The organism is Cupriavidus taiwanensis, assembly GCF_900250075.1.
In the GTDB taxonomy this organism is placed as follows: domain Bacteria; phylum Pseudomonadota; class Gammaproteobacteria; order Burkholderiales; family Burkholderiaceae; genus Cupriavidus; species Cupriavidus taiwanensis_C.
Genome location: NZ_LT977070.1, coordinates 167758 through 225428 on the forward strand (window position 1 = coordinate 167758; position 57671 = coordinate 225428).

The window sequence follows — 57671 nt, forward strand, 5'->3', positions numbered from 1 at the left end:
CGTTGCGCGAGGCGATCGAGGACGCCGGCTATCCGGTCAGGTCGGTGGCCTGAGCCGTCGCCTCGCCAGCAAAAAGGGCGCCCCCGGCGCCCTTTTCTTCAGCCTGCCGTATGCCGCGCTCAGAAGCGGTAGCCCACGTTCAGGTACGTCACCACCGGATCGATCTTGATCTTGGTGTGCGACTGGATCGTCACCGGTCCCGCCTGGGTGGTGAACGACGCCCGGGTCGACAGCGGCACGTAGGACACCGACAGCCCGACGAACCACTTCTCGTTGATGGCATAGTTGGCGCCGATATTGAACACCGGATTCCACGACGGCTTGGCGCTCGCGGTCATGCGCGCGCCCGGCGCGAACTCGTGGTTGACGAAGTTCTGGTTGGTAATGGTCTCGTCGGTGAACCAGGTGTAGTTCACGCCGATGCCGACATAGGGTCGGAATTTGGTCTTGGCGTCGAAGAAGTGGTACTTGACCACCAGCGCCGGGCTCCACTGCTTGACCGAGCCGAGCTTGCCGTACTGGGCGTAGTTGCCGGTGCCCTTGACATCATGCTTCGGCGGAATGCCCGCGACGATCTCGCCGGAGATGTTGTCGGTAAAGTAGTGGGTGAAGGCGAGGCCCAGGGTGTCGGCGGCCTCGATTTCCGCGCCGGTATTCGGCCGGGTGATGCCTACCGGGCGGCCGCTGATGCTGTCCACGGTCAGCGGATCGGCGGAGCTGTTCGGCATCACGCGGAACCAGCCCATGCTGACGATATTGCTGCCCGCGGACTGCGCGTGTGCGGCTCCGGTCAGCGCCATCACGGCGCCCGCGGCCAGCATCTTCTTATAGGTCGATTTCATAATCCTCTTACTCCTCTTTCGGTAACTGCCGCGTGCATTATCCGGCGAGCCCGCGCGGGGTTGTTTCATCAATGACACGGATTCGTAGAGGCGGCCCCCTAAAGGAAGGGTTAACCATGAAAAAATGGGGCGGCAGCGGCTCCCCGGACCACCGTCCGCAGCATCCACGCAACGGTTTATGCCACACGCCGGAAAAAGCCCTCACGTGGAAGCGGTTTTAGGCGCGAGGTGCGCAACAGCGGCCGCGCGCCTGGCCTGCGCGCCATCCGTCAGGGCGTGACGATGGCGAAGTTCGGCTCAGCCTTGTCCATCAGCCCCGCCCACGCCGCCAGCGCCTGCGGGTCGCCCTCGACGCGCGCGCGGCCGGCCTGGGTCTCGGCCTGCAGCGTGGCCTGGCCGGCCAGCACGCCCATCAGCACGGCGCGCGGCATGGTCAGTGTGGCCTGCGGCGCAGCATGCTGCGCGTCGGCCTTGTAGCGGAACACGCCGTTTTCGACGGTCAGCGCGAATCGCTTGCCGGTGTCCGGCTGTACCCAGTTCAGCGCCAGCGTCTTGCCGGCGGCGCGGTCGCCGTTCAGGCTGATCGCCAGGTAGTCCAGGAACATGGTGTCGGTCATCGCGCGCAGCACGTCCGGGCTGCCGGCCCGGCGGCCGGTCCGGGGCGGGCCGCTGCGCAGCTCGGCGGCGCCGCTCAGGTAGGCGTTGCGCCAGGTCGACGATTCCGCCTGGTAGCCGAGCTGCTCCAGCGCATCGGCCTCGAGCTGGCGCGCCGCCTGGTTGGACGGTTCGGCAAAGACCACATGCTTGACCACCTCGGCGACCCAGCGGTACTCGCCGCGCGCGTAGGCGGTGCTGGCCTGCTCCAGCACGCGCGCCGCGCCGCCCATGAATTCGACATAGCGCTTGCCCGCCTCTTCCGGCGGCAGCGGGTTCAGGTTGGCCGGGTTGGCGTCATACCAGCCCAGGTAGCGCTGATACACCGCCTTGGCGTTGTGGCTGACGGTGCCGTAGTAGTCGCGCAGGTGCCACTCGCTCGCAAGCGACGGCGGCAGCTTCACGCGCTCGGCAATCTCGGCCGGCACATAGCCCAGGTTGGCCAGCCGCAGCGACTGGTCGTGGATGTACTTGTAGCCGTCGCGCTGCTTGCCCAGGTAGGTGACGATTTCCTGGCGGCCCCAGGTCGGCCAGTGGTGCTGCGCGAACAGCACCTCGGTGCGGGCGCCGAAGCGGTCGATGGTCTCGTCCAGCGCGCGCCACCACTGGTTGGCGTCGCGCACCTGGGCGCCGCGGATGGTGTAGAGGTTGTGCAGGTTGTGGGTGGCGTCCTCGGCCGCGCACAAGGCCTTCCATTGGGGGAAGTACATCAGCATCTCGGCCGGGGCCTCGGTGCCCGGCGCCATCAGGAACTCGATCGGCACGCCGTCGATGGTGCGGGTCTCGCCGGTCTTGTGGATCAGGTCGGTCGGCGGGATCAGCGTCAGCGTGCCATGCGCGACGGCCTTGCCCAGGCCGGCATCGACCTGGCCGGTGGCCGAGCGCGGCAGGTTGATGCCATACATGTACTGCGCGCGCCGGCTCATGGCGGTGCCGGCGAAGACGTTCTCGCTGACGGCTTCCTCCATGAAGCCATCCGGCGCCAGCACCCTGACCCGTCCGGCCTTGACGTCGTCCTCGCTGATGACGCCCTTGACGCCGCCGAAGTGGTCGCCATGGCTGTGGGTGTAGATCACCGCCACCACCGGCTTCTTCGGCCGGTGCCGGAAGTAAAGCTCGAGGCCGGCGCGCGCGGTTTCCGTCGCGGTCAGCGGGTCGATCACGATCAGTCCGGACTCGCCTTCGATGATGGTCATGTTGGCGATATCGAAGCCGCGCACCTGGTAGATGCGGTCCGTGACCTGGAACAGGCCGTGGTGCAGGTTGAGCCGGGCCTGGCGCCACAGGCTGGGATTGACCGTGGCCGGCGCGGTTTCCGGCTTGAGGAAATCGTAGGGGGCCAGCGCCCACACCACATTGCCTTTGGCGTCGCGGATCTCGGTGGTGTCGAGCGTGCCGATAAAGCCGCGGCGCGCCGCGTCGAAGTCGCGCCGGTCCTCGAACGGCAGCTGCTGCAGCACCGCGGCGTTGGCGCGGGCGGTGGCATCGGTGGCGGGCTTGCCGGCGCCGGGCGCGGCGGTGGCGGCAGCGGCGCTCCCGGCAAGGCTGAAGGTGGCGGCGGCCAGCGCGGTGGCGGCGGCGGCAAAGGCGGTCGGATACGGCATCCTGGTCTCCTGGTTCATGCGCCGGGACGCTGTCGTGCGGCCGGCAACACTCACAACATTGTGCTGAACGTTCAGTACAATTCAAGAGTTTGCTGGCAGACCTCGTCTACTGTCAAATAGAGCCCTGCCGCGGATCCCGCCTGCCGTCGCTGGCCGCGCCCCGCCCCACTTGCCGCCCCCACCCATGCCTTCGATCCGCCAGTCCGCCGAACTCGCCGCTCCCACCCCTTCCGCGCCGGTCGCCAAGAACCGCCGCGGGCTGGAAACCCGCGAACGCGTGCTCGCGGTCACGCGCGGTCTGATCAGCGCGCACGGCTATGCCGAGGTGACGCTCGACCAGATTTCCGCCGAGGCCGGCGTCGCCAAGAGCAGCCTGCTCTGGCATTTCGGCAGCAAGGAGATGCTGCTGGCGGAGGCCGCCACCAGCCTGTTCCGGCAGATCGGCGAAGCGCTGGGCGCCGAACCGCACCAGGGCAGGACCGCGGCACGCCGGCTCGAAAACAGCTTCGACCGGGTCGCCGGCTACCTCACCGCCAATCCCGAAGCCAAGGGCGTGGTGCTGGCGCTGCTTTTCTCAGGCAGCGTGCCGGCCAGCGTGCGCGAGGAAATCCGCCGGAGCTGGGACAGCCACGTGCAAGACCTGGTGGCGGCGCTGTCGGCCCCCGGCCGACCGCTGCCTGCGTCGATGGCGCGCCTGATGATCGCCACCATCCACGGCTGCTACTGCCACTGGTATGCCAGCGACCGCAGCGAACCGATCGCCGCCTTCCTGGCGCCGGCGCGCGAACTGTTCGGCGACTGGCTGCGCGAGCGCGACCGCGAGCGTTGATCAGGCGCGGCTGACGAGCACGCACGCGGCCAGGTCCCACAGCGCATAGCCCACGCTCTTGAACACCAGCGGGCTGCCGGTGCGCGCGCGGATTGCGTCGGCCTGGAGGATCGCACTCTCGAACGGCTGCACCTCGGCCCAGTCGATGCCGGCCTGCAGCAGGTCGCCGGCCTCGTCCTCGATGCCGAACAGGGTATCGGCCAGCAAACGGCCATGGTCCGCGGCGGCATGGCAAAGTGCCGGCGGCAGCTCGCACATGTCCGGCCGGAACGCACCGACCGCGGCGATGAAGTGATGGTCGCGCCAGAGCCCGCTGTTCAGGTCCGGCAGCACCGGGCTGCGGCTGGACGTCACCGTGACCACCATCGACACGCGCGGCAACACCGCCGCGACCGATTCGGCCACCTGCGCTTCCGCCCCCAGCGTGCGTGCATGCGCGGCCAGTGCCTCGGCCTTGTCGCGCGTGCGCGAATGCAGCCACAGCCGGCGCACGCCCAGCCCGGCGACGAACGCCTCCAGGTGCGTCAGCGCCTGCACCCCCGCGCCGACGATCAGCAGCTCGCCGTCCGGGCGCGCGGCAAAGCGCTGCGCCGCCAGCAGCGACACCGCCGCGGTGCGCCGCCCCGTCACGGTGGGACCGTCGAGCATGGCGATGCGCGCGCCGGTATGCGCGTCGGCCACCACCACTTCGCCGAGGATGCTGGGCAAGCCGCGCTGCGGGTTGCCGGGATGCACGGTGATGTTCTTGGTCATCACCAGCTCGCGGTTGCGCGCGGGCATCACCAGCAGCGTGCCCGCGCCCTGCTGCGCATCGCCGACCGGCAGCGCGATGCGCGGCGGCGCCATGGCGCTGCCGTCGCGCAGCTCGGCCAGCATGTCGGCGATGGCTTGCGCCAGTTCGGGATACGGCAGGCGCGCCGCGGTGGCGGCGGCATCGAGGGCAACGAGGGACATGCGCGGGCTCCTGCGGGATATGACGAAGCGCCATTATTGCCCACGGCCAGCGGCGTTGGCCGCGGCGCGGTCCGATCCCTCCGATATGGGCCTCAGCGCCGGGCCGCGGGCGCGGGCGCGCGCACCGAAGCGCCGCGCACTTCGATGCCGATGCGGTCCACCACCTTGCCGGCGGCATCGAGCAGCTCCACCTGGTGCCGGCCCGGCCAGGGCAGCCACGCCACCTCGCCGCCGCGCCCGAGCGGCTTGCCGTCCATGCGCCAGCTGACCGCGCGCGCCGATTGGCCGGCCACGCCCTGCGCATGGAACCACACCCGCTGCGCGGCCGGCGGCATGTCGGGATCGAGCGCGAACACGGTGCCGTCGGCCGGCGTGGCGATCATGGGCGCGCCCGGTCGCGCGGCGGGCGCCGCCACGCTGACGTGCCGGACCGCGGTGCCCGCCAGGAATACTTCATCGCGCGCGGGCTCCAGCCCGTCGTCGAAGCGCAGCGCCACGCGCTCCACGCCGGCAGGCATGGCCGGCGCCTGGCTTGGTTGCGCGCGGTGCAGGACTTCCATCACGTCGTGCCACACCGGGGCCGCGCCCGACACCCCCGACACGTCGCGCATGCTGGCACCGCTGGCGTTGCCGACCCACACGCCCACGGTGTAGTGCTGCGACCAGCCGATGCACCAGTTGTCGCGCATGTCCTTGCTGGTGCCGGTCTTGACCGCGGTCCAGAAGCGCGTGGTGAGCGGGCTGTCGAGGCCGAAGGTGCGGGCGCGGGCGTGGCGGTCGGACAGGATGTCGGCGATCACGTAGCTGGCGCCCGGCTGCATCACGGCCTTTGCCGGCACGGCCGGCGACCCTTGCCGCAACCGGGGCGGCGCGTAGCTGCCGCCATTGGCGAGCGCGCGGTAGGCATTGGTCAGCGCCAGCAGCGACACATCCGCACTGCCCAGCGCCAGGCTGTAGCCGTAGTAGTCGCCCGCCTCGGTCAGCGGCAGCCCCAGCGCCACCAGGCGCTTGTGGAAGCGGTGCGGGGTCACCATCACCAGCGTGCGCACCGCCGGCACGTTCAGCGATGCGGCCAGCGACGCGCGCAGGCTGACCCAGCCGGCATAGCGGTGGTCGTAGTTCTGCGGCACGTAGAGCCCGCCGCCGACCGGCAGGTTCACCGGCCGGTCATCGAGCAGCGAGGCCGCGGTCAGCCGCTTCTCTTCGAGCGCCTGCTCGTACAGGAACGGCTTGAGCGTCGATCCCGCCTGGCGCAGCGCCGCCGCGTGGTCCACCTGCGCGGCGCCGGACAGCGTGCCGGACGAGCCCACGTAGGCCAGCACGTCGCCGCTGGCGTTGTCGATCACCACCACCGCGCCGTCCTCGACATTGCGTCCGGCCAGTTCGCGCAGGTGGCGGTCCAGGCTGGCCATGGCAGCGCGCTGCAGGCGGGCGTCGAGCGTCGACGCGATGCGCGCCGGCATGGCGGCGCCGGCCGGCAGCCGCGCGCGCGTCTCGCCGACCAGGTGCCGCGACAGGTGCGGCGCCAGCTGCCGGAACCCCGCCGCTGGCGCGCCCGCCGCGGCGCGCTGCGCCACCGGGCCGGTGCGCAGCAGCGCCAGTTGCGCAAAGCCTTCCAGGCCGTCGCACTCGCGCGGCAGGCGCATCTCGCGCAGGATGCCGCAGGCGCGGCTGGCCACCTGCGCGGCGCGCGCATTGGGCGCGCGCACCAGCGCCACCGCCAGCGCCGATTCGCGCGCATCGAGCCCCTCCGGGAATTTGCCGAACAGCACCTGCGACATCGCCGACAGGCCCACCAGTTCGCCGCGGAACGGCACCAGGTTCAGGTAAGCCTCGAGGATCTGGTCCTTGCTCCAGCTGCGTTCCAGCACCGCGGCACCGGCGGCCTGCCCGAGCTTCTGCGTCAGGCTGCGCCCCTGCCCCGGCGCGCCCGGCCGGCGCAGGTCCTCGTCGAGCAGTCCGGCCAGCTGCATCGTCAGCGTGGAAGCCCCGCGCGTGCGCGTGTTCCACAGGTTGGCCCAGGCCGCAGCGGCCACGCCGTGCCAGTCGACGCCGCTGTGCGCATAGAAGCGCCGGTCCTCCGACAGCACGATGGCCGTGCGCAGCGCGGGCGAGGTCTCGGCCAGCGCCACCCAGTCGCCGCGGCGGGCGCGGAAGTCGTCGCGCACACGGCCCACCGGCTCGCCGTCGCGGTCCAGCACCACCACGTCGGCGCTGCGCCAGTCGGCGCGCACCTGCGCGAAGGTGGGCAAGGCCGCGGCCGGCGCCGGCCAGGCCAGCGCCGTCGCCATCGCAACCAGGGCCAGGCGCCGCGTCATGGCTGCGTGCGTCCCGATGCCAGCCCGGCCACCAGCAGCACCTGCGCCGCGGCGTAGGTCCACCAGATGCCGAGCTGGAACGATTCGAACGGCACCAGGAAGCGCGCGATGCCGATCATCAGGTCCGACGCGGCAAAGCACAGCGCGCCCAGCGCCGCCAGCGGCGTGGGCAGGCGCGCCACCAGCGCGCTGCACACCATCGCGGCCAGCACGCCCACGTACAGTGTCACCGGCACGGCGAGCGTGCCGAGGTTGGGCCAGAAGCGGCCCAGCATGGTGCCCGCCACGCCGAGCATGGCGCCGCAGGCAATCAGCCGGTGCGGGCGGGTGTCGCCCGCCAGCGGCACCAGCAGGCGCAGGTAGGCCAGGTGCGCCAGCAGGAAGGCGCCGAGCCCGCCGACGAACGAAAACGACAGCGTCGGCAGCGCCAGCAGGAAATCGCCCAGCGCCGAGCACAGCAGCGCCGTGACCAGCCAGCGGCGCTCGCCGGGCACGCGATGGAACCACGCGGCGCGCGCCAGCAGCACCGCCATCGCCGTCTTCCATGCCGGCTGCATGGCGATATGCCCGGTCAGCGGCGCGCCGTCGGGCAGGTCCAGCGCCACCTGCACCAGCAGCGCGCCGTAGATGAGGCCAGCCATTGCGCCCGCGAGCCACCACTCGCGCACGCGCGCCGGCATCATCGCGGAAAGCCAGCTCATGGGCGCGCCCCGACCGCCAGCCGCGCATTGGGCGCCACGCCGAACACGTCCGGCGCGTACATCGCTTCGACCCGCGTGGGCGGCAGCGCGAAGTCGCCGGCGTTGTTCAGCCGCACCGTGTATTCGACCGAGACCTTGCCCTTGGGCAGGTAGCCGAAGTACTCGCGGTAGGCCTGCGGCGTGCGTTCGACATAGGCCGGCCAGGCCGCGCCCTGGCGCCGCTCGCCGCGCGTGGCGATGGCCGAGTCGCGGCCCAGGCCGCTGCCGAGGATGGTGGCGCCGGCGGGTACCGGATCGCTGACCACCACCCAGGTCATGTCGGCCTGCGCATCGATCTCCAGCTTGACGCGATAGACGTCGCCGCGCGACCACTTGCCCGGCACCGCCTGCTCCTGCGCCGTCACGGTGCGCTGGATGCGGTAGCCCGCGGCCAGCGGCGCGGTCACAGGCACCGCGGCCATGGCGCGCACCGTGGCCCAAGGCTGGCCGGCGCCGGCCTGTTCCACCTGCAGCGTGCCGCCCTCGGCACCAGCCGGCCACGGCAGCTCGACGCTGCCCTGCGCCACGCCGTCGCTACGCTGTGCGCGCGCCCAATCGACACTGCCGAAACTGCGCGCGGCGTCGCCGGCATGGCTGATGCTGGCGCGCGTGGTGCCGGCCACCGGGGTCTTCTCGAACGCCTGCGCAAAGCGCGTCACCGCCAGCATGCCCCAGGCATTGGCGGTGGTGGTGCCCCAGGCGCCATGCACCTGGCGTCCCAGCAGCCCGGTGGCCAGTTGCGGCGCGTCGTCCTTCCAGCCCGGCAGTTCCGACGCCAGCGCCAGCAGGCGCGCGGCGTTGACGTCGCCGCCGGCCATCATCCACCACCAGTTGTCGTTGCGCTCGGTGGAGAACGCCAGGCGCGTGCCCTGCACCGTCAGGCGCGAGCGCAGCAGCTGCTGCGCCTCGGCCAGGCGCTGCTCGCGCTGCGGGATGTCCTGCACGCGCGTCAGCAGCAGGGTCCAGTCCAGCAGCGCGGAGGTCGGCCATTGCGCCGGCAGGATCTGGATCGATCCGAGCATGCGCGCCTGCGCGTGGCCGGTGCGCGACAGCGCCTCGAGCGCGGCCAGCTTGCGCACCTCCAGGTACTGCGTGCCGCCTGCCGGCGACCAGCTGTCGCGGCGGATGCGGCCCTCGACGAAGTCGGCCAGGCCGCGCTCCATCTGCGCGCGCTGCGCGTCGGGAATGCGCAGCGCCTGCCCGGCGCGCGCGGCCTCGTCGGTCACCGCCAGCAGGTAGGCGGTCAGCACTTCGCTGCCGTAGTCGCTGTCGCTGTTCAGCGGGAAGTACGAGGCCAGGCCGTTGGCATCGAGGTAGGACGGCAGCTGCGCCATCAGCGCCTCCCAGGCGGCGCCGTCGTTCAGGCCGATGGCTTTCGAGGCGCGCTGCTCCAGGCAGGTGAACGGGTAGTTGCGGAACCACTCGCGCACGCCCGGCATGCCGCCCGCCAGCGACGACTGGAAGTTGACCTGCACCCCGCCGCGCACCTTGCCGGCCGGGTCGGCCAGCGCGCCCGGCGGCGCCTTGACCGGGATCGACAGCGACGGCGCCACCTGTGCCAGCGTGGCCTGCTGCACCGTGACCGGCACCGCCGGCACGATCTGCTGCGACACCTTGATGCGGTCGGAAGCGCCTCCGGCGCCTTGCTCGCTGGCCTGCACTTCCCACATCACGGTGCCGCTGCGCGCGTAGGCCAGCAGCGCGGGCGCGGTCACGTCCCAGCCGATCTCGCGCGCTTCGCCCGCGGGAATCTGCACGGTCTGCGCGGGCAGGCCGGCTTCATTGCCGAGCAGGGTGCCGCGCGCGCTGGCCTGCACCGTCATCGCACGCCTGGTGGTATTGCGCAGCGTGAACATGGCGCGGTAGCGGTCGTCCTCGCGCACCAGCGGCGGCAGGCCGGAGATCACCTGCAGGTCCTGCGTGGCGGCGATGGTGGCGCTGCCGGTGCCGAAGCGGCCCAGGCCCAGGTCCGCCACCGCGACGATGCGGAAGCTGGTGAGCGAATCGTTGAGCGGCACCTCGACGCTGGCCCGGCCCTCGGCATCGAGCTGCACGCGCGGGTTCCACACCAGCAGCGTGTCGAACAGCTCGCGCGTCGGGCTCTTGCCCCCGCCGCCGCCGGCCGGCACCGCCTTGCGACCATAGTGGCGGCGCCCGATGATCTCCATCTGCGCGGTCGAGGTTTCCACGCCGTAGCCGCGCCGCTGCAGCATCGCGTCGAGCAGGTCCCAGCTGGTGTTGGGCATCAGTTCCAGCAGCGCCTGGTCCACCGCGGCGAGCGCCACTTCGCCGTTGGCGGCGGGCTTGCCGTCGGGCAGCCTGACCTGGATCGCCACGCGCGCCTTGCCGCGCACCGGGTAGCTGGTCTTGTCCGGGGTCACCGCGACGTCGAGCCGGTGGCCGGCATTGCCGACGCGGATCTCGGCCAGCCCCAGCCGGAAGGCCGGCTTGGACAGGTCGACCAGCGCGGTCGGCGCCGCATACTCGCGCCCTTCGCTGCGGAACGCGCGCCACCACTCGCCCGGCTGGCGCCAGCCCCAGGTGAAGAACGAATACCACGGCACTTCGTGCAGGCGCCCGCGCAACGCCAGCACCGAGACGTAGACGTTGGGCCCCCACTCCGGCTTCACCTGCACGCGCACGGTCGGATCGCTGCCGTGCAGTTCCACCACCTGGGTCTGGTAGATGCCTTCGCGCTCCACCGCCACCAGCGCGGTGGCGTGGCGGAACGGCATGCGCACCTGGAACACCGCGGTGTCGCCCGGCGCGTAGGACTTCTTCTCCGGCAGCAGGTCGATGCGGTCATGGTTCTCGCCGCCGAACCAGAGCTCGCCCTGGCGCGTGACCCACACCGTGGTGGCGGCCTGCGCGGTGCGGCCATCCTTGTCGCGCGCGTTCGCCACCAGTTCGATCTGGCCGGCCTGCTCCAGCGTCACCTCGCAGCGCGCGCGGCCCTGCGCATCGGTGCGGGTTTCGCACACGGTGCCAAGGTCGCGCGTCTCGGTGCGGTTGTCGTAGCGGTAGAAGCCGCCCACCACGCGCTTGCGCGCCGAGGTGGTGATGCGGGCGCGCGCGTTGATCTTGACCGGCGCGTCCGCCACCGGTTTGCCGTTGACGTCCAGCACCACGCCATGCACCGCCAGCTTCTGCTTCACCGACACCCAGGCGTCGGTGCGGATACCGGCCACCACCGCCGCCGGCCATACCGGCACGCTCTGGCGCAGCGTCTGGATCTCGCCGTTGGGATCGGCAAAGCCGGCCTCGAGCACCAGGTCACGCGGCGCGTCGGTCTTGGGCAGCTTGCGCAGCGTCACGCTGCCATTGCCGTTCTTGTCCAGCGTCAGCGGCAGCTTGTCGGCGACCAGCTGCTGACCGTCGGCACTGGCGTCGCCTTGCTGGTCTTCGTCCATCTCCTCGTCGCCGCCGCTCTCGCGCTGCGCGCGCGGCGGCGTGAACGAGAACTCGTCGTAGCCGGGGAAGCTCACGTACTTGTCGCGCAGCAGCGCGGACACGCGCACCGGCAGCCCGGCCGCGCCGCCGCCGGACAGATAGTGGATCTCGACCCCGACCGGCAGTTCGGCCGGCGCCACCACCGGGCCGGCCTTGCCCGCTACCTGTAGCGTGCCGGCAAGCACCGGCAGGCGGAAGGCCTCGACCCGGAAGCTGCCGCTGGTGTAGCTGCGGGCGCCGCCGTCGTCGTGCGCGCCCTCGCCTTTCTGCGTCTCCAGCACGACCGTATAGACCCCGAGCTTGGCCGCCGCGGGCACCTGGAAGGTGCTTTCCGCGCTGCGCCCGCCGGTCGCGGTCTGGCGCCATTGCAGCGGCAGTTCGTAGCTCTGGCCGCTGCCTTCATGGCGGATGGTCACGCGCGTGGGCAGCGGACGGCTCGCCGGCGGCAAGGCAAAGCCCTGCGCGGTCTCGGCGCGGATCAGGTGCTTCATCGACACGGTTTCGCCGGCGCGCAGCAGGGTGCGGTCGAAGATGGTGTGGGCGCGCACGGTGGGCGTGGCGCTGGTATCGGTCGGCACGTTGAAGCGCCAGCTCTCGATGCCGCGGTTCCAGTCCGACATAACGAAGGCCATGTCGGCCTTGCCGCGTGCCTGCGGGTGCGTCGCGGCGATGCGGGCGGAAACGAAATAGCCCGACAGCCCGTTCTGGTCGCAGGCGCTCTCCGGCGCCGCGGCGAGCCTGGCAAAGCGCGCCACGCCGCTGGCATCGGTACGGCCTTCGCCCAGCAGGCGCCCGCTGCAGTCGCGCACCGCCACCGCGGCGTCGCGCACCGGCTTGCTGTCATCCAGCGTGGTGACCCAGGCCACCCCGCTGCGGCTGCCGTCGTCCTCGTTGCCGGTACTGCGGCCCAGCTTGAAATGCACGCCCAGATTGGTGACCAGCGCCGCGGTGCGCACGTACATCGGCGCGCGCTTGCCCAGCAGCGCCTCGCCCAGCATCGGCGAGGCGATCTCGACCACATGGAAGCCGGGCTCCGGCAACGGGATGCCGACCACCTCGAACGGCCGCGGTGCATCGCCCGACGGCTTCGGCACCGCCAGCTTCTGCACGCCGGAGGCCCGCTCGAGCAGCGACACCGAGCGGGTTTCGATCGACACCGCGTTGCGCGGATTGTTGACGCGGTACGGCGAGCGGCCCGCCAGCACGGCGTCGAGCTCGCCGCGCGTATAGCTGGCCTCGTGCAGGCGGCGCACCAGGCCCAGCCACTGCATCACGGCGGCGTCGTCGTCGACGCGCAGCTTCATTACGGTACCGGCCCGGGCCTGCACGCCGCGCACGGCAAGGTCGGCTTCGACATTGCGCAGCGTCACCGGCAGCAGCGGCGGGTAGTCCTGCGCGGACTTGCCGCGCGGCAGCTCGCCGAAGCGCTCCACCACGCCGAACGGCGCCGCGGCAAACTTGGCCAGCGGCGGCATCGAGGCCGTGGCCACCTTGAGCGGGAACAGGTCCGCATTGGCCAGCGCGCGGCCGCTGTCGTCCTGCAGCTTGCGCGGCACTTCGATGGTGAACTGCGCCTTCTCGGCGAACGGCGCGGCAAAGGTGAGTGCGCTGACGCTGGCGTCGGGGGCCAGGTCGGGGTCGAACTGCGGCGCGCGCGGGCCCGACGGCGTCTTCAGCACCACGCTCTCGGCCAGCTTGCGCGGCACCGGCGCGGAGAACGTCACCGACATCGGCCGCAGCGGCGTGCAAGGTGACTGCGCGTGTTCGCGCTCGCAGCTGAAGCTGGCGGTAAACGGCTCGCGCACGGTGTAGTCGAAGCGGCGTTCCTCGCGCGTGGCAACGCCCGACGGCGTGGCAATGCCCGCGCCCAGCACCAGCTGCACCCGCGCCGCGGCCGGCAACCGCTGCTGGCAGGCGAGCAGGTGCACCGCATCGGGCACCGGCTTGGCCAGGCGATCCCAGCGGATGGCCTCGAGCACGGCCTCGCGCTCCTTGCCGGACAGCAGCCGCACCGGAATGCGCTCGCCCAGCCCCTGCGCCTGGCACCAGGCGTGCTCGCGCACCGAGGCCGCGGTGGCGGCGCCGTTGAAGCGCAGCGCGAAGACCTGGTCTTCCTCGATCTCGCCGCCGGAAGGCCGGCTCGAGACCACGGTCGGGCCGCCGGTCTCGAAGCGGTATTCGGCCTTGCCGGCATAGGCATTGCCGGCCTCGCTGCGCAGGCCGGCGCGCATGCGCACGGTGCAGCGCACCCCTGGCGGCAGGTCGCTGGCGAAGTCGTAAACCCAGTTTCTGGCGTCGATCCAGCGGGCCTGGCCGCTGGTGCTGGCGCCGGTACAGGAAACCGCCGCGGGTGCCGTGGTCTGGACATCGCCCATCGGCACCATGGCTTCGTCGAAGCGGATCGCAACCTGGCGCACCTGCCCCACCGTGCCTTCCGGCGAGAACCGGCTCACCTGCGCGGCCAGCGCGCCGCCGGCCAGGCTGGTCAGCGCGGCCACCAGGGCCACCGCCGCGGATGCCCGCGCCAGGTGCGATTGCCGTAGCGAACTGCCAAAACCCCGATCGGCTCGGGCGACGATTCCCTTCATCCTGCCATCCTCCGTTCCCGCCACGTTTGCGGCACCCGGCGAGGGTGACACGCACGCCACAAGAGCGCAAGGCCGCCGCGCACCGGCCAGGCGCTGCGGCAAGCGTTTCAGCGCAGGTGCGACAGCGGCAGCGGCCCCTCGCACTTGATCGCGGTCAGCACGATGTTCGAACGCACGCTTTCCACGCCGGGCACGCGCATCAGCCGCTTCATGGTGAATTCGGCCAGCGTGGGCAGGTCCGGCACCACCACGCGGATCAGGTAGTCGGCCTCGCCGGCGACGGAATAGCACTCCTGCACCTCTTCCAGCAGCAGGATTTCTTCGCGGAAGCGCTCGATGATGGTGTCGCCGTGATGCGCCAGCTTGACGCTGACAAAGACCACCACGCCCAAACCAAGCGCCTGCGACGACAGGCTGACGCGGTACCCGGTGATGACCCCGTCGGCTTCCAGCCGCGCCAGCCGGCGCCCGACCTGGCTGGGCGACAGGTGCACGCGCTCGGCCAGCTGCTGGTGCGTGGTGCGGCCGTCGGCCTGCAGCGCGCTCAGCAGGGCGAGGTCATACGCATCGAGGGAAACACTATGGGCCGCCATACACAAATCCCGCATATCTCAATCCATGAATGCGCATTATATGCATGATCCATCGAAATCGAGCGGACTATGCGGACAGATTGCGGCTTCCGGCGCCTAAACTACGCAGTAAATCCGCATCCATGCTGGCGCCAACGCAGCCAGCACGCATTCCAGGAGACACCAGCACTATGTCCATCGCCATGGCCACCGAAGCCCCCGGCGCCTTCCAGGGCACCCTGACCGACAAACTCAAGGAACAGTTCGACGCCGGCCTGCTGTCGGGCCAGGAACTGCGCCCGGACTTCACCATCGCCCAGCCGGTGCACCGCTACACCAGCATCGACCACGCCATCTGGCGCAAGCTGTACGAGCGCCAGGCCGAGATGCTGCGCGGCCGCGTCAGCGACGAATTCCTGCAGGGTCTGGCCACGCTGGGCATGGAAAAGGACCGCGTGCCGGATTTCGACCAGCTCAACGAAACCCTGATGCGCGCCACCGGCTGGCAGGTCGTGGCCGTGCCCGGGCTGGTGCCCGACGAGGTCTTCTTCGAGCACCTGGCCAACCGCCGCTTCCCGGCCAGCTGGTGGATGCGCAAGCCCGAGCAGCTCGACTACCTGCAGGAGCCCGACTGCTTCCACGACGTATTCGGCCATGTGCCGCTGCTGATCAACCCGGTCTTTGCCGACTACATGGAGGCCTACGGCAAGGGCGGCCTGAAGGCGGCCGGCCTGGGGGCGCTCGACATGCTGTCGCGCCTGTACTGGTACACGGTCGAGTTTGGCCTGATCCGCACGGAGCAGGGACTGCGCATCTACGGCGCCGGCATCGTCTCGAGCCAGGGGGAATCGATCTACAGCCTGGACTCGGCCAGCCCCAACCGGATCGGCTTCGATGTGCGCCGCATCATGCGCACGCGCTACCGCATCGACACCTTCCAGAAGACCTACTTCGTGATCGACAGCTTTGAGCAGTTGTTCGACGCCACGCGCCCGGATTTCGCGCCGCTGTACGAAGCCCTGCGCGCGCAGCCGACGCTGGGCGCGGGCGACATCGCCGAGGGCGACCTGGTGCTCAACGCCGGCACCCGCGAAGGCTGGGCCGATACCGAAGACATCTGATCCGGCGCGCGCGCGCAAACCCGGGGCGGCCTGCCACACCGCTGCCCCGCCCTGCTCCATTCCCCGCTTTGTGAAACAATGCCGGCATGCCCGCCGCCCCGGCGCGGGCGGGCCGGCTGTCCGCATGGTGCGCATCCGCCGCACTGCGCGGCCTTCGTTTTTTTCAAGAACCAGATCGAGCCCACCATGACCCCTCTGTCCCCGCAAGCCCGTGCCACGCTGCTCGCCGACCTGCCCGGCTGGACCACCGTCGACGACCGCGACGCGATCTTCAAGCGTTTTACCTTCCACGACTTCAACGCCGCCTTCGGCTTCATGACGCGCGTGGCGATCCAGGCCGAGAAGGCCGACCACCACCCGGAATGGTTCAACGTCTACAACCGGGTGGACATCACGCTGTCCACGCACGACGCCAACGGCCTGACCCAGCGCGACATCGACCTGGCCCACTTCATCGAGCGCGCCGCCGACGCGGTGACCAACTGATGGCGCGGCCGCCCTGGCGGGCGGCTGTAGGCCAACCGTAAGGAAGCGCGGGGCGGCGCCTAGTACAATCTGCGGCAGGCCCGCGCCGCCGTGTGGGCCGTGGGCCTCTTGCCCTCTTTGTCTGCCTGCCAGCCATGCCCAACGTCCTTCCCGAGCTGCCGCCATGCGTATCCTGCTGATCGAGGACGACCGCCAGATTGCCAGCGGCGTCGAAGCCGGCCTGTCCCGCGCCGGCCACCAGGTACGCGTCGTCCACGACGGCGTCTATGCCACCGAACACCTGCTGCGCGAGCAGCACGACCTGGTCATCCTCGACCTGGGCCTGCCCGGCATCGACGGCATGACGCTGCTGGCGCGCTACCGCGCCCGCAACCGCACCACCCCGGTCATTATCCTGACCGCGCGCGACGAGCTCGAAGACAAGCTTTCCGGCCTGAACGCGGGCGCCGACGACTACCTGATCAAACCCTTCGCGCTGCCGGAACTGGAAGCGCGCGTGCGCGTGCTGCTGCGCCGCAGCCAGCATGGCGAGGCCGCGCCCGAGCGCGACGTGCGCCTGGGCCGGCTGCGGCTGTCCGGCAACGATCGCCGCATGTTTATCGACGCGCGCCCGCTGGAGCTGTCGCCGCGCGAGTTCGCGGTGCTGGAACTGCTGCTGCAACGCCAGGGCCGCGTGGTCAGCAAGGCCCAGCTGCAGGACCACCTGGCCACCTTTGCCCACCCCGCCGGCGAAGGCGGCGATACCGTCGGCGACACCGCGATCGAGGTCTACGTGCACCGCGTGCGCAAGAAGCTCGAGGACAGCGACGTCGAGATCATGACCGTGCGCGGCTTCGGCTACCTGCTGCAGATCCGCGCCGGACAATGACAGCGCTCCTGCCGCTTGCGCCGCCCGGCGCACGGTCCTGATCCCCGGCGCTGTCCCAGGCCCAAACGGCAATGTGGCCCCGCTCCCGCACCTCCTCCCGAGTCTCCTGGCGCACCGCCTCGCGCATTGCAACGCGCAATGTGCCTCCCGCTTCCGCCGCGGCTGACCCCGGCGGCGCCCCGCCCGCATCGCCGCGCCAGGCCGCCCGCCCCGGCTCCAACATCAGCCTGCGCGTGCACCTGCTGCGCGCACTGGCCACGCCGCTGTTCGCGCTGGTGCTGACCAGCGGCTCGCTGTCTTACTGGCTGGCGGCGCACTACACCACGCAGGTGTTCGACCGCGCGCTGTACGGGGTGGCCAACAATATCGCCCAGCAGATCCGCATCGCCGGCCCGCGGCTGGAACAGGACATCCCGATGATCGCGCAGACGCTGGTCGAGGCCGAGGGCACCGACCGCATCTACTGGCGCATCCACGGTCCTGACGGGCTGATCGGCGGCATGGATACCTGGCTGGGGTACGGCACCGGCCAGACCACGCTGCACGATGCGCGGCTGTTCTACGCCTGGTTCAGCGGACGCCAGGTGCGCGCGGTGCGGCTGCCGGTGATGCTGCCCAGCGCCGCCGTGGACGAGCTTGGCACCAGCGAGGCCGGCAAGCCCGCGCGCGGGCCCATCGTGGTGGAAGTGGCGGAACTGCTGGACCGGCGCGAGACCGCAGCCAACGAGATCCTGCTGTCGGTGTCGGTGCCGCTGATCCTGCTGCTGCTGGTCGGCAGCCTGATCCTGTCGCACGTGCTCAAGGAAGAGCTGGTGCCGCTGCAGATCCTGGCCGACAAGCTCAACCGCCAGACCGCGCGCTCGCTGGCGGCGCTGGACGAAACCCAGGTCCCGGCCGAGGTGGCGCCGCTGATCCGCGGCCTGAACGCGCTGCTGGCGCGGCTGCGCGACGCGCTCGACGCGCAGCGCAAGTTCATTGCCGATGCCGCGCACCAGCTGCGCACGCCGCTGACCGCGGTCAAGCTGCATGCCGACCGGGCGCAGACCGCCGATTCGCTGGAAGTGGCCCGCCATGCGCTGCGCGAGGTGCAGACCGCGGCCGACCGCGCGGTGCGGCTGTCCAACCAGCTGCTGTCGCTGGCGCGGGCCGAGCCGGGGCTGTCGCTGGAACGGCTGGGGCCGGTGGAACACTTCGACCTGGCCGAGCTGGCCTTTGAAATCGGCGCCGAATGGGTGCCGCAGGCGCTGGCGCGCCGTATCGACCTGGGCTTCGAGATCCTGCCAGGCCCCACCTTCACCGGCAGCGCGCCGGCGGTGGTGCGTGGCAACCGGCTGCTGATGCGCGAGGCGCTGTCCAACCTGATCGACAATGCGGTGAAATACGTGCCGTCGGGCGGGCGCATCACGGTGCGCGCCGGCGGCGAGGCCATGGGCCACCGCGGCATGGCGGTGGTGATGGTGGAAGACAACGGCCCCGGCATCCCGCCGCAGCGGCGCGAGGAAGTGTTCAAGCGCTTCTTCCGCGGCGACCGCGCCCCGGAGCCCGGCGGCGGCCGCGCCGACCAGGCGGGCGGGGCCGGCCTGGGGCTGGCCATCGTGCATGAGATCGTGACCCTGCACCACGGCAGCATCCGCATCGAGGACGTGCCGCCAGCGCCGGGCGCTGCGACACAACCTTCCGTCACGGACAGCACGCCCGAGCGGCGCGCGGTGATGCGCTTCGTGATCCGGATCCCGTGCGAGCCGGCAGGGTCGGTGGCCTGAACCCGCGGCCGCGCGGGTAGCGGCCCTTATTTGGCCTTCTTTTTCTTTTCCTTAGGCGCCAGCATGGTGCCGCGGCATTGCGGGCTGCCGCAGCGGCACTCGAATTCCTTCTTCAGCTTGGCGGTATAGCGCGCGTCGATCACCAGGCCGTAGTCATAGAACAGCTCCTCGCCCTGGGCGATATCGCGCAGCGCGTGGATAAAGACGCGGCCCTTCTTTTCGCGAGCCTCGCAGTTGGGCTCGCAGGCGTGGTTGATCCAGCGCGCGCGGTTGCCGCCGTACTTGGCGTCGATGACGCTGCCGTCGTCCAGGCTGAAGTAGAAGGTGTGGTTGGGATCGCTGGGATCGTGCGGATGGCGCTCCAGCGCCTTCTTCCACGAGATGTGCTCGCCCTTGTATTCGATCACGCGCTCGCCCTCGGCAATCGGGGCGATGGCATAGACGCCCTTGCCGTGCACGCCTGACTGGCGCACCTCGATCCGGTCGCTCGCCGTTTTCTTGCTGCCCTCGCCCGCTGCCTTGCGCTTTGCCTTGTCCGCCATTTGCCTTTCCGTGCTTTCGCCTGTTGTGCCTGGGTGGTGGCCGGTGCCGGCCGCCCGGCGCGATCGGGGATGATACCGGGGCGACCGCGACACGTATACGTGGCAACGATACGTGGCAACGCTGACGTGCGTGGCTGCAGCCGGCACGAACGACGTATACCTCCCCTCCCCGCCGTGTCGCCGCACCCGGTATACGCCGCGCCCGTTTACCACCCCGCATGTGGATAACCCCGCCCCGATCTGTGGACAAGCACGCGGATTGGGTGTGGGCTGCCTGGGGCTGGCATGGGGACGCCTCGGGCATAAGTCGGAGGGGGTTCGGCCCACCCCTCATCCATTGGGCGGAGTCTTCCACTTCGGCCAACATTCGATGAGACCACTTCTCGTTTACGTAAACCCTTGAAGGCAAAGATGTTTACGGGGTTTTCCACAGCGGCTGCGGGTGTTTACCTACTACTACTATCTGTATACATGAAAGAAAAAGGTAAACCGAAAGAACGATCCCAGGCCCGCGGCACCGTTCGAAAGGCGACAGGCGTAAACGGCGGGTTTGCGAGAGACTTTCTGTTTGCCCGTTCGGGCGCTGCGTATACCGCCGATGCCGTATACCGGGCAGCGGGACTGCTATCGCGGTATACGCGGATGCCTGCGGATCTCGGTTCGGTGAGATCGAGGGTCCATGCATGCGCCGAATAACGCCGGGCAAGGCCGCCGGAAACTTGCTTCTGGGCATGCACCATAGTGCAGTTGGATGCGTTGCAGCCCGTACAGCGCCTCCTGCCCGTTCAGGAGCTCGAGGGTGCCCAGACCCTCGGAACGGATCTCCGGGCTGTCAGCGGCCTTCTGAAGGCGCCTGGCATGCGGGTATACCGTGCTACACCGGTCGCGGCAGCCAGGTTCCGTGACGTACGGGATTTGCCGCGCATTTGCCGTTTGCGCCGCTATCCCGCCGACGGCGGGCCCCCTTCCAGCGCGTGCGATTTGCCTCCAGCCCCGTACTGGCGCGGCCTTGCGGAAACTGCCAGGTAACAATCTGTTCCCGGTGCGCCTTGTCCGACACGGTATCATGTGGCCCGCGGCGTCTTTGCCGGAGCGGTGCCAGCCTGGCCGCCCGGCTGCGGACGCCTGTGTTTTATCAACTCGATACGGAGTGAAGCATGACGAAAACCGAACTGATCGACGCTATCGCAGCCGGGGTGGACGGTCTGACCAAGGCCAAGGCGGAACAGGCACTGAACGTGACCCTGTCGGCCATCATGGACGCTGTGGCCAAGGGTGACACGCTGAGCCTCATCGGCTTTGGCACGTTCAGCAAGGGCGAGCGTGGCGAGCGCATGGCGCGCAACCCGCGTACCGGTGAAGAAATCAAGGTCGAAGCCGCCAAGACCGTGAAGTTCAAGGCGGGCCAGAAGTTCAAGGACGCTGTCAACCAGTGATCCTGACGGGCTGCACTGCAGAGCCCGGCATTGCCTGACCCCGCCATGCCGCCGCCCCGGTGCCCGAGGGCGCAGGCGCGCGCCAGGCGGGGGACGTTATCCACAGTCGTGAGCTGAATATCCTGCAGTATCCGCCGCATCGCCCGCTCCGCGCCTGGGCGATCGCGCGCCAAGTCTTCCAACAGGCGTCCAGCCTTGGCCAGAACTCGCCATGCCGGGCGCCGTGCCATGTGGGGCCAACATGTTTGCCCGTCCGCAGCGCCGCAGATCTCCACAGCGTTATGCACAACGCTTTCCACAGCCGATTCCACAGCGTTCTCCACAGGCGCGTGCGCCGCTGCGCGCCGCCGGCGCGGCCGCGCTGCTGGCGCTGCTGAGCGCCTGCACCACCGTTATCGAACCGGCCCGGCCGCAAGCGCGGGCGCTGCCGGACACCGAGCGGCCTGTGACGAGCCCGGGCGCCACGCCGCGCGAGCGCATCGTCGAGATCGCCACCAAGGAATGGGCCCGCTGGGGCGGACAGGTGGTGCGGCTGGGCCGCGACGACACCTCTTGCGTGACCTACAGCCCGGTGCCGGCGCCGGAATTGCCTCCCGAGCTGCCGCTGGCGTCCCCGACCGACGCCGCAGCGCCCGCCGTGGCCACCACTGATACCGAGTCCAAGACCAACGGCAACCCGCCGCCGGCAGCCAGCTGCCTGTCGTTTCCGGACGGCACCGGCATGGAGGCCACGCCGCTGGGCTGCACGCTGGCGCGCCGCTACTGGGGCATCGTCGGCGAAACGCCCAGCTGCAGGCAGGTCACGCAGGGCGCCTGGGCCTGGTCGGCGGTCTTTGTGTCATGGGTGTTGCGCAAGGCGGGGCTGGACGAGCGGCAGTTCCTGACCGGCCAGTCGCACTCGATGTACGTGGTCGACGCCCGCGACGGCATCCTGCCCCGCCCCGCGTTCCGTATCGAGCCCGTGCCGGCGATGCCGCGCCCCGGCGACATCATCTGCGCCGGTCGCGGCCGTGACCGCTATCTCGAGGACATCGCCGAGATCGGCTTCGGCACCACGCCGATGCATTGCGACATCGTGGTCGCCGTGGATCCGGCCGCGCGCGTGGTGCGGGCCATCGGCGGCAACGTCCAGCAATCGGTATCGATGGAAGAGATCGAGCTGGGCGATTCGGGTCGGCTCGACGGGATCACCAACTCGCATATGCCGTGGTTGCTGGTGATGCGCAACGACCTGCAGTAAGCCGGTTTATCGATGGGAATTATCGATCCGCGCTTATTTCTTCATTGCTGATAAATCACGTAAATAAACCAGCGATCAATCGAACAACTCCAGCTGCGCGGTATCCCGGTCGCTCGTGCCCACCCCAACCCCCAGCAGCCGCACCGGCAAGCCCCGGCGCGCATGGCCCTCGGCCAGCAGCCGTGCATAGACGCCGCGGTCCGGGGCATGGCCGCGGCATTCCACCGTGGTCTGCCGGAAGTCGGAGAAGCGCAGCTTTACCGTGAGCTTGTCAATGGTGTCGTGCGCCTGGGCGCGCGCGATGCGCGCCTCCAGCATGGCGATCAGCGGTTCCAGCTCGGCCAGGCAGGCCTGCAGGTCGGGCAGGTCGTCGGCATAGGTCTCTTCCACGCTGATCGACTTGCGCTCGCGCTCGGGCGTGACCGCGCGCTCGTCGACGCCGCGGCACAGCTTGTACAGCCGCGCCCCGAACACGCCGAACTCGCGATGCAGGCGGTCCGGCGACCACGGCCGCAGGTCGCCGCAGGTCTCGGCCCCCAGCCGGCGCAGCTTGGCCGCGGTGACCTTGCCCACGCCATGGATGCGCTCGACCGGCAGCGCGGCGACAAAGGCATCGACCGCGGCGGGCCGGACCACGAACAGGCCGTCGGGCTTGTTCCAGTCGCTGGCGATCTTGGCGACGAACTTGCTGGGGCCGACGCCGGCCGATACGGTCACCCCGACTTCCTCGCGCACGCGCTGGCGGATCTCTTCGGCGATGCGGGTGGCGCTGCCGGCATGGTGCGTGCACAGGCTGACATCGAGGTAGGCCTCGTCCAGCGACAGCGGCTCGACCAGCGCGGTGTATTCGCGGTAGATCGCGAAGATGCGGCGCGAGACCTCGCGGTACTTGTCCATCGCGGGGCGCACGATCAGCAGGTCCGGGCAGCGCTTGAGCGCCTGCGCCGACGCCATCGCCGAGCGCACGCCATAGGCACGCGCCTCGTAGTTGCAGGTGGCGATCACCCCGCGCCGGTCTGGCGCGCCGCCCACGGCCATCGGCCGGCCGCGCAGCGACGGGTCGTCGCGCATTTCGACCGAGGCGTAGAAGCAGTCGCAGTCGCAATGGATGATCTTGCGCTGGACCGCGGCAGTGGCGTCAGGCGGGGCGGACATGGGGGCCGGGATGCGGAGCGGCTATCCGCAGATTATCAACGGGATAAATGGCTGATATCGATTTTCAGGTCGTCTCATTGATAGATTGGATGCCAGCGGGCTTCTGCCGCGCATTCATCCACAGTCCTTCGGCCGCATACAAGGCCAGCGACAGCCAGATCAGCGCGTAGCCCACCTGCTTCTGCGCCGGGAACGGCTCGTGCCACAGCCACACGCCCAGCAGCAGTTGCAGGGTCGGACCGGTGTACTGCAGCAGCCCCAGCAGCGACAGCGGAATGCGCCGTGCGCCGGCGGCAAAGAACAGCAGCGGCACCGCCGTCACCGGCCCGGCCAGCAACAGCAGCCACTGCGTACCCGGCGCTGCGTGGGTAAAGCTGTCCTGGCCGGTGGCGAACAGCCAGCCCAGCGCCGCCGCGGCCAGCGGGAACAGCAGCAGCGTTTCCAGCGACAGCCCTTCCAGCGCGCCCAGCGCACCGGTCTTGCGCAGCAGCCCGTAGCCGCCAAAGCTGGCGGCCAGGCCCAGCGCGATCCACGGCAGCTGCCCGGCCGCCACCGTCAGCCAGGCCACGCCAGCGGCCGCCACCGCGATCGCCAGCCATTGCACCCGGCGCAGGCGCTCATGCAGGAACACCACGCCGAGCAGCACGCTGAACAGCGGATTGATGAAATACCCCAGGCTGGCGTCGACCACGCGGTTGGCCGACACCGCCCAGATATACAGGAACCAGTTGGCGCACAGCAGCGCCGCGCTGGCGGCAAACGACAGCAACAGGCGCCGGTCCCTGACCACCTGGCCCAGCCACGCCCACTGGCGGCGCCAGGCCAGGATCAGCCCCAGGAAGACCAGCGACCACACCATCCGGTGCAGCAGGATCTCCATCGGGGCGATGCCGGGAAGCGACTTGATGTAGAGCGGGAGCAGGCCCCAGATGAGGTAGGCCAGCAGGGCGTAGAGAATGCCGAGTTGCATAGGGATTTCCGATCGATGCCGGCGATTCTACCGGGGCCGCGCCATCCCCGCCGGCGCGCCCCGCGTGCGGCCGCCGCCAACAAAAAACCCCATGCTCCCAGGGGAACATGGGGTTTTGCGGCAGGCCCGGTTGCCCGGGCGCCACGCGGCTTACAGCTTGCGCGCGAAGCTGAACTGGGCGTAGCCCTGCTCGGCCACGTTGAACCAGGCCGCCTGGTTGTTGCGGAACACGCGCCAGTCGTCGTAGATCTTCTTGAACGACGGGTTCTTCGCGGTTTCGTCGGCGTAGGACTCCTGGGTCGCCTTGAAGCAGGCCTCCATGATCTCCTTGGAGAACGGGCGCAGCTTGACGCCGTTTTCCAGCAGGCGCGCCAGCGCCTGCGGGTTGACCGTGTCGTACTTGGCCATCATGTTGGTGTGCGCCTCGATGGTGGCGGTTTCAAGCGCGCGCTTGTACAGCGCCGGCAGCTTCTCGAACTCGCTGGCCGAGGCGTAGAACGACAGCTGCGCGCTGCCTTCCCACCAGCCCGGGTAGTAGTAGAACGGCGCCACCTTGTAGAAGCCCAGCTTCTCGTCATCGTACGGGCCCACCCACTCGGCCGCGTCGATGGTGCCCTTCTCCAGCGCGGGGTAGATGTCGCCGCCGGCAATCTGCTGCGGCACCACGCCCAGGCGCGACAGCACCACGCCGGCAAACCCGGCGATGCGGTACTTCAGGCCCTGCAGGTCGGCCACGGTCTTGATTTCCTTGCGGAACCAGCCGCCCATCTGCGCGTTGGTGTTGCCGCCCAGGAAGTTGACGACGTTGTATTCCTTGAAGAACTCGCGCATCAGCTTCATGCCGTTGCCCTGCATCATCCAGGCGTTCTGCTGGCGTGCGGTCAGGCCGAACGGGATGGTGGTGTCAAAGCACAGCGTCGGGTTCTTGCCGAAGTAGTAGTAGCCGGCGGTGTGGCCGATCTGCACGGTATTGTTCTGCACCGCGTCCAGCACCTGCAGGCCGGGCACGATTTCACCGGCGGCAAAGACCTTGATGTTGAATTTGCCGTCGGTCAGCTCCTTGACGCGGGCCGACAGCAGCTCGGCACCGCCATAGATGGTGTCGAGCGACTTGGGAAAGCTCGAGGCCAGGCGCCATTCCACGGCGGGGTTGCTGCCCACTACGGCCGGCGCGGCCGGGCCGCTGGCGGCGGCAGGCGCTGCCTTCTCTTCACCCTTGCCGCACGCGGCCAGTGCCCCGGTGGCAGCCACGGCCGACGCTTTCAACAGAAAGGAACGACGTTCCATCTCCACTTCTCCTCTTATAGATATTGATTCGGATGCGGGCGCACGGCTTGCATGAGGCCGCGCGCCGGACCGTGACGCACCGGCCGCCGGGGTACGGCAGCCTGCGCAGCGCTGTGCCTGTGGCGAACGGGCACGGCGGCGTGCCCCGCATGCCCGGCGCTGGACCCGCGCGCGCGGCCGAGGGCTGTCTTACCCGAAAGAGTAGGGTAGGGACGAAGGTCATTACTGACCTGTCCCCCCCTAGGAACCGTACGTGCGAGTTTCCCCGCATACGGCTCGAGTCTCAACTAAATGCCCCTTCGGACACCGGCTTCACAACAGTTCTACCTTGGTGATGCACTTGCTTGTGACAGTTCGGATGCAGCAGCACGCGATTCCCTAGCGCATCGGAGCCCCCGCGTATGCGAGGTTCGATGTGATGATCTTCCCATCCTGTTTCCTTGGTTATCTTGCACTGACACACTGCGCACAAGCCTTGCTGGGATAGATACAGCTTGATCCACTGCTTCCGGTGCGCCATGTTTTCCAACATTCGCTCCTGTCGCAGCTTTTCGCCGTACCGTTCCTGCGTAGGATCGAAGGGATTGTAGTCCCCCCGAATCTTCTTGTGCCGCCGGATAGTCGTACCCGCAAGCGAATACAGTTCTGTCCAGCCTACACTGCCGTTGCCGCTCACGAACTTGGTTCCAAACACCCAGTTTCGTTCGCCGACGGTCGCAAAGTATTTCCTACGCACCCATTCGACGGACTTATGTGGATGTCGCCGCTTTGCCCACCGTCGCAGAGCATTGAAGATTTCATGCTCCACGCGGGCGAACACCGCTTTCGCCACCACCGGACTGTGATACTGTGCCCAGCCCCGTAGCATCGGGTTTAACAGTCGAATTAAGTCCGACTGCTCCACCGTCTTGTTGGTGCTGATGACCGCCTTTACCTTGCGATAGAACGCTTGCGCGTTTTTCTTGCTTGGCTTTATGAGCAGGGTTCCGGAGTACTTCCGGAAATTCCACCCTAGGAAGTCAAAGCCATCAGTGATGCTGACGATCCGCGTTTTCTCCGTAGACAGCGACAGCCCCCGTACTGCAAGGAACTGTTCTATCCACGGCTTCACTTCGTCCTCTAGGACCTCCGGCGTATCACCGGTGATGACGAAGTCGTCCGCATAACGCACAACGTTCACTTTGAGCCTTTTCGCCTTGGTCGCTCCCAACTTCGTTCTGAGGAACTCGGTGAGTTGCGTTTCCAAGCCGTTCAGCGCCACATTTGCCAGAGTCGGGGAAATGATGCCTCCCTGCGGTGTTCCGGCTTCGGTCGCCTGAAACTGGCCCTGAAATACCACGCCAGCTTTCAACCACTTGCGCAGGATTGCTTTGTCCATGGGGACATTGCTCTCCAGCCAGTCGTGACTGATATGGTCAAAGCATCCTTTGATGTCTGCTTCCAGTACCCATTGAGCCGAGGCCTTCTGAGATAGGGAAACAAACAGCTGGGACATGGCATCCGCGGTGGATCGGTTGGTCCTGAACCCATAGGAGTTCGGATCGCTCGTTCCTTCGGACACCGGTTCCAGCGCCAGCAAATACAGCGCTTGCATGGCTCGGTCCAACATGGTTGGAATGCCCAGAGGGCGCTCCTTCCCATTGGCCTTGGGGATGAAAACCCTCCGTAATGGCAAAGGTCTGTACCCCCGGCGCTTCAACCTCCCAATGGCTTCCCACCGGGCTTCAGGCGTTGTCCACTTTTCGCGATCGACGCCTGCCGTTCGCTTACCTTGGTTCATCGTCACTCGTCGTACCGCCAGTGCTTTGGCGGAGAACGAGCGGGTCAGAGACCGTTGCAGGGCTTTCACCCTACGCCAGTCCCCTTCCTGTGTCGCCTTCGCAATTCGAATCTGCATTTCTCGAACGTTCCGCTCCACGCGGCGCCAATTAATGGCGCCCCAGGTTTGCGGCACGCCGGAGAGCGCAGATTCATCCTTGCGGATCAATGCTTCCATGCTGCTCTCCTATCTTGAGGATCTCCCCCAACATCAAGAGACAGCACGCCCCTTGAGGGACGTGTTGCCCCTCAAGGGATGAAATTTAAACAAGCGAGATCAGTCAGCCGTCCTGCGACGATTGACCAGTTGGAAGTCTGCCCGCTTTCGCGTGGGATGATGTCTCAACCCCTATCCGGACCATTACAGCCCGGCATTCGCTTTTTCCAACCTCCCATACCCGCACAGCCAACAGCGTTCCTTGCGGTTCGCCTGCCTGAGCCAAACTGCGCTCCGGCAGCCATACGGGCTTACCACGTTCCCTGCGCATTACACGACTGGGTTAGGGTCTGCCTTTCCGCCGGTGGTCATCGTGGCGACGTGTCCCAAGGCTTGAGTAGGACAACCGACCACACACCTTTTGGTTAATGCCTAGCAGCAGCTTTGGCATCTCAATCGTTACGACGTTTATCAGCAGTTCACTTACGTTACCCATACCAGTCAGCCTAGCGCCTCAACCCCGTTGCTGCTCGGAGCCTCCACCATCCTGTCTCGCGACCTGATGGCACCCTTTCGGGGGCTACATTGTCAGGAGAGCTTCACACCCCACCGTTACCAGTGACGCATGTCTCCCTAGGCTACTGCTAGTCGCATAGCAGGTTCTCTATCGTGTAACCCTTTCGGGCATATCCGACCGAACCATAATGCACAGAGCTACCGCTCCGGGACCTCACTTACCTACCACTGTGCTCCTATGCAAGCGAGCGCTTGACGGCATCGGTCACTCTTGCGAGCGCTGGCTGCCGTCCCAAAGAACGTAGCGCCGTTCTATCCAGAACGGTTTGAATGCTATGTTGCGGCGATACAACGGAATCTCCGCTGTTTGACCGCATACACCCTCCGTTAGGGGGATGCCTACAGAGAACTCGCCCAAAGGCGAGCGTCCCCGCCCTTGGGCAATGGCTGGAAATCCATCCAGCAAAAAGCAAGCTGCAAGTTGGCCACTGTTCCGGCTTCCTCACAACACATCGGACTCCCCCTAGCTGTTCGGCCGGGTTCGTCTAAGCAAGTAATGGTCGAGATTGGACGGTTCAGGCCGAAGCCCTCCCCTTGTCTCGACAAGGTCGATGCTCCTTACGTTGGAGCTACCCGGACACGAGAATGCGTGTCGCACCAAGCCAGCCGATTATAGCGGTGGCCCTTTCGGCACGGGGCCCCGCGCAAGTGCGGGTTTTCGCTAGTCGATTGCGTCATTTCCGCTGTTTTTCGTATTGTGAGACGCCGCACGGTGTGATGGATTTTGTAACCCGGCTTGCGGTCAAATGGTCTCGGCTGATAAAAAACAGTCCCGCCTCCGGAGCCCTGCCTGCCGGATATCGTGGTTGCCCGCTGAATCGCCCCGTTGCCGTACCAATTGCCTGCTTGTTCTCGTCGACCCCCCCTGAAGCCGCCTGGCGCTTGCGCAGGCCGTCGCGTGCCGCTGCGCCGCGTCGGCTTTGCCGTGCTGGCCGCCTGGGGTCTGGTGGCATGCGCGCAGACCAGCGCTCCGGTGACGAGCGCTGACGAATCCGCGGCAGCCTTGCGGCCGCCGCGCATCGCGCCGCGGCGAGCGGTGCCGGCAACCGTCACTGCGTCAGCGGCGGCACCCGCCCCAGCGCTGGCAGCGGCGACCGCCGAAACCGCGCAACCCCCCGCGCCGGTCACCGCCGAGGATCCGCTCGCCGCGCTGATCGCCGGCGAAGCGGCGCCCGCGGCGGGCGTCACCGTACCCGCTTCGGCGGACACCAGCGTCGCCGCGGCCCTGCCGCCGGTCGAACCCGACATGGTCGGCCCACCCGAACCCCCGGCCCTGCCGCCACCGCCGCTGGTGCTGTTCCCGCCCAGGCTTGGCGAGTTCCAGGCCGAGGCGCGCCCTGCCCCGGCTCAAGGCGCGGCGGACGCCGGCACGCCGTCGGACGCGCCGCCGGTATTGCATTCCCAGCTGCCCGCCGATGACCCGGCGGGCGAGTCCGTGTGGCGCCTGAGCTACAGCGGACGCGCCGCGGTCGAGGATCGCCCGTCCACCATGCGCGCCTGCCCCGGTGGCGCGCTGTCCACCGGCATCGGCAGCGGGCTGGCCTGCCGCAGCGCGGGCGAGGTCCGGATCCGCGAGTCGGTGCTGGACCTCGACGGCGGCGCCCAGGTGATGCTGATCGCGCAGGCGCGCGGCACGGATGCCACCACCGTCAATGGCCGCCCGGCGGCGATCGATCCCTATGCGCTGGTGCCGCAGTTCTATACGGCGGTGAGCGGGCTGGCGGTGCTGGACGGCGCCACCATGTGGGCCGGCCGGCGCGACAACGCGCCGTTCCTGATGTCATCCGGGCTGTTGCCGCCCAATTCGACGGCGATGCGCTTCGGCGTGGACAACGCCAGGCTGATCGGCGATATCGGCCTGAGCTACCAGTACACCGCCCGCGCCGACTCGAACGGCCAGAACCTGCCCAGCTACCACTCGCTGCGCACCGCGCCGATCCCCACCAATGAACAGGGCTCGGTCCAGCTCGGCTTCACGCGGGTGGAAGCCCAGCCGCTGGTGGAAGACTCGGGCGGGGCGTGGTGGGCGTCGGCGCTGCACGAGCAGAAAGGCGTGCTGTTCGGCACCAACCGGCTGGGGGTGCAGTTCGGCTCGGGTTCACGCAACGCCATGACCGGCTATACCGGCATGGGACCGTCGCTGTCGCGCACGCGGGTGGCCGATTCCATCGAATGGAAGAGCCGCTGGGGGCTGAGCGGCGCGGTCGAGCAGAGCCTGCAGTTCGACCGTTCGCCAGTCGGCACGCTGCAATGGACCACCACGCGCCTGCGTCCCGCGTACGTCGCCAGCAGCCAGTTCCGGCTTAACTTCGAGGTGTCGCACGACCAGATCTCGTCCGGCTTCGGCGTCAGCGGCCAGCGCACCGCGCTGACGGTGGCGCCGACGCTGACGCTGGGCAAGTCGGCCGGCAATGCCAACCTGCGCGCTTTCTACACCTACAGCCGCGCCAGCGATGTGGATGGCATCGGCTACACCGCGCCGGCCGACGCATGGGCGTCGCAGCCGAGCGGCTCGATCTTCGGCGTGCAGCTCAATCGGCGCTGGTAGTTGCGCCGCTAGTCACCCTGACCGGAGCCGAGGTCACCGCGGCGGGTTTGCGAAACAGCCAGTGGAACAGCAGCGTGGCCGCCAGCCCGCCGCCGATCTGCGCCAGCATGAAACCCGGCACGTCCTGCGGCCGGATCCCGGTGAAGGTATCGGTCAGCGCGCAGGCCAGCGTCAGCGCGGGATTGGCGAACGAGGTCGACGACGTGAACCAGTAGCCCGCGGTGATATATCCGGCCACCACGAACGGCACCAGCTGCGGGCGGCTGCGCAGCGTGCCGATGCCCACGCCGACCAGGCCGAAGGTGGCCACGAACTCGCTCCACCACATCGACGCGCCGGTGCGGCTCTGCGCCGACCATGCCAGTGCCGGCTCGCCGAACATGGCGTGCGCCGCGAGCACGCCGCAGACGCCGCCCGTCAGCTGCATCAGCACATAGCGCAGGGCGTCGCGCGGCGCCAGCGCGCCCTGCACCAGGGCCGACAGGCTCACCACCGGGTTGAAATGCCCGCCCGAGACCGGCCCGAGCGACACCAGCAAGGCCACCAGCCCGGCGCCGGTGGCGAGCGAGTTAGCCAGCAGCGCGAGCGCGGTATCGCCGGCGGCGAGGCGCTCGGCACGAATGCCCGAGCCGACCACGATCGCCACCAGCAGCGCGGTGCCGAGTCCTTCCGCCACCAGGCGGCGCGCCAGCGTACTCATCGCTGCGCTGCGCCGTCGCAGCGGCGCGAAGCATGGGCGGGAGCAAGGCACGCCCGTGGACTTTTATCAGGACCAGTAGCGGAAACGATGGGGACAGCGCGCAGCAACAAGGTAGACAACGTCGCCTGAGACGACGCCTCGAACGGTGGCAGGTCGTGGCCCCGAGCAGGGCAACGCCGCGGCGCAGCGGCTGCGCGCGCGGTCGCGACAGTGTTCCGCCGCGGCCCGGGCGCGTCAATGCGCGCTGGCGATGTTGTGTGCTGACGCCGGGTTTCGAATCGCGCCGTTCAGCGCCATTCAGCGCAACAGGAAGGCAATATCCTCGACCACGATATTCGCCACCGGGATGCCCTTGCGGCGCTGGAACAGGATGTGCTGCTGCACGCGGCTGCGCTGCTCGGCAAACACAGCCGGATCGATCGGCGTGCCGATGCGCATGTAGTGCTGCACCAGCAGCTTGTAGGCGCGATGGCGCACCTGCATGGCCTCGGCCTCGGCGCGCAGCCTCTTGATCTCCGCCGGGCTGCGGTCGATGGCCTGGTGCAGCTCTTCCACCGTGCGCGCGTGCAGCTCGCGGTAGACGTCGCGCTCGGCTTCCATCTGATGCAGCTCGTCGCGCAGCGCGCGGATCTTGTTCTGCAGCTTCAGCGTCTGCGACACCGCCTGCTGCATCCGCCCCGCCGCCCCCAGCGCCTGGCTGGCCGCCGCCACGGTGCTCTTCCACAAGCCACGCTCGCCGGCCGCGGTCTGCGGCGGCCAGTGCTTGTCCGTCCCGATCAGTGTGTCCATCCAACCCCCGGTAAGAAAGTATCGGCGCGGGGCCGGGGTATCCGCGTTATGGCTGCGCGTTGCAATGCGGCTTGGCCGGCCGGCCCGTCCCGCCTGGTGGCGGTGCGTCAGGGCATCCTAGAGAGACATGGATCGGCTGCCAAGTAGAAGATTTTTACTTCTGGATTGGCTGTTGCGCCGCGTCGGCGACAGCGCGGGCGGCATGGCAGCCACACTGACTGACCGCCCAATGCAAAAAGCCCGGCTGCAAGAGCCGGGCTTTCCTGTTCTGGTGGCCTGGGACGGAATCGAACCGCCGACACAAGGATTTTCAATCCTCTGCTCTACCGACTGAGCTACCGGGCCAAAGAAGCGAAACTATAACTGGTCTTTTTGGGCCAGTCAAGCGTCATGTAGGGCACTGCCTCAGTGTTCGGCCGGCTCTGGCTTGTTGCGGCCCAGCTCGACGCCGAGCTGCTTGAGCTTGCGGTACAGGTGGGTACGCTCCAGGCCGGTCTTCTCGGCCACGCGGGTCATGCTGCCGTGTTCGCGCAGCAGGTGGTATTCGAAATAGGCGCGCTCGAACAGGTCGCGCGCTTCGCGCAGCGGCATGTCGAACGAGAACTGCATCTCGGCTTCGGGCACGCGCGCCGGGTTGCCGTTGGGTGCGGCTTCGGCAGTGGCCTCGGGCGTGGCGGCGGCCGTGCCTGGCTCCGCGGTCGGCGCGGTGGCGGGTGCGGCGGCGGCCGTGGTGGTGCTGCGCGGGCGTTCGATGCCGCGGGCCAGGCCCTGCTCCACCGCGGACAGCAGCTTCTGCAGCGCGATCGGCTTTTCCAGGAAATTGAGCGCGCCGATCTTGGTGGCCTCGACCGCGGTATCGATGGTGGCGTGGCCCGACATCATGATCACGGGCATGGTCAGCTGTCCCTGCGCGGACCACTCCTTGAGCAGCGTGACGCCATCGGTATCGGGCATCCAGATATCGAGCAGCACGAGATCGGGCGTGCCCGCCGCACGGTAATCGCGCGCCTGTTGCGCGTTTTCCGCGAGTTCGACCACATGGCCTTCGTCGCTGAGGATCTCCGAGAGCAGCTCCCGGATTCCCATTTCGTCATCGACTACGAGGATGGTTGCCATACTTCCCCTCTTAACCCCACCGCAGCGTTCCGGGACCGGACGCCAATGTTGACTATGCCAGTTTAACGAACAGGATCGAGATCTGCGCACCGACGATCTCGGCACCTTCCATGCGATTGCGCAGTTCGATGCGCGCGCCGTGTTCGTCAATGATCTTCTTTACCATCGCGAGCCCGAGACCCGTGCCCTTGGCTTTGGTGGTCACATAAGGCTCGAACGCACGGCTCAGGATGCGTGGTGCAAAACCGGGACCATTGTCCGCAATGGTGAGCTTGACGGCCTGCCGGTTCTCGCCGGCAGAATCTTTGTATTCTACAGTCTCGGTGTGCAGAGTGATATGGGGCGCCGCCCTACCGGCCGCGACGTTCTCCGCGGCCGCGTCCTGCGCGTTCTGCAGCAGGTTGTGGATGACCTGGCGCAGCTGCGTCGGATCGCCCTTGATCTCGGGCAGCGCACGGCCCAGCGTCGGATGGATCACCGGGTGCTCGTGCACCGCCGGATCGTCGATGCCGTACAGGTGCAGGACCTCGGCCACCAGGCTGTTGAGCTGCAGCGATTGCAGCACCGCCGGCGGCGTGCGCGCGTAGTCGCGGAAATCATCGACCATGCGCTTCATCGCGGCCACCTGGTTGACGATGGTGGCGGCACCGCGCTTGAGCACGTCGGCATCGGTGCCCTCGAGCTTGGGCGAGAGCTTCATCTGCAGGCGCTCGGCCGAGAGCTGGATCGGCGTGAGCGGATTCTTGATCTCGTGTGCCAGGCGCCGTGCCACCTCGCCCCACGCCACCGAGCGTTGAGCGGAAATCACATCGGAAATATCGTCGAAGACGATCACATAGCCGGGCTCGTCGCGCTCGCCGCCCGGCAGGCGCGCGCCGCGCACCAGCAGCGTCAGCGGCTGCTCTTCGCCCTGCGGCAGCTCGATCTGCTTCTGCCAGTGCTCGGCGCCGCCCAGCACCTCGCTGGTGTTCTGGTCCGAGAAGGCCTGGCGCACGATCTCGCCGAACGGGCCCATGCCGGGGATCTGTTCCATCGGCAGGCCCATCACCGCGCCGAACGGCTGGCGGAAGATGCGCTCGGCGCCAGGGTTGGCGGTAATCAGCACGAAGCGGCGGTCGAACACCAGCACGCCCGCGGTGAGGTTCTGCAGCACGCTTTCGAGGTAGGCCTTCGACTGCTCCAGCGCGGCGCGGTTTTCTTCCACGGCCAGGCGCGCCTCGGCCAGCTGGCGCGTCATCTGGTTGAACTGCTGGGTGAGCATGCCCAGCTCGTCGCGGCTCTTCAGCTCGCGCTTGGGCGACAGATCGCCCTCGGCCACTTCCTTGGTCCCCTGCAGCAGCATCAGCAGCGGGCGCGCCAACTGGCCGCCGAGCAGCAGCGCCAGCATCACCGCGATAAACACCGCCAGGAACAGCGTCAGTGTCAGCGTGCCGATATACATCTTGCGCAGGCCGGTGCGGCCCAGCGCCTTCTCCTGGTATTCCTGGTACGCGCGCTGGACCTCGTCGGCATTGCGCGCGAGCACTGCCGGCACCGGGTGCAGTACCTGCAGGTAGCGCTCTTCGCGCACGGTTTCGCCGACCAGGCCGAAGCCGCTCGACGGCGAATCCTCGGGGCTGCGCTCCACCGACAGGCCCGAGCCGGCCCAGCGCGGCGAGCGGGACAGCGCACGCGGTGCGCTGGCGGCACCGACCGTATCCTGCGCGGGGCCCGGCGCCGCGCCCAGCGGAATGATCACGCGCAGGCGATACAGGTGGCTGCTGTCGACACGCTCGGCAGCCTGCCCGATATCGCTCGACGGATCGGTGCCGCCTTCCACCGCGGCATAGCCACCGGCCAGCCGCGCCTGTTCCGCCAGCACGCCGGAAGGCAGGTCCGGCACCAGCGAGGCATAGTTGCTGGAAGCCGATGCCAGCACGCGGCCACTGCCGGTGAAGATCGCGGCTTCCTGCACGCCGTACTGCTCGCGCAGCCGGTTCAGCTGCAGCGAGGTGGCCACGCCGGACGCGCCGGCCAGCTGTTCGGACATCAGCCGTGCCTTGACCTGCAGGTCGGCCAGCGAGCTGTCGATGGTGGAGCGCCCCAGGTTCAGTCCGGCCTCGAGCGCGGTTTCCACGCGCACGTCGAACCAGGATTCAATACTGCGCGAGACAAACTGCAGCGACACCAGGTAGATCAGCACGCCGGGCAGCACGCCCACCACGCCGAAGAACACCGCGAGCTTGGTCATCAGCCGCGTGCCGAACTTGCCGCGGCGATAGCGCAGCCACAGCGTGACCGCGAGCGCGCCGACGGTCAGCACCAGCAGCGCGCCGATCACCAGGTTCACCTTGAACAGCAGGGTGAAATAGCGATCGAAGAATTCGGTATTGGCCGAGGCGCCGGCCAGCAGGCCCACCAGCACCAGCGCCAGGAACACGATGATGCCGGCCACGACGCGGGACAGCACGCGCCGGAACCGGCTGTCCCACAACGGAGTGCTCATGGCTGGCTCGGGGCCGGCTGCGCCAGCATCGCCGGCGACAACGCGTACGAGACGGCCTGCAGGTACAGGCCACGCCCTTCCATCGGGCCACGCTCATTGGCCGCGGCGGGTGCCGAGGCCGCAGCCGGGGCAGGCATGGCGGGCGAGGCCGGCAACGCAGGCAATGCCGGTGGCGGTGCCGGCGGCTGAGGCTGCGGCGGTGGCGCGGGCGGCGTGCTCAGGTCGGTCGGCACGGTGTAGGTGAAGCGCCGCCAGTCGGACGCCAGGTTCCAGTCGCGCGTGTTGACGGCGTTGATCTGGAACGGCTTGGGCAATTGCGACAGGTCCAGCCGCATGCGCACTTCGGCGTTGTAGGTCTCGCCGGGCTTGACCGCGTTGCGCTCGAACACGCGCCAGCCGCGCACGCGCTGGATAAACTGCAGCGCGCTCTTCAGCCGCGTGAACGGCAGCTGCAGGCCGCCGGTGGAGATGCGGTACTGGCGCGTCAGCGGCTGGTACGACAGGCGCACGCTGCGGGTGGTGTTGACCGGCTTGTCGTCGAACCAGTACCAGCGCGAGCGCGACAGCTGGAAGTCGACCGCGAAATACAGCGAGATGCCCTTGTGCAGCGCGTCCTCGAGCGCGGGCGGCAGGTCGAAGTCGAAGCTGGCGGCAAGCTCGAAGCCGCCGTCCTGGTATTCGACGCGGGCCTCGGTGGCCTCGATGACCTGTGCCTGCGCCGCGCGCGGCAGCCACAGCACGGCGACCAGCGCCAGCAGCAGCGCGAGGGCCCAGCGCGCCACCCGTCGGTGGCGGAGGTCCACTTCAACGCGAAAGCCTGACAGGCGCGGCGTGCTCGGCATCGGATCAGATCAGGCGCGTTTCTGGAAGCGGGCGTAGAAGAAGCCATCGTGATCGGATGGCAGGCTGGTACCGTCGGTGCGGCCGGTGCTGTCAAGGGTGGCCTTGTCACCGTCCGCGCCCGCGGCAAGCGTTGCATGGGTGCCGGGCAGCAGCTGTCCCGGCGCCTGCAATCGTATCGCATCTGCCAGTTGCTCACCAAACCAGCGCGCCTGCTCCTCGCCCTCCGTTGGAAAAATAGAACAGGTGACATAGACCAGGATGCCGCCCGGCTTGAGCAGCGGCCACAGCTGCGAGACGATGCGGCGCTGCTCGGTGATCAGCTTGGCGATATCGGTTTCGCGGCGCAGCCAGCGGATATCGGGATGGCGCCGCACGATGCCCGAGGCCGAGCACGGCACGTCGGCGAGGATGCGGTCGAAGAGTTGCCCGTCCCACCAGTCGGCGGGCCGGCTGGCATCGCCGACCACGATCTTTGCCGACTTGCCAAGGCGCGCCAGGTTCTCGCCGATGCGGGTGGCGCGCTGCGCGTCGCTTTCGACCGCGGTCACTTCGATATCGGCCAGCTCCAGCAAATGTCCGGTCTTGCCGCCGGGCGCCGCGCAGGCATCGAGCACGCGCATGCCGTCGGCCACCTCGAGCAACGGCGCGGCCAGTTGCGCGCCGGCGTCCTGCACCGAGACCGCGCCTTCGGCAAAGCCGGGCAGCTGGTTCACCGGCACCGCGCGCACCAGGCGCACCGCCTGCGGACCGACGACGTGCCCGGCCAGGCCGGCGTTGGCGAGGTCGGTGCGGTACTGCTGCACCGACACGCGCGCGGTGTTGACGCGCACCGTCATCGGCGGGCGCACGTTGGCACTGGCGGCCAGCGCCATCCACTGGTCGGGGTAGGCCTCGCGCAGCATGCGCAGCCACCACGGCGGCAGGTTCCAGCGCGCCTGCTCGTCGCGGTTGACTTCAGCGAGCAGGGCCTTGCGCTCGCGCAGGAAACGGCGCAGCACCGCGTTGACCAGTCCGCGCGCATGCGCGGTCTTGGGTTCGGAGGCGGCCGCGCTGACGGCCTGGTCGACCACCGTGAAGGTGCTGTAGCCCGGACGGCCGGCGTCGGTATCGTGGCGCGCCGGGTCGGCGCCGTCGTGCCGCTCGCGCGGGCCCGGCCCGTGTTCCAGCAACAGCGCCAGCGCTACTGCCAGCAGCGAATCGACCTGCGCGCCGGGCGGCCGCGTCACCAGTCTGGTCACCAGCGCGCGCGCAGTGCCGAACTGGCGCATGGTGCGGTAGGCGATGTCCTGCAGCGCGCCGCGCGTGGCGGCGTCGCGCACTCGGTCGAGCTTCAGTTGTGCGGCGGCGTCTTCGATCGCCTGGGGCAAGGCCGTGCCTTCGCTGACGGCGCGCACCGCGGTGGCGGCACCAAGCATCTGGAAGGCAAGCGAATCGGGAGGCAGGCGCATATCGGTCAGGCGGCGGATCAGGCAGCGGGTAAGGCGTGAATCGGGAAGGCGCGGAGCACGGGCCAAAAAAAGCCCGCCGGTCCACGCGGAACAGCGGGCAGTTTACCTTGTGACGGGGCCGCGCCCCGGATTTCCGGCGCGCTCAGACGGGATAGGTGCCGGTCTGTGCCATCTGCATCAGGCGCGCAATGCGTTCCTCGGTGGCCGGATGGGTCGAGAACAGGTTGGCGATGCCGCCGCCGGACAGCGGGTTCATGATCATCATCTGCGCCGTGGCCGGATGCTCCTCGGCCGCCTGGAACGGGATGCCCTGCGCGTAGCGGTGGATCTTGTCCAGCGCGCTGGCCAGCGCCTGCGGGTCGCCGCTGATCTCGGCGCCGCCGCGGTCGGCTTCGAATTCGCGCGCGCGCGAGATCGCCATCTGGATCAGCGAGGCCGCCAGCGGCGCCAGGATCGCCACCGCAATGCTGGCGATGGGATTGGTGCGGTTGCCGTTCTCGTCGCGCCCGCCGAAGAACATCGCCATATTGGCCAGCGCCGAAATCGCACCGGCCATGGTGGCGGCGATGGTCGAGGTCAGGATGTCGCGGTGGCGCACGTGCGCCAGCTCGTGCGCCATCACGCCGCGCAGCTCGCGCTCGGACAGCACGCGCAGGATGCCGGTGGTGGCGGCCACCGCGGCGTGCTCCGGGTTGCGGCCGGTGGCAAAGGCGTTGGGCGCGTCTTCGTTGATCAGGTAGACGCGCGGCATCGGCAGGCCGGCGCGTTGCGCCAGGTCCTGCACCATGCCGTAGAACTGCGGCGCGCTGCCGGCATCGACTTCCTGCGCGTTGTACATGCGCAAGACCATCTTGTCCGAGAACCAGTAGGAGAAGAAGTTCATGCCGAGCGCGAGCAGCAGCGCCATCATCATGCCGCTGCGTCCGCCGATCATGCCGCCGATGACGATGAACAGCGCCGTGATGGCCGCCATCAGCATGAAGGTCTTGACCCAGTTGAACATTGCGGTGATCTCCGTGAAATCGTGACGCGCCCCGGAAAAGCTGACGCGATGCCCGTTAGATAGGGGCCGATCGCAGAAAATTCAACGGCCGTCCAACGGCCTTTGCAATGTTGCTCAGCCGCAGGCAGGGAGGCGCCGTGCGCGGCACATCAAGCGTCATGTGCGCCAAACGGCTGCCCGATCAAGCCGCCGCTGCGCCGTCGCCTGGCACCACGCAGCGCGTGCCCGGCGGCAGCGGCAAGGCTTGCAGGAACTGCTGCGCCGGCTGGCGGCGGCCGCCCGGCTTCTGCAGTTCGGTGACCTGCAGCGCGCTGCCCGCGCCGCACGCGATCAGGATGCCGGCGGCATCTGCCGCCAGCACCGTGCCGGGCGGATGCGGCAGGCTGCTGGCCGCCGCCAGCGGCACGGCCTGCCAGCACTTGATCACGGTGTCGCCCACCTGCACCGTCGCGCCCGGGAACGGGTTGAAGGCGCGCACCTGGTTGGCCAGTTCGGCGGCCGGGCGGCGCAGGTCCAGCGGGGCTTCGTCCTTGGCGATCTTCTCGGCGTAGGTGACGCCTTGTTCCGGTTGCGGCGTGGCCGGCAGCGGCCGGCCGGCATCCAGTTGCCGCAGCGCCTCGACGATCATGCGTGCGCCGAGCGCGGCCAGGGTGTCGTGCAGCGTGCCGGTGGTGTCGTCCGCGCCGATCGGCACCGCCTCGCGCGTGAGCATGTCGCCGGTGTCCAGGCCTTCGTCCATCTGCATCAGCGTGATGCCGGTCTCGGCGTCGCCTGCCTCGATGGCGCGGTGGATCGGCGCCGCGCCACGCCAGCGCGGCAGCAGCGAGCCATGGATATTCAGGCAGCCGAGCCGAGGCAGCGCCAGCACCTCGGCCGGCAGGATCAGGCCGTAGGCCGCCACCACCATGACATCCGGGGCGACGCCGCTAAGCGTTTCGATGGCCGCTGTGGCTTCTTCGGGATACTTGCCCTGGCGGCGCAGCGAACGCGGCTGCAGCACCGGCGCCAGGCCATGGGTGACGGCGAACTGCTTCACCGGGCTGGCCTGCAGCTGCATGCCGCGGCCGGCGGGCCGATCGGGCTGGGTCAGCACCGCGACCACCGGAAAGCCGGCGGCGTGGATGGCTTCCAGCGCGACGCGCGCAAACTCGGGCGTGCCGGCAAAGGCGACACGCAAGGGGCTGGCTTGGGACATGGCAGTTTCCGTGGCCGGAAATGGCACCGGCCGCTATAGCGGCCGGTATCGTGGTTCTTCGGAAGTCATAAAGATAACAGACCCCGCGCCGCTGCCGCACGCGGGTGGCCGGATTCCGGCGCGCTGTTACATCTTTATTGCCGCCGCGCGGCTTACATGCGGGTGCGTTCGCGCTTCTGCAGCTTGCTCTTGATACGGTTGAGCTTGAGCGGCGACAGGTACTCGACGAAGACCTTGCCGCGCAGGTGGTCGATCTCGTGCTGGATGCAGACTGCCAGCAGGTCGTCGGCATCGAGCTCGAAGCTTTCGCCTTTCTCGTTGAGCGCGCGCACGCGCACGCGGTCAGGGCGCTCGACCCGGTCATAGACCTCAGGTACCGACAGGCAGCCCTCTTCCCACACCTTGCGGTTGTCGCTGGCCCAGACGATCTCCGGGTTGATGAAGACCTGGAGCTGGTCGCGCGTTTCCGAGACGTCGATCACCACCACCTGCTCGTGCACGTTGACCTGGGTCGCTGCCAGGCCGATGCCGGGCGCTTCGTACATGGTTTCCGCCATGTCCTTGACCAGCTGGCGGATGCGGTCGTCCACCGCGGCCACGGGTTTGGCGACGGTGTGCAGGCGGGGATCGGGGTAGGTCAGGATGTCGAGTTTTGCCATGATGCTGGGGCGCAACGCCGGCTGCTGCCGGCAACCAGGCCGCGTTGCGGCGCCGGATGTTTACATGCAGAATCGGGGCGCAAGTACAAAAATTCAAGGCGCGCCGCAACAGGCACGCTCTCCCGGGTCAATCCGGCCGAACCACCGGCCGGTCAGGAAAATGCGCGATCTTACCAAAGAACACCAGGCGGCGTCGGGCCGCAGGCTGCACGCGTCCATCCCCAGATTTCTTGCTTATCCGTTACTGAGTGCCGCGGCCTTCACCGCCGCGCTGCCGACGCTGGCGGCGGACCTGACGGTCACGGCGGCCCAGCAGGCCGAAGCCGAGCGTACCTACCGGCACGGAATTCCCGTGGCCGATCTTGCCGCCAACGCGCCATCGCAATATACGGTGCGCGCCGGCGACACGCTGTGGGGCATCTCGGGCCGCTTCCTGCGCCAGCCGTGGCGCTGGCCCGAGCTATGGGGCATGAACCGGCAGCAGATCCGCAACCCGCACCTGATCTACCCGGGCCAGATCCTGTATCTGATCCAGCGCGACGGACGTGCCTGGCTGTCGACCACGCCGGGCGGCAGCGATACCGTGCGCCTGTCGCCGCAGATGCGCAGCGGCGCCGCCGACAGTGCCGCCATCCTGAGCATCCCGGCCGCCGAGATCGAGCCCTTCCTGATCCGGCCGCTGGTGGTCGACCAGGGCACGCTGGACACCTCGGCGCGCATCGTGGCGGTGTCGGAATCGCGCGTCATTTTGGGCCGCGACGACACCGGCTATGCGCGCGGCATCCCCGCCGAGGCGCCGCAGGGCAGTGACTGGCAGGCCTACCGCCCCCTCACCCCGGTGCGCGATCCCGTGACCCAGGCCGTGCTCGGCTACGAGGCCGAATATGAAGGCAATGTGCGCCTGGCGCGTGGCGCGCAGGGCCCGGACGCGGTCTCGACCATGCAGGTCACGCAGGCCAGGCAGGAGATGGGCGTCGGCACGCTGCTGATGCCGCAGCCAGCGCGCGAAGCCTTGCGCTACGTGCCGCACGCGCCCGATGCCCAGCTCGACGGCCGCGTCGCCAAGGTCTATGGCGGGGTGGAATTCGGTGGTGCCAGGCAGGTGGTGGTGCTCAACCTCGGCAGCCAGGCCGGGGTCGAGCCGGGCCATGTGCTGGCCCTGTCGCGCACCGGCGAAACCGTGACCGACAAGACCGACAGCAACCGCGCCATCCGGCTGCCGGACGAGCGCTACGGGCTGGCCTTTGTCTTCCGCGTGTTCCCCGGCGTCTCGTATGCGCTGGTCACCGACGCTTCCAACGTGATCGCGGTCGGCGACCGCGCCACCTCGCCGCGCTGAGCCGCTCTTGGTGACATCTCCGGCGGCGCCTGTCGGCGCCGCATCCCCTTGCCATGCCGGCGCCGGCGCGCCAGCCGCCATCCGCGATGCCGACGACCTGCAGGCATGGCTGCAACTGGCCTGTGCCCCGGGCGTCGGCCCGGTCGCGGTGCGCCTGCTGCTGGCGGCGTTCGGGCTGCCGCGGCAAGTGTTGTCGCAGAGCGTGACGGCGCTGTCCGCGGTGGTCCCGGTCAAGCTCGCCCGCGCGGTTTTGGCCAGGCCGGGGGCCGGCCTGCCGGCGCTGGTCGAACGCACGCTGGCGTGGCTGCGCACGCCCGGCAACCATCTGCTGACGCTGGCCGATGACGCCTACCCTCGCCGCCTGTTCGATCTGCACGACCCGCCGCCGCTGCTATATATCAGAGGCGATCCTGCGCTGCTGGGCCGCCCCGCGGTGGCCATCGTCGGCGCGCGCAATGCCACCGCGCAGGGCAAGCGCGATGCGCAGGCGTTCGGGCGCGAGCTGTCCGAGTCGGGCCTCACGGTGATCTCCGGCCTGGCGCTGGGTATCGACGCCGCTGCCCATGCCGGCGGGCTGCTCGGTTGCGGCGGCACCGTCGCGGTCACGGGTACCGGAGCCGATCGGGTCTATCCCGCCGACAACCTGGCCCTGGCTCACGAGGTCGCCGAGCGCGGCGCCGTCGTCACCGAATTCCCGCTCGGCATGCAGGGCCTGCCGGCCAACTTCCCGCGCCGCAACCGCATCATCGCGGCGCTGGCGCACGGGGTGCTGGTGGTGGAGGCCGCGGCGCGCTCGGGCTCGCTGATCACCGCGCGGCTGGCCGCGGAACTCGGGCGCGAGGTGTTCGCGGTGCCGGGATCGATCCACGCGCCGCTGTCACAGGGCTGCCACCTGCTGATCCGCCAGGGCGCCAAGCTGGTCGAGCACACCGAGGACGTGCTCGAGGAGATCAACCTGGGGCCAGCCGCACCGGTGCTCGGCCAGCCGTCAGCACAGGCCGTGGCTTCGCCGCCGGCTTCGGATCAGTCTGAATTTGCCGATGCCGCCGACCCCCTGCTGGACGCCCTCGGCTACGATCCGGTTACGCTGGATGCGCTGTGCGAGCGCAGCGGCCAGCCCCCGGACGCCGCCGCGGCACGCCTGCTGGAGCTGGAACTGGCCGGGCATGTCGAGCGTCTACCGGGAAACCTGTTCCGACGCCTTGCGTGAAGGCCGCGCCGGGGCAGCGCGCGCAATACCGATACAATCGCCGCTGTCCGTGTGTCGCGGGCACCTCATGATTCCGATGCCATGACCGTTTACTTTCCTGAGCGTGATGCAGGCGCCATCGCCGAGTGCCTGGCGGCACGGCCGCAGGGCCGCCTGGTGGCCTGCCTGTGCGCGCAGTGGTGCGGCACGTGCCGGGACTACCTGGTGGCGTTGACGGCGCTGGCCGCGCGCCATCCGGACCATTGCTTTGTCTGGATCGATATCGAGACCCATGCGGATGCGCTCGGCGATATCGATATCGAGAATTTCCCGACCGTGCTGGTGCAGCCCGCCGCGGGCGGCGCGCCGCAGTTCTATGGCACCCTGCTGCCGCATATCGAGGTGCTCGAGCGCATGCTCACGCGTGGCGCGGCCATGCCGGCGCCGGCAGAAGAGGTGCCCGAGGTGCTGGACTGGTTGCTTGGCGGGGGGCGCGGCGGCGCTTGAGCGGCGCGCGCGACGGCAGGCGAGCCGCCATCAGGCTGGCTTGCACCGCCGTCGAAACCGCGCTTATTATTGGCGCCTCATAGCCCCCCGGCGTTCTGATTACTACGTTTGCAGTGCAATTAGCGGGTTGCCGGATGCAGCCCGCAAGGACCCTTCCCATGTCAAAAGCCCTCATCATCGCGGAAAAGCCGTCGGTCGCGGCGGATATCGCCCGTGCCCTCGGGGGGTTTACCAAGCACGACGAGTATTTCGAGAGCGACGACTACGTGCTGTCCTCCGCCGTCGGCCACCTGGTCGAGATCGCCGCGCCGGACGAATACGAGGTCAAGCGCGGCAAGTGGAGCTTCGCCAACCTGCCGGTGATCCCGCCGCACTTCGACCTGCGCCCGATCGCCAAGACCGAGTCGCGCCTGAAGGTGCTGAACCGGCTGATCAAGCGCAAGGACGTGACCGCGCTGATCAACGCCTGCGACGCGGGGCGCGAAGGGGAACTGATCTTTCGCCTGATCGCGCAGCAGGCCAAGGCCAAGCAGCCGGTGCGCCGGCTGTGGCTGCAATCGATGACGCCGCAGGCGATCCGCGACGGCTTTGCCGCGCTGCGCGAAGACGAAGACATGCTGCCGCTGGCCGACGCCGCGCGCTGCCGCTCCGAGGCCGACTGGCTGGTCGGCATCAACGGCACGCGTGCCATGACCGCGTTCAACAGCAAGGGCGGCGGCTTCTTCCTGACCACCGTGGGCCGGGTGCAGACGCCGACGCTGTCGATCGTGGTCGAGCGCGAAGAGAAGATCAAGCACTTCGTGCCGCGCGACTACTGGGAAGTGCGCGCCGAGTTCATCGCCGCCGCCGGCCTGTACGAAGGCCGCTGGTTCGATCCCAAGTTCAAGAAGAACGAGTTCGACCCCGAGGCGCGTGATTCGCGGCTGTGGAGCGAGGCCGAGGCCAAGAGCATCGTCGCCGCCTGCCGCGACAAGCCCGGCACCGTCACCGAGGAATCCAAGCCGTCGACGCAGCAGTCGCCGGCGCTGTTCGACCTGACCACGCTGCAGCGCGAGGCCAACTCGCGCTTCGGCTTCTCGGCCAAGAACACGCTCGGCCTGGCGCAGGCCCTGTATGAAAAACACAAGGTCCTGACCTACCCGCGTACCGACGCACGCGCGCTGCCCGAGGACTACATGGACACGGTCAAGCAGACCATGGACATGCTCGCCGACAGTTCGCCCAACTACCTGCCGCATGCCAAGAAGATCCTGGCGCAGGGCTGGGTCAAGCCGAACAAGCGGATCTTCGACAACAGCAAGATCAGCGACCACTTCGCCATCATCCCGACGCTGCAGGCGCCCAAGAACCTGTCGGAGCCGGAGCAGAAGCTGTACGACCTGGTGGTGCGCCGCTTCCTGGCGGTGTTCTTCCCGGCGGCCGAGTTCCAGGTCACCACCCGCATTACCGAAGTCGCCGGCCACCACTTCAAGACCGAAGGCAAGGTGCTGGTCAACCCGGGCTGGCTGGTGATCTACGGCCGCGAAGCGCAGGGCGACAAGGATGCCGCCAACCTGGTGCCGGTGGCCAAGGATGAAAAGGTCAAGACCGACAAGGTCGAGGGCGTCGGCCTGACCACCAAGCCGCCCGCCCGCTACAACGAAGCCACGCTGCTGTCGGCGATGGAAGGCGCCGGCAAGCTGGTCGACGACGACGCGTTGCGCGAAGCCATGGCCGGCAAGGGCCTGGGCACGCCGGCCACGCGCGCGGCCATCATCGAAGGGCTGCTGACCGAGAAATACCTGGTGCGCGAAGGCCGCGAGCTGATTCCGACCGCCAAGGCGTTCCAGCTGATGACGCTGCTGCGCGGCCTGGGCGTGCAGGAACTGACCCAGGCGGAACTGACCGGCGAGTGGGAGCACAAGCTTTCGCAGATCGAGCGCGGCCGTCTCAAGCGCGACGAGTTCATGCGCGAGATCGCGCAGATGACCCAGCAGATCGTCAAGCGCGCCAAGGAATACGACAGCGATACCATCCCCGGCGACTACGCCACGCTGGACACGCCGTGCCCGCAGTGCGGCGGACAGGTCAAGGAGAACTACCGCCGCTTTGCCTGCACCGCGTGCGAATTCTCGATCAGCAAGATCCCGGGCGGCCGCCAGTTCGAGATCGACGAAGTCGAGGAACTGCTGCTGAAGAAGGAGATCGGCCCGCTGCAGGGTTTCCGCAGCAAGATGGGCCGCCCGTTCGCCGCCATCCTCAAGCTGGGCAAGGACGACGAAGGCCATTACAAGATGGAATTCGACTTTGGCCAGAATGACGACGACAACGACGGCGAGCCGGTCGACTTCAGCGGCCAGGAGCCGGTGGGAACGTGCCCGAAGTGCGGCGGCTCGGTGTTCGAGCACGGCATGAAATACGTCTGCGAGAACAGCACCACCAGCCCCAAGAGCTGCGACTTCACTACCGGCAAGATCATCCTGCAGCAGGAAATCAGCCGCGAGCAGATCGGCAAGCTGCTCAACGAAGGCAAGACCGACCTGCTGACCGGCTTCAAGTCGTCGCGCACCGGCCGCAACTTCAAGGCCTTCCTGGTCAAGCAGCCGGACGGCAAGATCGGCTTCGAGTTCGAGGCGCGCGAGCCCAAGGCGGGCGCCAAGACCGCGGCCAAGGCGGCATCGCGGGGCACGGCGGAAGCCGAGGCGCCGGCAACCAAGGCTGCAACCAAGACCGTGGCCAAGACTGCGACCAAGACCGCCGCCACCAAGACCGCCGCGGCCAAGGCGCCGGCGAAGAAGGCCGCGGCAAAGAAGGCACCCGCCAAGACCGCCGCGGCCAAGAAGACGCGCGCAGCCGCGGCCGGCGAGTAAGCCAGCCAGCCACGCAAAAACGCCCGGCATGGCCGGGCGTTTTGCTTGTTGCGGCGCGCGGCGCAGCCGCGGCCGTTCAGGTGCGCACGGCGTGGGCGCCCAGGCTGGCGGCCGGATGGTCATCCTTGCCCCGCACATGCCCTTCTTCCAGCAGGAAGTCGATAAAGGCGCGAACCTTGGTGGGCAGGAACTTGCGGCTCGGATAGACCACGCTGACATCGCGCCGGGGCAACTGGTATTGGGGCAGCACGCGCACCAGCCGGCCCGCGTCGATATTGGGCCGCGCCAGGTAGGACGAGAGCATGGCCACGCCCATATCGGCCAGCGCGGCCTGGTGCGCCAGCTCGGCGTTGCTGCACAGCAGCCCAGGGCGGATCGGCACGGTCACCTCGCCTTCCGGTCCGAGCAGTGTCCATTCGTGCTCGGCGTTGGGCAGGCGCATGGCGATGCAGCGATGGTGGCTCAGTTCATGGGCATGGCGGATGGGCGCATGCGCCGCGACATAGCCGGGCGAGGCGCACAGGATGACTTCGGCCGACAGCAGCGGACGCGCCACCAGGTGCGAGCCCAGACCCAGGTCGGACAGCATCACGGCCACGTCGCGGCCTTCCTCGACGATATCGACATTGCGGTCCGACAGGATCACGTCGAAGACCACCTCCGGGTAGAGCTGCTGGAAGCGCGACAGCAGTTCCGGCAGCAGGTGCAGGCCGAACATCACCGGCGTCACCAGGCGCAGCGTGCCGGACAGCGACTGGCTGCGCGCCGTGACCACGCTCTCGGCTTCCTCGACGTCTTCCAGGATCTGCTGGCAGCGCTGCAGGTAGGTCTCGCCGGCATCGGTCAGCGACAGGCTGCGCGTGGTCCGGTTGAGCAGGCGCGTGCCGAGGTGGCTTTCCAGGTCGGCCACATAGCGCGTGACCACCGCGTTGGACATTTCCAGCTGCTGCGCTGCACGCGCGAAGCTGCCGAGCTCCACCACTTTGGAAAACACACGCATCGACTGCAGGCGATCCATGACATAGTCTCCGGTTTCTTTGCTGAATTCTTACGCAATCAGCTTATTTTATTGTCCGAATCAAAACTAATCATTGTGGATCCTGATATTTATTGATATGAGGGAAATGCCTAATATCTAGCCATCGGATGCCGCAATGCAACATGCCCTTCCCCGGAAGGTGCCGGATCAGGCATCCACGCTACAAGAAAGGCCTGAATCATGAAAACCAACCGTTACACCCTGATCGCTGTCGCCACCGTCGCTGCCGCCCTGTCCGCCGCGCCGGCCTTTGCCAAGAATGGAAAGTTCGACGTCTACACCGACGGCGCCAAGGTGGCCAGCTTCGACGTCTATGCCGACGGCGCCCGGGCCGGCAAGTTCGACCCGTACACGGACGGTGCCAAGGCCGGCAAGTTCGACACCTTCACCGACGGTGCCCGCACCGGCAAGTTCGATACCTTCTCGGAAGGCGCGAAGTACGACACCACGACGGATCGCGCGCCGCTCTGAGCCGGCACGGTCCACCGCTTCAACCTGGTCTCCACAGGTCTTTAGGAGAGCGCCCCGCGTCTCTCCCGCTTTATTGGAGAAGAAGCCCGCACCGTGACCGGTGCGGGCTTCTTTGTTTCAGGCGCCGGCAGATGCGGGCCGAACTCTGGTCGATTATGCCAGATGCCGCAATGCAACAACGGCTGGTGAATACCCGGCGGTGGCGGCGCCAAAGAAAAACGGGCCATGATGGCCCGTTTTGCTGACCCCGCTGCGACTTAATCGTCGTAGTGGTGGCGATGATGGTGCTTGTGCTTCTTGCGCTTGTAATGGCTCTTGTTGTAGTAGCGGCGATCGTCGTCGTACGAGTTGTTGCGCGAGATATTGCCGCCCAGCGCCGCGCCCGCGCCGCCGCCCAGGCCGGCGCCGATCAGGCCGCCGGTGCGCCCGCCCATGGCATTGCCGGCCGCGGTACCCGCACCGCCGCCCAGGGCGCCGCCGATGATGGCGCCGGTGCGCTCGCGACGGTTGGACGTGACCGCGCCACCCGCGCCGCCGCCTACCGCACCGCCGATCACGGCGCCGGTGCTGCCGCCCAGCGCGCCACCGACCGCGGCACCGGCGACACCGCCGAGCGCGCCGCCGAGGGCGTTGTTCATGTCGCCCGCGACGGCCGGCAGCGCGCAGGCCGCCAGGGCAAGGGCAACGGTCAGGTTGCGAACGGGATGGCGAGTCATATGTTTTTTCCTCGAATTGCCATGATGTGTCGCAAGTGTAGATAAGGTGCCGCGGCCTTGCTGTAACCACCTGTAAAGCCCTGTAACCCCCTGCAGAAACGGTATCGGGCCATTACAAAGGCGCGGTGAAAATACAACACTTAATAAAAAGACAGGCGATCATGTGATCGCCTGTCTGCTTTGTCTGCCGCCGAACCAGGGTCGGCGGCATAGCTCAATGTGTCGTTAGCAGCACCTGCCCTGCCCGCCGCCGTAGCGCGCCTCCTGGCGCTCGCGGAAAAACTCCTCGTAGCTCATCGGGGCACGGTCAGGGTGCGTGCTTTCCATATGCGCCACATAGGTCTGGTAGTCGGGCAGGCCGACCATCAGCCGCAGCGACTGCCCGAGGTACCGGCCCATGGTGCCAAGTTGTTCCAGCATGGCGGCTCCTTGTCGATGGGGGTCAGGACTGGGCCGAAGCGGCGCCCGGCAGCGGCTCGAACGGCGTTTCCTTGTCGGTCGGGCGGTTCACGGCGCGGGCCTGCAGCGCGGTCTTGAAGCCGTAGAACACGATCGACAGCACCACCACCATGAACAGCGCGCACAGGCCGGCGTCCAGGTAATCGTTGAAGACGATGCGGTGCATCTGCTCCATCGACTTGGCCGGCGCCAGCACCTTGCCTTCGGCGATGGCGGCGCTGAACTTGGCGGCGTGGGTCAGGAAGCTGACCTTCGGGTCGGCATGGAACAGCTTCTGCCAGCCGGCGGTCAGCGTGCAGATCAGCAGCCAGACCGTGGGTACCAGGGTGACCCAGGCGTACTGGCCGCGCTTCATCTTGACCAGCACGCAGGTGCCCAGCACCAGCGCCACCGCGGCCAGCATCTGGTTGGAGATGCCGAACAGCGGCCACAGCGTGTTGATGCCGCCGAGCGGATCGACCACGCCCTGGTACAGGAAGTAGCCCCAGGCCGCCACCGTCAGCGCGGTCGCGATCAGGTTGGCCGGCAGCGAGTCGGTGCGCTTCATCGACGGCACGAAGCTGCCCAGCAGGTCTTGCAGCATGAAGCGGCCGGCGCGGGTGCCCGCGTCGACGGCGGTCAGGATGAAGAGCGCCTCGAACAGGATGGCGAAGTGGTACCAGAACGCCATCATGGCCTGGCCGCCGACCACCTGGTGCAGGATGTGGGCGATGCCCACGGCCAGCGTCGGTGCGCCGCCGGCGCGCGAGATGATGGTGTTCTCGCCGACGTCCTTGGCGGTCTGCACCAGCACGTCCGGCGTGATCACGAAGCCCCAGGTCGAGACCGCCTGCGCCACTGCTTCCGGCGTGGTGCCGATCACCGCGGCCGGGCTGTTCATGGCGAAGTACACGCCGGGCTCGATCACCGCGGCGGCCACCAGCGCCATGATGGCGACGAAGGACTCGGCCAGCATCGCGCCGTAGCCGATGAAGCGAGCGTGGGTTTCGTTCTCGAGCAGCTTGGGCGTGGTGCCCGACGAGATCAGCGCGTGGAAGCCCGAGACCGCGCCGCAGGCGATGGTGATGAACAGGAACGGGAACAGGTTGCCCGACCACACCGGCCCGCCGCCCGCGGCGAACTGCGTGAAGGCCGGCATCTTCAGTTCCGGCGCGACGATCAGGATGCCCACCGCCAGCGCGATGATGGTGCCGATCTTCAGGAAGGTCGACAGGTAGTCGCGCGGGGCCAGCAGCAGCCACACCGGCAGCACCGCGGCGACAAAGCCGTAGATGATCAGCATCCAGGTCAGCGCCTTGCCGTCGTAGGTGAACAGCGGCGCCAGGGTCGCGCTTTCATGCACGTACTGGCCGCCGATGATGGCCAGCATCAGCAGCACGAAGCCGATCACCGAGACCTCGCCGATGCGGCCCGGGCGGATGTAGCGCGTGTAGATGCCCATGAAGATGGCGATGGGGATGGTCACCGCGACGGTGAAGGTGCCCCACGGCGAGTCCGCCAGCGCCTTCACCACGATCAGCGCCAGCACCGCCAGGATGATGATCATGATCATGAAGCAGCCGAACAGCGCGATCATGCCCGGCACCGTGCCCATCTCGGACTTGACCAGGTCGCCCAGCGAGCGGCCGTCGCGGCGCGTCGAGATGAACAGCACCATGAAGTCCTGCACCGCGCCGGCGAACACCACGCCGGCCAGCAGCCACAGCATGCCGGGCATATAGCCCATCTGCGCGGCCAGCACCGGGCCTACCAGCGGGCCGGCGCCGGCAATCGCGGCGAAGTGGTGGCCGAACAGCACCGCCTTGTTGGTCGGCACGTAGTCCAGGCCATCGTTATGGCGCCACGCGGGCGTCATCCGTTTGGGATCGAGCTGCATCACCTTGTCGGCGATAAAGCGGCTGTAGTACCGATAGGCGATCAGGTAGATGCAGAGCGCGGCCACCACGATCCACAGCGCGCTGACGGCTTCGCCGCGCGCGAGCGCGACGGTGCCGAAGGCAAACGCGCCAAGGATGGCGACGGCCAGCCACACCAGGTGTTCTCCGATGCGATTCATAGTGAAGGGTCTCCTCAGACCGGGATTTGGAAAGCCTGCGGCGGCGAAGGACTGGCAACTGGCAACGGGCGGGTCGGCGGCGGGCGCGCCTGGGGCGGGCAGCGAGGGCAATCCGGCGGTGAGGGGTCTCCTGGGCTGCTGGAATGAATTGCTGCGCGCCCGGTTCGTGTCGTTTCCGGATCTCGTCTTGCAGGCAGGCGATGCACCAGCCGGGTAGGCGGTGCACCAACTGCGTGGACCCGTGCCGCATGTTGGGGCGGCTTGCGCGTCCGGCGTGTAGTATTGACAGCCGCCAAACCCGGCACAAGCGCGTAACTACGCAGCACTTCTGCGTAGTACTACGCAAATCGACGGTGGCATGCCGCCTGCGCGGCATCGGTGTTTACCCCCGCTTCCCCGGTCTTGTATGAAACTCCGCCAGAAAATCCTGTTGCTCGCCGTGGCGCCGCTCGCGGTGGCGATGCTGGGCATCGCGCTGGCGGTGCGCTACCAGGCCACCCAGCTCGCGCAGCATGAGCGCGCGCTGGTCGAGGCCGCCTACCTGCAGAGCAAGGAGACCGAGCTGCGCCATTACGTGGAACTGGCGCAGAGCGCGATCGCGCCGCTGGTGCGCTCCGGCCGCAACGACGAAGCCACGCGCCAGGCGGCGATGGAAGCGCTGGCGCGGCTGGACTATGGCCCCGACGGCTACTTCTTCCTGTACGACCTGCAGGGCCGCAACCTGATGCATCCGCGCCAGCCCGAGCTGGTGGGCCAGGATCTGTGGACACTGCGCGACCCGCAGGGCGCGCCCACCATCCAGCAGCTGATCGCCGCGGCCAGGGGCGGCGGCGGCGCGGTGCGCTACCAGTGGCGCAAGCCCTCGACGCAGCAACTGGCGCCCAAGCTCGGCTACGTGGTGGCAGTGCCCGAATGGGGCTGGATGCTCGGCACCGGCATCTACCTGGATGACGTCGAAAGCACGCTGCGCCAGCTCGACGCGCGCGCCGAGACCGATATCCGCGAGACCATGGCGTGGATCGGCGTGATCGCTGGCATCAGCATCCTGCTGGTGGCTGCCAGCGGTTTGGCGCTGAACGTCAGCGAGCACCGCGAGGCCGACGCCAAGCTGCGCCAGCTGGCGCAGCGCGTGGTGCAGTCGCAGGAAGAAGAGCGCGCGCGGCTGTCGCGCGAGCTGCACGACGGCATCAGCCAGCTGCTGGTCTCGGTCAAGCTGGTGCTGGAAACCGCCGCCAACCGGCTGCGCCTGGCTCCGGCCGACGGCGCGGCGGTCGCGCCGGTGCTGGGGATGGCGCTGAACCGGCTCGACACGGTCTTCAATGAAGTGCGTCGGGTGGCGCGCAACCTGCGGCCGGCGTTGCTCGATGACCTGGGGCTGTACGCCGCGCTGCAGCACCTGGGGCGCGAGATGCAGGGCGGCAGCGGCCTCCAGATCATGGTGACGCAAAGCGGCACCCCACGCGAACTGCCCGACGAGCAGGCCACGGCGCTGTTCCGCATCGCCCAGGAAGCGCTGACCAACGTCGAGCGCCACGCCGGTGCCCGGCGCGTTGCCGTGTCGCTCGCCTTCGATGCCGATGCCACGCGCCTGGCCGTGCGCGACGACGGCCATGGCTTCGACGTCGCGCGCATGCAGGCCGACCCGCAGCGCGGCATCGGCCTGCGCAACCTGCGCGAGCGCATCGCCGCGCTGTGCGGGCAGTTCGACATCCTTTCCGGCCCGGGCGGCACCCAGGTCATCTCCTCGCTGCCGCTGGCCGCCCCGGCGGCCAGCGCGCGCCAGGCCCATTCCGCAGGACCCTCGCAGTCATGATCCAGTTTCTTGCCGAAGCTCGCGAAGAAGATAACGAAGCGCCCGCGCGCGTGCTGCTGATCGACGACCACGCGCTGGTGCGCGACGGCATGCGCATGCACCTGGCGCTGCAGCCGGGGCTGCGCGTGGTGGGCGAAGCCGATGACGGCGAAGCCGCGCTGGCGTGGCTGGAGCGCGCCGGCGCGGCCGAGATGCCGGACCTGGTGATCACCGATATCGGCATGCGCGGCATGGGCGGCATTGCGCTGGCGGCGGCGCTGCACGACCGCTATCCCGAACTGGCGGTGCTGATCGTGTCGATGCACGACAACCTGGAATACGTGCGCCAGGCCGTGCGCGCCGGCGCGCGCGGCTATGTGCTCAAGGACGCCCCGGCCGACGAGCTGATCGCGGCGATCCGCTCGGTGCTGGCGGGACGCGTGTTCTACAGCGCCCGCATCGCGCGCGGCATCGCCGAGCAAAGCCCCGCGGCCGGCCCGCTCGATGCGCTCACGCCGCGCGAGCGCGATATCCTGCGCGGCATCGGCCGCGGCCTGGCCAACAAGGAGATCGCGGCGCAGCTGGGGGTATCGGTGCGCACCGTCGAGACCCACCGGCTCAACCTGAAGCGCAAGCTGGGGATCGAGGGGCGCGCGGGGCTGGTGAAGTATGCGGTGGAGACGCTGGGGGACAGCGAGGGCGGATAAAAAAACGCCCGCCGTTGGACAAGGCGGGCGTTGACTGGCTCAGGACTTCCGACCGCTTAGCCGTCCAGCCGCTTGCCAAGTGCCGCGCGCGTCTGCGCCAGCGCCTGCGGCAGATGGTGCTTCAGTTGCGTGAACAGCTCGTCGTGCAGCGCCAGTTCCTTCTGCCAGGCGTCACGGTCGATCGAGGTCACCTGCTCGAACTGCGCCGGCGAGAACTCGACGCCGTTCCAGTTCAGGTCCTGGTAGCGCGGCGAGGTGCCGAACACATGCTCGGCGCCCTGCCCCCTGCCTTCGACGCGGTCGATCATCCACGACAGCACGCGCATGTTCTCGCCAAAGCCCGGCCACACGAAGTTGCCGTCGGCATCCTTGCGGAACCAGTTTACGCAGTAGATCTTCGGCAGCCTTGCGCCCGCGGCTTCGAGCTTCTTGCCCAGTTCGAGCCAGTGGCCGAAGTAGTCGCTCATGTTATAGCCGCAGAACGGCAGCATGGCGAACGGGTCGCGGCGCACCACGCCTTGCTGGCCGGCGGCCGCCGCGGTGGTTTCCGAGCCCATGGTGGCGGCCATGTAGACGCCTTCGGTCCAGTTACGCGCCTCGGTCACCAGCGGCACCGTGGTCGAGCGGCGGCCACCGAAGATGAACGCATCGATGGGGACGCCGGCCGGGTTGTCCCAGTTGTCGTCGATCGACGGGCATTGCGACGCGGGCGCGGTGAAGCGCGCGTTCGGGTGCGCGGCCTTGGCGCCGGTGGCCCTGGCAATCTCCGGGGTCCAGTCCTTGCCCTGCCAGTCGATCAGGTGCGCGGGCGCTTCCTTGGTCATGCCTTCCCACCACACGTCGCCGTCGTCGGTCAGCGCCACGTTGGTGAAGATGACGTTTTCCTTGAGCGTCGCCATCGCGTTGTAGTTGGTCTTCTCGCTGGTGCCCGGCGCCACGCCGAAGTAGCCGGCTTCCGGGTTGATCGCGTACAGGCGGCCGTCCTTGCCCGGCTTGATCCAGGCGATGTCGTCGCCGATGGTGGTGACCTTCCAGCCCTCGAAACCCTTGGGCGGGATCAGCATGGCGAAGTTGGTCTTGCCGCAGGCCGACGGGAAGGCGGCGGCGACATGGAATTTCTTTCCTTCGGGCGAGGTCACGCCGAGGATCAGCATGTGCTCGGCGAGCCAGCCTTCGTCGCGGCCCATGGTCGAGGCGATCCGCAGCGCGAAGCACTTCTTGCCCAGCAGCGCATTGCCGCCGTAGCCCGAGCCGAACGACCAGATCTCGCGCGTTTCCGGGAAATGGACGATGTACTTGGTCGGATTGCACGGCCACGCCACGTCCTGCTCGCCGGCGGCGAGCGGCTTGCCCACTGTGTGCACACAAGGGACGAAGGCGCCGTCGCTGCCCAGCACCTCGTACACGGCCTTGCCCATGCGGGTCATGATGCGCATGTTGACCGCCACGTACGGCGAATCGGACAGTTCCACGCCGATATGGGCGATCGGCGAACCCAGCGGCCCCATCGAGAACGGCACCACATACAGGGTGCGGCCGCGCATGCAGCCCTCGAACAGGCCGGCCAGGGTCTGGCGCATCTCGGCCGGCGGGGTCCAGTTGTTGGTCGGGCCGGCATCTTCCTGCTTCTCGGAGCAGATGAAAGTACGGTCTTCCACGCGGGCCACGTCCGACGGGTCCGACAGGGCCAGGAAGGAGTTCTTGCGCTTGGCCGGGTTCAGCCGCTTCATGGTGCCGGCGGCGACCATCTGTTCGCACAGGCGGTCATATTCTTCCTGCGAGCCGTCGCACCAGTAGATATTGTCGGGCTTGGTCAGCGCGGCGATTTCCGCGACCCAGGCGATCAGCTTGGGGTGCTTGACCCAGGCCGGCGCATTGACGGCTGCCGTACCTTGCATCGTGGGGTGGTTCATACTGCAAACTCCAGGTTTGTAAAGGGAAGGAAGGGAGGGAATCCTTGCAAAGCCTGGCCGGCGGGTTCTCATGCGTGCCGGGGGCGGAACCGTCACTGCTGCTGTGTCCCTGCAGTGTCCTTGCAGGGGCCGCATCGGGAGCGTCACATCCCGTTACAACTCCGCGGCGGCCCGGTTTGCGCAAAAGGTCGCGGCGGCCACGGCGGCTGCGCTACAGTGGCGCTTCGCCCGCGCAGCGGGGCCTGCAGTTGCCGGCCGGGCTTTGTCCGGAGGCAGCGGCGTGACGGGAGCAACGCTCGACCGACAATCCGCGGCGGCACCGGAGCGGGCAAGGATACCACTGGCGCACCCCCCTGTTTTTTGCTGCGCAACAATTGCCGGCGTCGGCCGGCGTGGGATTTGCGCCGCGCGGCGCCAGGGTTGCGGCACGCCGGTGCAAACGTTTCACAACAATACTGTTGGCCGGCGCGCGCCTCGGTGGGCGCGCGCACCAACTGGCACAACGTCCCGAAGATAACCAGGGTTGCCGATGAAGATTGCCGTACTCGACGATTACCAGGATGCCGTGCGCAAGCTGCCTTGCTTCAGCCTGCTGGAGGGGCACGACGTCAAGGTGTTCAACAACACCGTCAAGGGCGTAGGCCAACTGGCAGCGCGCCTGTCAGACGTGGAAGCCGTGGTGCTGATCCGCGAACGCACCCGCATCACCCGCCAACTGCTTGAAAAACTGCCCAAACTCAAGCTGATCAGCCAGACTGGCCGGGTCGGCGCCGGGCCTGGCAGCCATATCGACCTGGATGCCGCCACCGACCGCGGCGTGGCGGTGCTGGAAGGCGTGGGCTCGCCAGTGGCGCCGGCCGAGCTGACCTGGGCCCTGATCATGGCCGCCCAGCGCCGCATTCCGCAATACGTAGCCAGCCTGAAGCACGGCGCGTGGCAGCAGTCGGGGCTGAAATCGACCACGATGCCGCCCAATTTCGGCCTGGGACAGGTACTGCGCGGCCAGACGCTGGGAATCTGGGGCTACGGCAAGATCGGCCGGCTGCTGGCCGGGTATGGCCGCGCCTTCGGCATGAAGGTGCTGGTCTGGGGCCGCGAGGCATCCCAGCAAGCCGCGCGCGCCGACGGCCTTGACGTGGCGGAATCGAAGGAACAACTGTTCGCCGACAGCGATGTGCTGTCACTGCACCTGCGCCTGAACGACGACACCCGCGGCATCGTCAAGCAGGCCGACCTGACCGCCATGAAGCCGACCGCGCTGTTCGTCAATACCAGCCGCGCCGAGCTGCTCGAAGAGAACGCCCTGGTCACCGCGCTGAACCGGGGCCGCCCGGGCATGGCGGCGATCGATGTCTTCGAATCCGAGCCGATCCTGCAGGGCCACGCGCTGCTGCGCATGGAAAACTGCATCTGCACGCCGCACCTGGGCTACGTGGAGCGCGACAGCTACGAGCTGTATTTCCGCACGGCCTTCCAGAACATTCTGGACGTGCTGGACGGCAAGCACGACTGCATCGTCAATCCCAAGGCGCTGGCGCCGGTGCTGACGCGCTGAGGCGCTTCGGGCGCTCGCCGGTTTTCTCCCCTCTCCCGCAAGCGGGCGAGGGGAGCCTTCCTCGGGCGGTGTTGGCTGCGGCCGGAGCCTGCCTGTCCCTCCGCGAACGCGAATTTCGCGAAACCGCTACACTCGGGACTTCCCTTACCGCCCGGCCTGCCATGGCCCGCGGCAGCCCTGACAACAACAAGGCGCCCTCCGCGCCGATCCCTCTCCCAAGGCCGGCATGGACCCCAGGCTTGTGACGCTCTGCGTCGGCAATTTCGTCATCGGCACCGGTGCGATGATCGTGACCGGCATGTTGAACGACATTGCCGGCGACT

The 57671-nt window shown here is 68.3% G+C and carries 44 protein-coding genes and 1 tRNA gene (2 of these 45 only partly in view); 18 read left to right on the plus strand and 27 right to left on the minus strand.

Translation table 11 applies throughout. The features are described 5' to 3' along the window. Positions 1-53, plus strand: partial view of a heavy-metal-associated domain-containing protein gene (locus CBM2588_RS00795; RefSeq protein WP_115678943.1) — the final stretch only. The gene continues 148 nt to the left of window position 1, outside the view; only the last 53 of its 201 coding nucleotides appear in the window; its start codon lies beyond the left edge, outside the window; the stop codon is at positions 51-53. A 66-nt stretch (positions 54-119) separates the two neighbouring features. Here the strand turns inward: CBM2588_RS00795 and CBM2588_RS00800 are convergent, their stop codons facing one another. After that, positions 120-842 (minus strand): OmpW/AlkL family protein, encoded by a 723-nt coding sequence (locus tag CBM2588_RS00800; protein WP_115678944.1) that lies wholly within the window; start codon positions 840-842, stop codon positions 120-122. Positions 843-1111: 269 nt separating this feature from the next. After that, a complete protein-coding gene (locus CBM2588_RS00805) occupies positions 1112-3100 on the minus strand; it encodes an alkyl/aryl-sulfatase (RefSeq protein ID WP_115678945.1) in 1989 nt (662 codons plus the stop codon). 184 nt (positions 3101-3284) lie between these two features. Between CBM2588_RS00805 and CBM2588_RS00810 the strand changes: the two genes are divergently transcribed. Beyond that, positions 3285-3929 (plus strand): TetR/AcrR family transcriptional regulator, encoded by a 645-nt coding sequence (locus CBM2588_RS00810; RefSeq protein ID WP_115678946.1) that lies wholly within the window; start codon positions 3285-3287, stop codon positions 3927-3929. Here CBM2588_RS00810 and CBM2588_RS00815 read toward each other — a convergent pair whose 3' ends face one another. The 5 genes from CBM2588_RS00815 to CBM2588_RS00835 form a co-directional block, all read right to left on the minus strand. Further along, positions 3930-4883: a delta(1)-pyrroline-2-carboxylate reductase family protein gene (locus tag CBM2588_RS00815; RefSeq protein ID WP_115678947.1), complete on the minus strand. Its 954-nt coding sequence runs from the start codon at positions 4881-4883 to the stop codon at positions 3930-3932. A 92-nt stretch (positions 4884-4975) separates the two neighbouring features. Next, on the minus strand, positions 4976-7201 hold the full coding sequence (gene pbpC / locus CBM2588_RS00820) for a penicillin-binding protein 1C (RefSeq protein WP_115678948.1): 2226 nt from the start codon (positions 7199-7201) through the stop codon (positions 4976-4978). Beyond that, positions 7198-7902, minus strand: a complete 705-nt coding sequence (locus tag CBM2588_RS00825) for a lysoplasmalogenase (protein ID WP_115678949.1) — start codon at positions 7900-7902, stop codon at positions 7198-7200. Before CBM2588_RS00825 ends, pbpC begins: the two co-directional genes overlap by 4 nt. After that, positions 7899-13979, minus strand: coding sequence for an Ig-like domain-containing alpha-2-macroglobulin family protein (locus CBM2588_RS00830; RefSeq protein ID WP_115678950.1), 6081 nt, complete (start codon positions 13977-13979; stop codon positions 7899-7901). The genes CBM2588_RS00825 and CBM2588_RS00830 overlap by 4 nt, the downstream gene beginning before the upstream one ends. Positions 13980-14086: 107 nt before the next feature. Further along, positions 14087-14572, minus strand: coding sequence for an Lrp/AsnC family transcriptional regulator (locus CBM2588_RS00835; protein ID WP_018005022.1), 486 nt, complete (start codon positions 14570-14572; stop codon positions 14087-14089). A gap of 170 nt (positions 14573-14742) precedes the next feature. Between CBM2588_RS00835 and phhA the strand changes: the two genes are divergently transcribed. From phhA to CBM2588_RS00855, 4 genes are all read left to right on the plus strand, one after another. After that, positions 14743-15672 carry a phenylalanine 4-monooxygenase gene (gene phhA / locus CBM2588_RS00840; protein WP_115678951.1) on the plus strand — a complete coding sequence of 310 codons (930 nt, stop codon included), beginning with the start codon at positions 14743-14745 and terminating at the stop codon, positions 15670-15672. A gap of 186 nt (positions 15673-15858) precedes the next feature. Next, positions 15859-16158 carry a 4a-hydroxytetrahydrobiopterin dehydratase gene (locus CBM2588_RS00845; RefSeq protein WP_231942082.1) on the plus strand — a complete coding sequence of 100 codons (300 nt, stop codon included), beginning with the start codon at positions 15859-15861 and terminating at the stop codon, positions 16156-16158. 163 nt (positions 16159-16321) lie between these two features. Further along, positions 16322-17026 (plus strand): response regulator transcription factor, encoded by a 705-nt coding sequence (locus tag CBM2588_RS00850; RefSeq protein ID WP_115678953.1) that lies wholly within the window; start codon positions 16322-16324, stop codon positions 17024-17026. Between the two features lie 71 nt (positions 17027-17097). Then, entirely contained in the window at positions 17098-18789 is a 1692-nt protein-coding gene (locus CBM2588_RS00855) for a sensor histidine kinase (protein WP_115678954.1), read from the plus strand. Between the two features lie 26 nt (positions 18790-18815). On the opposite strand, the gene CBM2588_RS00860 is transcribed toward CBM2588_RS00855, so the two are convergent. Continuing rightward, the gene (locus CBM2588_RS00860; protein WP_012354323.1) at positions 18816-19331 is read right to left on the minus strand and encodes an SET domain-containing protein; all 516 of its coding nucleotides are present in this window, start codon (positions 19329-19331) and stop codon (positions 18816-18818) included. Between the two features lie 1157 nt (positions 19332-20488). On the opposite strand from CBM2588_RS00860, the gene CBM2588_RS00865 reads away from it, so the two are divergent. After that, on the plus strand, positions 20489-20767 hold the full coding sequence (locus CBM2588_RS00865) for an HU family DNA-binding protein (protein ID WP_012354324.1): 279 nt from the start codon (positions 20489-20491) through the stop codon (positions 20765-20767). A 241-nt stretch (positions 20768-21008) separates the two neighbouring features. Continuing rightward, positions 21009-22007 (plus strand): DUF2272 domain-containing protein, encoded by a 999-nt coding sequence (locus tag CBM2588_RS00870; RefSeq protein ID WP_115681346.1) that lies wholly within the window; start codon positions 21009-21011, stop codon positions 22005-22007. 75 nt (positions 22008-22082) lie between these two features. Here the strand turns inward: CBM2588_RS00870 and dinB are convergent, their stop codons facing one another. The 4 genes from dinB to ltrA all read right to left on the minus strand — a co-directional run bounded on the left by dinB (position 22083) and on the right by ltrA (position 27415). Next, positions 22083-23162, minus strand: a complete 1080-nt coding sequence (gene dinB / locus CBM2588_RS00875; RefSeq protein WP_115678955.1) for a DNA polymerase IV — start codon at positions 23160-23162, stop codon at positions 22083-22085. A 64-nt stretch (positions 23163-23226) separates the two neighbouring features. Next, entirely contained in the window at positions 23227-24132 is a 906-nt protein-coding gene (gene rarD, locus CBM2588_RS00880) for an EamA family transporter RarD (protein WP_115678956.1), read from the minus strand. A 150-nt stretch (positions 24133-24282) separates the two neighbouring features. Continuing rightward, positions 24283-25419 (minus strand): TRAP transporter substrate-binding protein, encoded by a 1137-nt coding sequence (locus CBM2588_RS00885; protein WP_115678957.1) that lies wholly within the window; start codon positions 25417-25419, stop codon positions 24283-24285. 283 nt (positions 25420-25702) lie between these two features. Then, positions 25703-27415: a group II intron reverse transcriptase/maturase gene (gene ltrA / locus CBM2588_RS00890; RefSeq protein WP_115678958.1), complete on the minus strand. Its 1713-nt coding sequence runs from the start codon at positions 27413-27415 to the stop codon at positions 25703-25705. A 1453-nt stretch (positions 27416-28868) separates the two neighbouring features. Between ltrA and CBM2588_RS00895 the strand changes: the two genes are divergently transcribed. After that, a complete protein-coding gene (locus CBM2588_RS00895) occupies positions 28869-30518 on the plus strand; it encodes a carbohydrate porin (protein ID WP_115678960.1) in 1650 nt (549 codons plus the stop codon). On the opposite strand, the gene CBM2588_RS00900 is transcribed toward CBM2588_RS00895, so the two are convergent. The 10 genes from CBM2588_RS00900 to def all read right to left on the minus strand — a co-directional run bounded on the left by CBM2588_RS00900 (position 30502) and on the right by def (position 40756). Then, positions 30502-31218, minus strand: coding sequence for an aquaporin (locus CBM2588_RS00900; RefSeq protein ID WP_115678961.1), 717 nt, complete (start codon positions 31216-31218; stop codon positions 30502-30504). The genes CBM2588_RS00895 and CBM2588_RS00900 overlap by 17 nt on opposite strands. 297 nt (positions 31219-31515) lie before the next feature. Then, positions 31516-32007, minus strand: coding sequence for a hypothetical protein (locus tag CBM2588_RS00905; protein ID WP_115678962.1), 492 nt, complete (start codon positions 32005-32007; stop codon positions 31516-31518). A gap of 269 nt (positions 32008-32276) precedes the next feature. Beyond that, positions 32277-32352: transfer RNA gene (locus CBM2588_RS00910), tRNA-Phe, on the minus strand. Positions 32353-32412: 60 nt separating this feature from the next. Beyond that, the gene (locus CBM2588_RS00915; protein WP_115678963.1) at positions 32413-33123 is read right to left on the minus strand and encodes a response regulator; all 711 of its coding nucleotides are present in this window, start codon (positions 33121-33123) and stop codon (positions 32413-32415) included. Between the two features lie 52 nt (positions 33124-33175). Next, entirely contained in the window at positions 33176-35608 is a 2433-nt protein-coding gene (locus CBM2588_RS00920) for a sensor histidine kinase (RefSeq protein ID WP_115678964.1), read from the minus strand. Beyond that, positions 35605-36450, minus strand: coding sequence for a DUF4390 domain-containing protein (locus CBM2588_RS00925; RefSeq protein WP_115678965.1), 846 nt, complete (start codon positions 36448-36450; stop codon positions 35605-35607). Before CBM2588_RS00925 ends, CBM2588_RS00920 begins: the two co-directional genes overlap by 4 nt. A 9-nt stretch (positions 36451-36459) precedes the next feature. Continuing rightward, on the minus strand, positions 36460-37899 hold the full coding sequence (gene rsmB / locus CBM2588_RS00930) for a 16S rRNA (cytosine(967)-C(5))-methyltransferase RsmB (protein ID WP_115678966.1): 1440 nt from the start codon (positions 37897-37899) through the stop codon (positions 36460-36462). Between the two features lie 142 nt (positions 37900-38041). Continuing rightward, positions 38042-38902, minus strand: a complete 861-nt coding sequence (gene htpX, locus CBM2588_RS00935) for a zinc metalloprotease HtpX (RefSeq protein ID WP_115678967.1) — start codon at positions 38900-38902, stop codon at positions 38042-38044. Positions 38903-39083: 181 nt separating this feature from the next. Continuing rightward, positions 39084-40097 carry a methionyl-tRNA formyltransferase gene (gene fmt, locus CBM2588_RS00940; protein ID WP_115678968.1) on the minus strand — a complete coding sequence of 338 codons (1014 nt, stop codon included), beginning with the start codon at positions 40095-40097 and terminating at the stop codon, positions 39084-39086. 152 nt (positions 40098-40249) lie between these two features. Further along, positions 40250-40756 carry a peptide deformylase gene (def, locus tag CBM2588_RS00945; RefSeq protein WP_018005004.1) on the minus strand — a complete coding sequence of 169 codons (507 nt, stop codon included), beginning with the start codon at positions 40754-40756 and terminating at the stop codon, positions 40250-40252. 160 nt (positions 40757-40916) lie between these two features. Between def and CBM2588_RS00950 the strand changes: the two genes are divergently transcribed. The 4 genes from CBM2588_RS00950 (at position 40917) to CBM2588_RS00965 (ending at position 46640) form a co-directional block, all read left to right on the plus strand. After that, positions 40917-42095 carry a LysM peptidoglycan-binding domain-containing protein gene (locus CBM2588_RS00950; RefSeq protein ID WP_115678969.1) on the plus strand — a complete coding sequence of 393 codons (1179 nt, stop codon included), beginning with the start codon at positions 40917-40919 and terminating at the stop codon, positions 42093-42095. Between the two features lie 7 nt (positions 42096-42102). After that, positions 42103-43305, plus strand: a complete 1203-nt coding sequence (gene dprA, locus CBM2588_RS00955) for a DNA-processing protein DprA (protein WP_115678970.1) — start codon at positions 42103-42105, stop codon at positions 43303-43305. 81 nt (positions 43306-43386) lie between these two features. After that, positions 43387-43791, plus strand: coding sequence for a thioredoxin family protein (locus CBM2588_RS00960; protein WP_115678971.1), 405 nt, complete (start codon positions 43387-43389; stop codon positions 43789-43791). Positions 43792-43949: 158 nt separating this feature from the next. Then, on the plus strand, positions 43950-46640 hold the full coding sequence (locus CBM2588_RS00965; protein ID WP_115678972.1) for a DNA topoisomerase III: 2691 nt from the start codon (positions 43950-43952) through the stop codon (positions 46638-46640). 76 nt (positions 46641-46716) lie between these two features. On the opposite strand, the gene CBM2588_RS00970 is transcribed toward CBM2588_RS00965, so the two are convergent. Then, positions 46717-47658: a LysR family transcriptional regulator gene (locus tag CBM2588_RS00970; protein WP_115678973.1), complete on the minus strand. Its 942-nt coding sequence runs from the start codon at positions 47656-47658 to the stop codon at positions 46717-46719. 201 nt (positions 47659-47859) lie between these two features. Between CBM2588_RS00970 and CBM2588_RS00975 the strand changes: the two genes are divergently transcribed. Further along, positions 47860-48150: a hypothetical protein gene (locus tag CBM2588_RS00975; protein WP_115678974.1), complete on the plus strand. Its 291-nt coding sequence runs from the start codon at positions 47860-47862 to the stop codon at positions 48148-48150. A gap of 257 nt (positions 48151-48407) precedes the next feature. Here the strand turns inward: CBM2588_RS00975 and CBM2588_RS00980 are convergent, their stop codons facing one another. The 3 genes from CBM2588_RS00980 to CBM2588_RS00990 form a co-directional block, all read right to left on the minus strand. Next, positions 48408-48866, minus strand: coding sequence for a hypothetical protein (locus CBM2588_RS00980; RefSeq protein WP_115678975.1), 459 nt, complete (start codon positions 48864-48866; stop codon positions 48408-48410). 225 nt (positions 48867-49091) lie between these two features. After that, positions 49092-49286 carry a YbdD/YjiX family protein gene (locus CBM2588_RS00985; protein WP_115678976.1) on the minus strand — a complete coding sequence of 65 codons (195 nt, stop codon included), beginning with the start codon at positions 49284-49286 and terminating at the stop codon, positions 49092-49094. 22 nt (positions 49287-49308) lie between these two features. Continuing rightward, entirely contained in the window at positions 49309-51381 is a 2073-nt protein-coding gene (locus CBM2588_RS00990; protein WP_115678977.1) for a carbon starvation CstA family protein, read from the minus strand. Between the two features lie 406 nt (positions 51382-51787). Between CBM2588_RS00990 and CBM2588_RS00995 the strand changes: the two genes are divergently transcribed. Both CBM2588_RS00995 and CBM2588_RS01000 read left to right on the plus strand, forming a co-directional pair. Then, the gene (locus CBM2588_RS00995; protein ID WP_115678978.1) at positions 51788-53194 is read left to right on the plus strand and encodes a cache domain-containing protein; all 1407 of its coding nucleotides are present in this window, start codon (positions 51788-51790) and stop codon (positions 53192-53194) included. After that, positions 53191-53880 (plus strand): response regulator, encoded by a 690-nt coding sequence (locus CBM2588_RS01000; protein WP_115678979.1) that lies wholly within the window; start codon positions 53191-53193, stop codon positions 53878-53880. Before CBM2588_RS00995 ends, CBM2588_RS01000 begins: the two co-directional genes overlap by 4 nt. A gap of 56 nt (positions 53881-53936) precedes the next feature. Here CBM2588_RS01000 and CBM2588_RS01005 read toward each other — a convergent pair whose 3' ends face one another. Further along, on the minus strand, positions 53937-55793 hold the full coding sequence (locus tag CBM2588_RS01005) for a phosphoenolpyruvate carboxykinase (GTP) (protein ID WP_115678980.1): 1857 nt from the start codon (positions 55791-55793) through the stop codon (positions 53937-53939). Between the two features lie 529 nt (positions 55794-56322). On the opposite strand from CBM2588_RS01005, the gene CBM2588_RS01010 reads away from it, so the two are divergent. Next, positions 56323-57348, plus strand: a complete 1026-nt coding sequence (locus CBM2588_RS01010; protein WP_115678981.1) for a D-2-hydroxyacid dehydrogenase family protein — start codon at positions 56323-56325, stop codon at positions 57346-57348. Positions 57349-57574: 226 nt separating this feature from the next. Beyond that, positions 57575-57671: the beginning of an MFS transporter gene (locus CBM2588_RS01015; RefSeq protein WP_115678982.1), read on the plus strand. The gene runs 1079 nt beyond the window's last position; only the first 97 of its 1176 coding nucleotides appear in the window; it begins with the start codon at positions 57575-57577; its stop codon lies beyond the right edge, outside the window.

What these genes read in the sequence shown, in the direction of transcription:
- CBM2588_RS00925 (WP_115678965.1), bottom strand. Translation starts at nt 36,450, where the DNA reads ATGCCGAGCACGCCGCGCCTGTCAGGCTTTCGCGTTGAAGTGGACCTC.
- ltrA (WP_115678958.1), bottom strand. Translation starts at nt 27,415, where the DNA reads ATGGAAGCATTGATCCGCAAGGATGAATCTGCGCTCTCCGGCGTGCCG.
- htpX (WP_115678967.1), bottom strand. Translation starts at nt 38,902, where the DNA reads ATGTTCAACTGGGTCAAGACCTTCATGCTGATGGCGGCCATCACGGCG.
- CBM2588_RS01000 (WP_115678979.1), top strand. Translation starts at nt 53,191, where the DNA reads ATGATCCAGTTTCTTGCCGAAGCTCGCGAAGAAGATAACGAAGCGCCC.
- CBM2588_RS00900 (WP_115678961.1), bottom strand. Translation starts at nt 31,218, where the DNA reads ATGAGTACGCTGGCGCGCCGCCTGGTGGCGGAAGGACTCGGCACCGCG.
- CBM2588_RS00950 (WP_115678969.1), top strand. Translation starts at nt 40,917, where the DNA reads ATGCGCGATCTTACCAAAGAACACCAGGCGGCGTCGGGCCGCAGGCTG.
- CBM2588_RS00995 (WP_115678978.1), top strand. Translation starts at nt 51,788, where the DNA reads ATGAAACTCCGCCAGAAAATCCTGTTGCTCGCCGTGGCGCCGCTCGCG.
- CBM2588_RS00965 (WP_115678972.1), top strand. Translation starts at nt 43,950, where the DNA reads ATGTCAAAAGCCCTCATCATCGCGGAAAAGCCGTCGGTCGCGGCGGAT.
- rarD (WP_115678956.1), bottom strand. Translation starts at nt 24,132, where the DNA reads ATGCAACTCGGCATTCTCTACGCCCTGCTGGCCTACCTCATCTGGGGC.
- CBM2588_RS00915 (WP_115678963.1), bottom strand. Translation starts at nt 33,123, where the DNA reads ATGGCAACCATCCTCGTAGTCGATGACGAAATGGGAATCCGGGAGCTG.
- CBM2588_RS00855 (WP_115678954.1), top strand. Translation starts at nt 17,098, where the DNA reads ATGTGGCCCCGCTCCCGCACCTCCTCCCGAGTCTCCTGGCGCACCGCC.
- CBM2588_RS00805 (WP_115678945.1), bottom strand. Translation starts at nt 3,100, where the DNA reads ATGCCGTATCCGACCGCCTTTGCCGCCGCCGCCACCGCGCTGGCCGCC.
- CBM2588_RS00800 (WP_115678944.1), bottom strand. Translation starts at nt 842, where the DNA reads ATGAAATCGACCTATAAGAAGATGCTGGCCGCGGGCGCCGTGATGGCG.
- CBM2588_RS00990 (WP_115678977.1), bottom strand. Translation starts at nt 51,381, where the DNA reads ATGAATCGCATCGGAGAACACCTGGTGTGGCTGGCCGTCGCCATCCTT.
- phhA (WP_115678951.1), top strand. Translation starts at nt 14,743, where the DNA reads ATGTCCATCGCCATGGCCACCGAAGCCCCCGGCGCCTTCCAGGGCACC.
- CBM2588_RS00860 (WP_012354323.1), bottom strand. Translation starts at nt 19,331, where the DNA reads ATGGCGGACAAGGCAAAGCGCAAGGCAGCGGGCGAGGGCAGCAAGAAA.
- pbpC (WP_115678948.1), bottom strand. Translation starts at nt 7,201, where the DNA reads ATGACGCGGCGCCTGGCCCTGGTTGCGATGGCGACGGCGCTGGCCTGG.
- CBM2588_RS00920 (WP_115678964.1), bottom strand. Translation starts at nt 35,608, where the DNA reads ATGAGCACTCCGTTGTGGGACAGCCGGTTCCGGCGCGTGCTGTCCCGC.
- CBM2588_RS00985 (WP_115678976.1), bottom strand. Translation starts at nt 49,286, where the DNA reads ATGCTGGAACAACTTGGCACCATGGGCCGGTACCTCGGGCAGTCGCTG.
- CBM2588_RS00905 (WP_115678962.1), bottom strand. Translation starts at nt 32,007, where the DNA reads ATGGACACACTGATCGGGACGGACAAGCACTGGCCGCCGCAGACCGCG.
- CBM2588_RS00845 (WP_231942082.1), top strand. Translation starts at nt 15,859, where the DNA reads ATGACCCCTCTGTCCCCGCAAGCCCGTGCCACGCTGCTCGCCGACCTG.
- def (WP_018005004.1), bottom strand. Translation starts at nt 40,756, where the DNA reads ATGGCAAAACTCGACATCCTGACCTACCCCGATCCCCGCCTGCACACC.
- CBM2588_RS01010 (WP_115678981.1), top strand. Translation starts at nt 56,323, where the DNA reads ATGAAGATTGCCGTACTCGACGATTACCAGGATGCCGTGCGCAAGCTG.
- CBM2588_RS00815 (WP_115678947.1), bottom strand. Translation starts at nt 4,883, where the DNA reads ATGTCCCTCGTTGCCCTCGATGCCGCCGCCACCGCGGCGCGCCTGCCG.
- dinB (WP_115678955.1), bottom strand. Translation starts at nt 23,162, where the DNA reads ATGTCCGCCCCGCCTGACGCCACTGCCGCGGTCCAGCGCAAGATCATC.
- CBM2588_RS00810 (WP_115678946.1), top strand. Translation starts at nt 3,285, where the DNA reads ATGCCTTCGATCCGCCAGTCCGCCGAACTCGCCGCTCCCACCCCTTCC.
- CBM2588_RS00825 (WP_115678949.1), bottom strand. Translation starts at nt 7,902, where the DNA reads ATGAGCTGGCTTTCCGCGATGATGCCGGCGCGCGTGCGCGAGTGGTGG.
- CBM2588_RS00960 (WP_115678971.1), top strand. Translation starts at nt 43,387, where the DNA reads ATGACCGTTTACTTTCCTGAGCGTGATGCAGGCGCCATCGCCGAGTGC.
- CBM2588_RS00980 (WP_115678975.1), bottom strand. Translation starts at nt 48,866, where the DNA reads ATGACTCGCCATCCCGTTCGCAACCTGACCGTTGCCCTTGCCCTGGCG.
- CBM2588_RS00870 (WP_115681346.1), top strand. Translation starts at nt 21,009, where the DNA reads ATGTTTGCCCGTCCGCAGCGCCGCAGATCTCCACAGCGTTATGCACAA.
- CBM2588_RS01005 (WP_115678980.1), bottom strand. Translation starts at nt 55,793, where the DNA reads ATGAACCACCCCACGATGCAAGGTACGGCAGCCGTCAATGCGCCGGCC.
- CBM2588_RS00975 (WP_115678974.1), top strand. Translation starts at nt 47,860, where the DNA reads ATGAAAACCAACCGTTACACCCTGATCGCTGTCGCCACCGTCGCTGCC.
- CBM2588_RS00850 (WP_115678953.1), top strand. Translation starts at nt 16,322, where the DNA reads ATGCGTATCCTGCTGATCGAGGACGACCGCCAGATTGCCAGCGGCGTC.
- CBM2588_RS00970 (WP_115678973.1), bottom strand. Translation starts at nt 47,658, where the DNA reads ATGGATCGCCTGCAGTCGATGCGTGTGTTTTCCAAAGTGGTGGAGCTC.
- CBM2588_RS00835 (WP_018005022.1), bottom strand. Translation starts at nt 14,572, where the DNA reads ATGGCGGCCCATAGTGTTTCCCTCGATGCGTATGACCTCGCCCTGCTG.
- CBM2588_RS00885 (WP_115678957.1), bottom strand. Translation starts at nt 25,419, where the DNA reads ATGGAACGTCGTTCCTTTCTGTTGAAAGCGTCGGCCGTGGCTGCCACC.
- CBM2588_RS00830 (WP_115678950.1), bottom strand. Translation starts at nt 13,979, where the DNA reads ATGAAGGGAATCGTCGCCCGAGCCGATCGGGGTTTTGGCAGTTCGCTA.
- CBM2588_RS00865 (WP_012354324.1), top strand. Translation starts at nt 20,489, where the DNA reads ATGACGAAAACCGAACTGATCGACGCTATCGCAGCCGGGGTGGACGGT.
- rsmB (WP_115678966.1), bottom strand. Translation starts at nt 37,899, where the DNA reads ATGCGCCTGCCTCCCGATTCGCTTGCCTTCCAGATGCTTGGTGCCGCC.
- fmt (WP_115678968.1), bottom strand. Translation starts at nt 40,097, where the DNA reads ATGTCCCAAGCCAGCCCCTTGCGTGTCGCCTTTGCCGGCACGCCCGAG.